Consider the following 57,671-nt stretch of genomic DNA (forward strand, 5'->3'; position numbering starts at 1 on the left):
ACTATTGAACTGAAAGGGCCGATCCCGGAGGAGCTGCGTTCAAAAATGGGCAATCGGGTATTCGGCTGCGACGATTGCCAGCTGGTCTGCCCCTGGAACAAGTTCAACAAGCCCACCGACGAGGAAGACTTCAAACCGAGGCATGGTCTGGACAATTCATCCCTGGCGGAGCTGTTCCTGTGGACCGAGCAGGAGTTTCTGGAGCGCACGGAAGGGTCAGCAATCCGGCGCACCGGCTATGAAAGCTGGCTCAGGAATCTGGCGGTGGGACTGGGCAACGCCCCCAGCACCATTCCGGTGGTGGAGGCACTCAAAGCCCGGGCCGACCACCCGTCGGAACTGGTCCGCGAGCACGTGGCCTGGGCCTTGAAACAGCACGGACTATAGCTTGAAGAAATGATCCCGGTAGTGACGCAGTTCATTGATGGAGTCACGGATATCGTCCAGAGCCAGATGACTGCCCTGTTTCTTGACTCCTTCCAGCACGTCCGGGCGCCAGCGGCGGGCCAGCTCCTTTACCGTTGAGACATCGAGATTGCGGTAGTGGAAGAAGGCTTCCAGTTTGGGCATGTATTTCACCAGAAACCGCCGATCCTGACCAATACTGTTGCCACAGAGCGGGGATTGTCCTGGCTCCAGATGTTTGCCCAGAAACTCGAGGGTTTGCTGCTCGGCCTCTGCCTCGCTGATGGTACTCTCTTTGACCCGTTGGGTCAGACCACTGGCACCATGGGTGCGGGTACACCATTCATCCATCTGCTCCAGCAGGCTGTCGGGTTGGTGAATGGCAATCACCGGCCCCTCTGCCACGATATTCAGCTGGGAGTCGGTGATGATGCTGGCCATCTCGATAATGCGTTCTTGCTCGGGATCCAGACCGGTCATTTCCAGGTCAATCCAGATCAGGCGGTCGCCGTTACTCATCTCGCTGTTACCTATGCCGTTTTGTCGGGTGGATGAAGTTCTGTGTATTGTCCACGATTCACGTATGATGTGATACCCAAACGCCGGTTAACCGATTGAACGCAGATGGCAAAACGACGATTGAACAAACGCCAGCAATGGCGCATCGAAAAGATCCAGAAAGAACGGACGGTGAGAGCTGCACGCAAGGAAAAAGCGGTGGAAGAACAAGCCGCCGCCGGTGAGCTTGGTCCTGAGCAGAATGGACTGGTGATTGCACACTACGGCCAGCAACTGGATATCGAGGCGCTTGAAGGCCCGGAATCCGGGCAGGTGTTCCGCTGTTTCGTCAGAGCCAACATTGACAGCCTGGTGACCGGAGACCGGGTGGTCTGGCGACCGGGCAAAAGCAAAACCGGCGTGATTGTTGCCCGCTGTGAACGGGAAAACCTGCTGCAGCGCCCGGACAACTTTGGCGCGCTAAAACCGGTGGCCGCCAATATCGACCATATCATTCTGGTCATTGCCCCCGAGCCGGAGCCCCACGACAACCTGATCGATCGTTATCTGGTGGCGTCTGAAAGCTCTGACATTCCGGCGGTCATCCTCCTGAACAAGACAGATCTGATTAACGACGGCAACCGGGATCAGATCGAAGCCCTGCTGGCCAGATATCAGGCGCTGGGCTATGAGGTGGCGCGCACTTCAGCCGCAGAAACCGCGGGCACGCCAGCCCCGGAAGTGGAAGCTCTGGTGCGGAATCAGACCAGCGTCTTTGTGGGCCAGTCCGGCGTAGGCAAGTCTTCCATCATCCAGACGCTGTTACCGGATGAGCTGCTGCGAGTGGGCGCGGTCTCCGAGAGCACCGGCAAAGGCGTGCATACCACCACCACCGCAAAACTGTTTCACCTGCCCGGCGGGGGTGATTTGATCGATTCTCCGGGCATCCGGGAGTTCGGTCTCTGGCACATGACGCCGCAGGAAGTGGAATACGGCTTTCGGGAAATCCGGCCGCTGATCGGGCTCTGCAAGTTCCGCAATTGCCGGCACATGGGAGATCCGGGCTGCGCTCTGGACGCAGCTGCCGAGGCTGGTGAGATTTCAGCGGAACGCCTGAAGAGCTTTCATCGCATTCTTCAGGATATGAGCGATCAGCAGGCTCGTGGTCTCAAGCTCACCTGAGCCCACAGAATCAACGCTACCAGTTCAGCTCCCCCGGAGCGGGTTCTTCTTTCGGTTGGAACCAGTCGCCACCTTCCAGCTGTTCCAGAGCCTGCTGCTCCTGCTCCTCCGTCGGGCGAGTAAGATCAATCAGCGGCTGATCGGAGCGCCCTGCCCCGGTCTCGATACTGTCGGCGGTCTTCTTGTTCAGAACAATTATGGAAATGCGGCGGTTCACCGGAGCCGTGGGGTTGCTCCTGTCGAACAGCACCGAATCACTCAATCCCACCACCCGGGCGATCTGCTCCAGCCGGACGCCGCCAGCCACCAGCGCTCGACGCGCTGTGTTGGCGCGATCTGCCGACAACTCCCAGTTGGTGTAACCCGGTCGGCCGCTAAACGGCGTGGCGTCGGTATGACCTGTAATGCTGAGCTTGTTGTTGACTGACCCCAGGGTCTTGGCCAACTCAAACAGAATGTCCTGAGAGTAGTACTTCAACTCTGCCCGACCACTGTCGAACATGGGCCGACCGGACCGGTCTACAATCTGAATTCTCAAACCTTCATCAGTAATGTCGATCAGCAACTGATCCTTGAACTCCTGCAGGGTCTGATTCTGTTCGATCCGTTCCTGCAACTCCTGGAAAAGCTCCTGCATTCGGCGCTGCTCCAGAGTGTCCGCCAGTTCATCCACCACCTCGTCTTCAATCTGGATGGTACTGGCTTCCTGATCCTGGGTAGATTCCTCGATGACCGAGGCACTGCCCTCAAGGTCTACCGGGTTGGGCGAGCCGCCTTCGGTAAAGCCAACAGGATCCTTGAAGTAGCCTTCGACCGCCCTTTTCTGTTCGGGGCTCGCCGTGGCGGTGAGCCAGAGCACCAGAAAAAACGCCATCATCGCGGTCGCAAAATCGGCAAACGCAACTTTCCAGGAGCCGCCGTGATGCCCGCCGACAACCTTTTTCTTGCGTTTGATGATGATCGGCTGTTCTTCCAAGATACTCTCCGAGGCTAACCAGGCTTTTTGTTACTTTGAGCGAACGTGGTCATTGAGCTCCTGAAATCCCGGTCGCTTTTCGGTAGGGAGTGCCTTGCGCCCAAATTCGATTGCCATTTGGGGAGCCTGTCCTGACACCGTCGCGACAATGGCCGATTTAACACATTCGTAGGCTTTCAGCTCATATTTGGCGGCATGCTCAAGCGCAATCGAGGTTGGCCCGACAAAACCATACCCCATCCAGATGCCGAGAAAGGTACCAACAAGTGCTGCCGCAACGCTCAAGCCGATTTTCTCCGGCCCTTCCGTGAGGAACCCCATGGTGATAACGATTCCGAGCACGGCGGCGACAATACCCAGCCCTGGCAGAGCATCAGCAATCTTGTTGACCGCATGAGCAGGCTCTTCAAGCTCGTGCTGTCGATTTTCGATTTCGTTTTCCATCATGCCTTCCAGCTCATGCGGCGCCATGTTTCCAGAGCTGATGATACGCAGGTAATCGGTGATGAAATCCAACAGGTGTTTGGATTTCATAATCGCCGGATAACGACTGAAGATCTGGCTCGACTCCGGATTATCGATGTCCTCCTCAATGGCCATGACGCCCTGCTTGCGGGACTTGTCGAACACCTCATAGAGCAGACTTAACAAATCCATGTAATAGGATTTATTGAAAGGAGACCCGGTCAGCAACCGGATACACGCCTGAAACACCTCTTTTACCGTGTGTAACGGGTTGGCGATGATAAATGAACCAACGGCCGCTCCGCCGATAATCAGGATTTCTGTCGGCTGCCACAAAACCGCCAGATTGCCGCCGTGCAGAACGTACCCACCAAGAACGCACGCAACAACGACCACAGCTCCAATGATCAATAACATGGTGACTATGCACGCCTTTTGTCTGGTTAACGGCCGGGGCCGGTTACTACCCGAAGCTGGCTCAGCCGGGAACACCCAAAATGTGATCTGATAATAGCAAGCATCAACCGTAACAGCGAAGCTGTGAAACAATTTCTATACACTGCGCCGGGTTTGGTAGACTACCGCGCTTTATGATCGCAAGAGTCTCCCGGAATGCTTGATAAACTGTTTGTTCTTAGCCAATACGTCACACCCCAGCTGGCGGTTTCCCGCCTGGCAGGCCGTCTGGCCGACAGCGAGAGCACTCCAGCCCTGAAAAACCGTGTGATCAAATGGTTTATCGGCCGCTATGGCGTGAACATGAGCGAGGCCGCTGAGCCAGACTTTACCGCCTACCCCACGTTCAACGCGTTTTTTACCCGTGCACTCAAGCCGGGCGCTCGCACCATAGACCCCGCACCGGAAACCCTCACCAGCCCGGTGGACGGCGCCATCAGCCAGATTGGCCAGATCAGCACAGACCGTGTATTCCAGGCCAAGGGACAGTCATTCAGTCTCACTGAACTGCTCGGCGGCGATGACGAACGGGCCGAGCCCTTCCGGGAAGGCGAGTTCGCCACTATTTACCTGTCGCCCAAGGATTACCACCGTATTCACATGCCCATGGCTGGCACCCTGAAAGAAATGGTCTACGTACCCGGGAAGCTGTTCTCAGTCAATCCGGTAACCGCCGAAAATGTGCCGAACCTGTTCGCCCGAAACGAACGGGTGGCTTGCCTGTTCGACACCGAGGCGGGCCCCATGGCTATGGTATTGGTCGGCGCGATGATTGTGGGCAGCGTGGAAACCACCTGGGCCGGCGTGGTAGCGCCCAATTCCGGCAAAGTTATGCAATGGCAGTACCACGGAGACGATGCCGTTAAGTTTGAAAAAGGTCAGGAAATGGGCCGCTTCCGCCTGGGCTCCACCGTGGTACTGGTGATGCCCAAGGGTGCGGTTAAATGGCAGCCGAATCAGGTGGCCGAAAAGACCGTTCAGCTGGGCGAAGCCTTCGGCAAACTACACGTCGAATAGCACGGCTCAGGCCCGCTCAATCGGAAACGCGAGAACGTCCCGGATATCGGTACTGCCAAGCTTGAGCATCAGCAGCCGGTCCAGGCCGAGAGCCACACCCGCGCAGTCCGGCAAGCCGTTATCCAGTGCCGCCAGAAAAGCATCGTCTATTGCCATCTCCGGCTTGCCACTGGCACGCCGGAGATAGTTATCGGCGGCAAAACGGGCTCGCTGCTCGGCCGGATCGGTCAATTCCCAGTAACCATTACATAGCTCCAGGCCATGAATGTAGAGCTCAAACCGGTGCGCCACTCTAAAGCCCTGATGCTCAGAGATGCGTGCCAGAGCGGCCTGGGAGGCGGGATAGCGGGTAATGAAAACCGGTTGCTCACAGCCCAGCTTCGGCTCCACCACGAAACTCATGACCAGATCCAGGCAGCCATCCCGGCCGAGGCCGGCCAGCTGTTCCGGCTCCAGCCACTGCTCACAGTAGCGTTCAAGGTCCCGGTCGGTGATGGTCATCGGGTCGATACCCGCAATGGACTGCATTGCCTCACGGTAGCTGAGGGTTACCGGCGGCGAGCACTCCAGCCAGCCACAGACCAGATCTGCGACTTCCCGCATCAGCTGTTGATCGTCAAAGCCAACGCGGTACCACTCCAGCATGGAGAATTCCGGATTGTGACGTTTGCCGCGCTCACCGTTACGAAACACCCGGGCAATCTGGAATATTGATCCTGAACCTGCGGCCAGCAGCCGCTTCATGTGATACTCAGGGGAGGTCTGCAACCACCCCCCCTGAACGCCGCCAGCGTCGACCGCAGAGGGAATGCCGTCGAGATTGACGTCGGTTACGCCGTGGCGTCCCAGCACCGGGGTTTCTACCTCCAGCACCTGCCGCTCAGAAAAAAAGCCGCGCACGTGGGCCAGAAGCTGTGCGCGGCTTTCCAGAGCGGCCCGGGAGGCAGAGGGCTGCCAGACAGGGCGATCAGTCATGATCGATGATCAGCTGCTTTTGACACGGTTGACGTATTCACCGGAGCGGGTATCAACCTTCAGAACCTCACCAATGGTGATGAACAGGGGCACGTTCACAACGGCACCTGTGGACAGGGTCGCGGGCTTGGAACCACCCTGGGCAGTGTCGCCTTTCATGCCGGGATCGGTATCAACCACCTCCAGCTCGACAAAGTTCGGCGGGGTCACGGTCAGCGGCGCGCCGTTGTACAAGGTCACGGTGTAAACGTCCTGCTCTTTCAGCCACTTGACGGTATCGCCAACCGCCTTGGCATCAGCCGCGTACTGCTCGAAGGAGCCATCAGTCAGCATGAAGTGCCAGAACTCGCCATCGGTATACAGGTATTCCATATCCTGCTCGACAACGTCGGCCGCTTCCAGAGATTCTCCGGATTTGAAGGTACGCTCCCAGACCCGGTTGGTCATGAGGTTGCGCAGCTTGACCCGGTTGAATGCCTGGCCCTTGCCCGGCTTGACGAATTCATTCTCGAGCATGATACAAGGGTCGCCATCCAGCAAAACCTTGAGACCGCTGCGAAATTCGTTGGTAGAATATGAAGCCATGAAATGTCCACCTGACAGACTGTCGTTAAAATTTCAAAGGTCGCTATGATACAGCGAACCCCCGCCCGTATAGAAGCCCGCGATGCCAGCCATCCACCCGATGTCCGGGTTGAACCAGGCAACACACCGGACTGGCAACAGATACTGAGCCAATCGGTCACTACGCCGGAACAACTGCTGGAACGTCTGGGGCTCGCTCCGAAGGACTGGTTAAGAGGCGCCGCCTGCGGCCACAGACTGTTTCCGATCCGGGTGCCCGAGCCCTACCTGGCACGGATTGAGCCAGGCAACCCGGATGACCCCTTGCTGCGGCAAGTACTTCCTGTCGCCCAGGAGGCGGAGGTTCATCCGGATTTCGTATCGGACCCGCTGGAAGAGGCGTCGGCCATCCAGACCACCGGCCTGATTCGCAAATACACCAGCCGTGCCTTGCTCATGATCACGGGACAATGCGCTATCAATTGCCGCTACTGTTTTCGTCGGCATTTTCCCTACGGCGATCACCGTCTTGGGCCGGAAGACCGACGCCAGGTCATCGACAGTCTGTCCGCCAGCCCGGAAATCAACGAAGTGATTTTCAGTGGTGGCGACCCACTGGCAGTGAACGACCGCCTGCTCTCGCAATGGGCCGAACTGCTTGGTGACATCCCCCATCTTCGCCGGTTGCGCATTCATTCCCGCCTGCCCGTGGTGATACCACAGCGGGTATGCGACAGCCTGATTGACTGGCTGTCCCGAACCCGACTGCAAAAGGTCCTGGTGGTGCACGTGAATCACCCGGCAGAAATCGACCAGGCCACCCGCCAGGCATTCCGACGTCTGAGCGAGGCCGGGGTTACCCTGCTGAACCAGAGCGTAATCCTCAGAGGTGTCAACAATAGCAGCGCCACACTCTCAGCCTTGAGCGAGACGCTGTTCGAAGCGGGGGTTATGCCCTATTACCTGCACGCCTTTGATCCCGTCTCCGGTGCCCGGCACTTCTCCGTGAGTGACACCGACGCCATCCGGATAGTTAACGAAATGCTGGAAAATCTACCCGGCTTCCTGGTTCCAAAGCTGGTTCGGGAGCTTCCCGGCCGCGCCAGCAAGACCCCGCTGGACCTGGGCTCGTGAGACCTGTCGCAAAAGATGGCCTATTTTCACTTGTCAAAGATTGTCAACTCGTGATTTTCTCGCTTTTTGTCGTTGCTTTGCTATCTTAAAGTGCAAGATCCATAAACAATAACGACCTGTATTTTCGGCGTTTTCGCTGAGTTACAACTACCGCGGTCCCGACATTGGCGTGAGAACATGGATGGTAAGATCCTGAAACCAGAGCTCAAGGTTCCTGAACAGAAAACAGCCAGCCTGTCGTTTTGCGACACCAGCCCCAAGGCCTTTCGCGCCTGGGCGGATCAGTTGCCGATGGCCAATACCGGTGAGGCATCTCGTCAGCTATATCACGCGATCATTGAGCTGAACCATCTGTTCCTGTCGCCGCTCCAGCGCCTGCAATTTCTGGAAATCGTGCGGGACAAGATTCATTTTGTCTGTAATGAGCTATCGCGACACTTCCTCGGGCTCGCCATCGCGCTGCCTGAAAAGCAGCGAAAGATTGCCAATCTGACCCAGGCACTTCAGCTGCACCTGGCCGCCGGATACAAGCTTTGTCTGCTTGAATACGTAGACAATGGCGGAGTAGACAAACACCGGCGCCAAATTGCCACGGCAATCCATAGGGCAATGTCGGAGCTGGCCGCCACCATACTTCGGTCCCATCAACTGTATTGTCCGAGCCCGGCCAGCAGCTGGCTGGAATGCCATCGCATGTTCCGTTTTGCGCACCGGAACAAACTGGCCAACATGGAGGTGGATGACGACACCCTCACGCACCGACGAGCCAGTACGGTTGTCGACAGCTACAAACGTATTCTTCTGCTCGGCTGTGCGCGGCCTAACCAACTGCGTCAGGCCGAATTGACACAGGTGTATGATCTGTTCGAATCCTGGACCGAGCACTGCCAGTGTGCCCCGGACCTGGGCCCCGACAGCCTGTTCGTCATCAATATGGAAAAAGACAATCCGCCGGTCTACCGCAGCCTGCTCGAAAATACACCGGGCAATGAAAGCTTCAGCTTCGACACCCGCGATCTGTCCACCCTGCTGGCAGAGACCCTGCACGCCAGGCGCCAAGACGGCCATGGAGGCGAAGCTCTCAAGATTCCCTCCACGGTGAGCGATACCTTACTTACGCACCTGAGCCAGGCACTCGGCATTCTGGCCAAGCGCAACTTTAACCGCATCGCCAGCCAGGGCACGCTGGAAGTGTGCGTAGGTCTCACCGCTGCGCACTACTTCGTAGCCGGCCAGAAAGCGTTCTCGGAGTTCCTGGATGGCAACGAAAGCAGTCATCTCGAATCCGATAACCTGTTTATCCGGAATGCCAATCGCAAGGCAGATGCCTGGTCCGGCGCACACGATGCCGGCCCGAACGAAGACCGGCTGCATTCTGCCGATGCCCCGATCAACTTCCGCACCAGTGGTGGCAGTCATCAGCCCTCCGGCAGCCAGGACAAAAACCGGCCGCGATCGCACCATGCACTACTGGTCAATACCAGCCCCGGCGGCTACTGCGTAGCTTGGGAGAGTAATGTCCCGGCGTCACTCCAGGCCGGTGAAATTCTGGGCGTACGAGAACAGAGCTCGCACCCCTGGAGCATTGCCGTTGTGCGCTGGCTGCGCCAGATCCGCAACCAGGGCACTCAGGTGGGCATAGAGCTACTGGCACCGAGCGCCGCGCCCTGTGCCGTGCGACTTATCCAGAAAGTCGGCAACAGCAGCGAGTACCTCAGGGGCCTGCTGCTGCCCGAAATCAGCGTGGTCAATCAGGCCGCGACACTGATTACCCCGCGGCTGCCGTTCCAGACCGGCAGCCGGATCTCGCTGCTGCAAGATGGCCGTGAAGACCAGGGACAGCTACTGAAAAAAGTCTCGGCCACTGGCAGCATCAGCCAGTTCGAGCTGAAACTCCAGAACCCCATCACCCCAACTGCCGGTCGTGGTGCTCCCCCATCAACGCCAGGCACCACGGAAGACGAATTTGACTCACTGTGGCCGTCGCTTTAAATAGTGCGGCCCGTCAACTGCCGGCATGGCCAGGGTTGTTATTGCTGGCCAACCCCTGCATCATTCATCCGTGAATATCCGGCACCACGAGACGTCTGACGAATGCAGAAGAAAAACACGACCGTACACCTGCTGATTCTTGACCCATCACAAAACGATGCGGAATCCATGGTCAGCTTGCTCCGCAACTCCGGCAAGGCTACCCGCGCTCACCGGATTACCTCGGAAGAAGATCTGGAAGAAGCGCTCAAGACCTCCAACTGGGACTTGCTGTTGGCACGCGACCTGGAACAGGAATTCGGGGCAGACGATGCTCTGGCCATGGTCAAGCGCATGGACAAGGACATCCCCTTCGTTCTGCTGACCGAGGAATACAGCCGCGAGCGTACCGTCAACATCATCCGTGCCGGTGCCCAGGATGCCGTGCCCTTTCAGTACACCGACCAGCTCGTTCTGGTGGTCAAGCGGGAGCTGGCAGCTCTTGAGGAACGTCGCAAACGCCGGGTACTGGAATCTCATCTGCGTGAGGCCGAGCAGCGATGCCAGTTGCTGCTGGAAAGTTCCAAGGATGCCATTGCCTACATCAACGATGGCATGCACATCTATGCCAACCAGTCCTACATGGAATTCCTGGGCTACGACGACATCGACGAGCTGATTTGTATTCCGGTGCTCGATACCCTTACGCCGGAAAGCCAGGAGAAGTACAAGGAGTTCATGAAAGCGTTCGCCGAAGAGCGCAAAGATGGCATGACTCTGAACTGCACCGCGCGCCGCAGTGACGACCACGAATTGAATGTCACCATGTCGGTGTCCGCAGCCACCTACGACGGAGAGGCCTGCACCCAGATCGTTCTGCAACCGGAACACAGTGATGCAGAGCTGGAGGAAAAGCTGAAACAGATCAGCAGCCAGGATTTGCTGACCGGCCTGTACAATCGTCAGTACCTGATGGATGCCCTGGCCCAGGCTATCGCCACGGCTGGCAAAGACAACAAGACCGGCGCCCTTGCCTACATTGCCCTGGATAATTTCCTGAGCATGAAGAGCCAGGTCGGCATCTCCGGCGCGGATCTGTTGTTGGGCGATCTCGCCACCCTGCTTCGGGAACAGACCGGCGACGAGGTTACCCTGGCCCGCCTGAGCGACGATGCCTTCTGCGTCATGTGCCTGCCCTGTGATGAAGCCAGCATGGAAAGTCTGTGCGAGCGCATCCGTAAAGCGGTCGAGGACCACTTGTTCGACATCAACGGCCGGACGGTTCCGCTGACCGTGTCCATCGGTATCGCCGCGATCACGGAAAACTCACCAAAGGCCGAAGAACTCATGGGCCGGGCCCATACTGCCTCGGCCGATGTGAAAAAACAGGAAGGCCACGAGCGTGGCAACGGCATCCTGGTCTATAACCCGGCTGAATACGAGAGCCTTGATGAAACCAACTCGGTGGAGGCCATTCTCAAGGCTCTGGACGATAACCGTTTCCGGCTGCTGTTCCAGCCCATCATCAACCTGCGCGGTGAGGGTGAGGAGCATTACGAGGCCTTTGTCCGGATGCTCAACAAAGACAACGAAGAAGTCTCGCCGTATGACTTCCTGCCGCCGATGGGACCCAGCGATACCGCCATCAAGATCGACCGCTGGGTTATCCTGCAAACCATCAAGCAGCTATCGAGCCACCGCTCAAGGGGCCACGACACTCGCCTGTTCCTGAACATCACAGCCGAGACGCTGCAGGACAAGACCTTCACGCCCTGGCTCAGCGTTGCCCTCAAAGCTGCCCGCTTGCCGGGAGATTCGCTGATCTTCCAGATCCGCGAAGGCGATGCCAACAACTACATGAAGCAGGCCAAGGACTTCACCAAGGCGGTGCACGAACTGCACAGCAAGGTATCCATTTCCCAGTTCGGCTGCGCACTCAATCCGTTCAACACCCTCAAGCACATTGAGGCGGATTACGTGAAGATTGATGGTTCGTTCACGGAAGAGATCCAGAAGAGTGACGAGGCCAAAGAGCAGGTCAAGGAAATGGTCAAGAGCCTGCAGAATGCCGGCAAGCTGACCATCATCCCGCTGGTGGAAAACGCCGGCGTTCTTGCGACGCTCTGGCAGGCAGGCGTGAACTACATTCAGGGCTACTACCTGCAGGCGCCGGTACCGGAGATGAACTACGACTTCGGCGACAACTGATCAACGGCCGCTTAACCAAAAAAGGGCGAGATCATTCTCGCCCTTTTTTGGTTTCAGAGGTGGGTATTCTGAAGCGTTTGATTGGTCTCGCTTTCCCGGAACCCGATCAGATACAGGATGGCATCCAGCCCTAAGGTGGAGATGGAGTGGCGTGCCGACTCCTTGACCAGCGGCTTGGCCCGGAAAGCAACTCCCAGGCCCGCCTGACTGAGCATTGGCAGATCATTGGCGCCGTCCCCAACGGCAATCACCTGTTCCCGGGAAATGTGCTCTTTCTCAGCTATTTCCAGCAACAACTCCGCCTTTCGCTTACCATCTACAATCTGACCTTTCACCTCACCGGTTACTTTGCCGTCGATAATTTCCAGCTCGTTGGCGTAGATATAGTCAATGCCCAGCTTACTCTGAAGATGACGAGCAAAATAGGTGAAGCCGCCAGACAGGATGGCGGTCCGATAGCCCAGCGCCTTCAGACTGCGAATCAGGTGCTCGGCCCCTTCGGTCATGCGCAGCCGGTTGGCGATCCCTTCAAGCACCGACTCGTCCAGCCCCTTCAACAGGGCCAGGCGCTCGGCAAAGCTCTGACTGAAATCCAGCTCACCCTGCATGGCACGCTCGGTGATCTCAGCGACCTGCTCACCGACTCCCGCTTCATGGGCCAGCTCGTCGATCACCTCAGCTTCAATCAGCGTGGAGTCCATATCGAACACCACCAGCCTGCGGTTGCGCCGGAAGATCGAATCTTCCTGGAAGGCGATATCCACATTCATCTCGCCGGCAATGTGCAGGAAATCGGCCCGAAGCTGTTCAAGATCCGAGGGCGTCCCCCTTACCGAGAACTCGACACAGGCAATACGGTTTTCCGAGGTGTTCAGCGACGGTCTTGCTGACAGCCGGGTAATATTGTCAATGTTCAGGCCATGACGCGCCGTAATCGCCGATACCCTGGCGATCTGCTCAGCCTTGATGTCGCGGGACAGCAGGGTCACGATGTAACAGGCCCGGTTGCGGCCCTCAGCCCAGGCCTGATATTCCCGCTCGGTAATCGGCGCAAAATGCACCTGCAGATCCAGCGCGTGCAGCCGGAACAGCAAATCCCGGATCACCGGAGAGGATTTTGACTCATCCGGGATCTCGATCAGAATGCCCCAGGTCAGATGGTCATGAATGACCGCCTGGCCTATATCCAGAATGCGGACATCGTAACGCCCCATGATTCCGGTGATTTCCGAAGTCAGGCCGGGTTTGTCCCGGCCCGATACGTTTACCAGCACCAGCTCACTCACTGTCTGTATTCTCCCCGCTCTGGGCTTCTTCCTCGGCCCGCGCAGCCGAAGGAATCACATCAATACCATCCACACGCTGCAGGCCCCGTGGCAGCTTGTGACCACGACGGCCCCGCTCACCCAGGTAGTGCTCAAGATCGCCAAACCGCAGGCCGAGCTTGCGCTTGCCCGCTTTCACTTCCAGCTGATCCTCTTCACCAAACACGGCGACAGCAACCACGTATTCTTCGCGATTCTGCACCCGGGCGGAGGGAATACTGATGATCTTGTTACCTTTACCCTTGGCCAGCTCCGGCAGCTCGCTGAGCGGGAACACCAGCATGCGGCCCTCATTGGATATGGCCGCCAGGTACAGGGTCGATGCCGTTTCCGGAATCATCACCGGCGGCATGATTCTGGCGCCTTTTGGCACGCTGACCACGGCCTTGCCCGCGCGATTCTTGCTGATCATGTCGTTCAGCGACGTGACGAAACCATAGCCACCATCTGTGACCAGCAGAGCCTTGCGCTCGGGATTGCCCATCAGCAAACCAGAGAAAGTGGCTCCGGAGGGCGGATTGATCCGCCCGGTCAGGGGCTCGCCCTGCCCCCTGGCAGACGGCAGACTGTGGGCCATTAATGAATAGGCCCGGCCGGTGGAATCCAGGAAAATCGCCTGCTGGTTGTTGCGCCCCTTCGCTGCCAGGGCAAAACGGTCGCCAGACTTGTAGCTGAGACCAGCGGGGTCAATGTCATGCCCTTTGGCGGCACGAACCCAACCTTTGTCCGACAGAACCACCGTCACCGGATCGTTGGATACCAGATCGGTTTCGCTGAAGGCGCGGGCTTCCTCCCGTTCGACAATCGGCGAACGGCGGTCATCACCAAAGGTCTCGGCATCCTGCTGGAGTTCGGTCTTGATCAGTTCGCGAAGCCGGTCTTCAGAGCCCAGAATGGCCTGCAGCTCATCGCGCTCGGCGGAGAGCTCATCCTGCTCGCCGCGGATCTTCATTTCCTCCAGCTTGGCCAGGTGCCGCAATTTCAGCTCCAGAATGGCCTCTGCCTGCTCCGCCGACAGACCAAAGCGCGCCATCAGCTCCGCCTTCGGCTTGTCTTCGGTGCGAATAATCTCGATCACCTCATCAATGTTGAGGTAGGCAATCAACAGGCCTTCCAGAAGATGCAACCGCGCCAGCACCTTGTCCAGGCGATGCTGCAAACGGCGTGTTACCGTTGTTTTCCGGAATGCCAGCCACTCGGTCAGAATGGTGTACAAGCCTTTTACGCCTGGCCGGCCATCGTTGCCAATCACGTTGATGTTGACCCGATAGGTCTTCTCCAGATCGGTACTGGCAAACAAGTGAGCCATCAGCCCGTCCAGATCAACCCGATTGGAGCGGGGCACAATCACCAGACGGGTCGGATTTTCATGATCCGATTCATCGCGCAGGTCTGCCACCATGGGCAGCTTCTTAGTCTGCATCTGCTGGGCAATCTGCTCCAGCACCCGGTTTCCGGAGACCTGGTGCGGCAAATCAGTGATCACCACTTCGCCATTCTCGCGAATCCAGCGTGCGCGCATCCGCAGCGAACCTCGCCCGGTCTCGTACATCTGGCGCAAGTCTTTGCGGGGAGTGATGATTTCAGCCCTGGTTGGGAAATCCGGCCCCTTGATGTGCTCACACAGCTCATCTACGGACGCATCGGGCTGATCCAGCAAACGAATACAGGCGGCTGTGACTTCCCGAACATTATGGGGTGGAATATCCGTCGCCATACCAACGGCAATACCCGTGGTACCGTTGAGCAGCACGTGCGGAAGCCGGGCCGGAAGCACCGAGGGTTCTTCCATGGTGCCATCAAAGTTTGGCACCCAATCCACGGTTCCCTGCCCGAGCTCACTGAGCAGCACTTCCGCAAAGGGTGCCAGCCGCGATTCGGTATATCGCATGGCGGCAAAGGATTTGGGATCATCCGGAGACCCCCAGTTACCCTGCCCGTCTACCAGCGGGTAGCGGTAAGAAAACGGCTGGGCCATGAGCACCATGGCCTCGTAACAGGCACTGTCGCCGTGCGGGTGGAACTTACCAAGCACATCACCCACGGTACGAGCCGATTTCTTGTACTTGGAGGTGGACTTCAGCCCCAGCTCCGACATGGCGTATACAATCCGCCGCTGTACGGGCTTGAGCCCGTCCCCTACGTTGGGCAGAGCCCGGTCCAGAATGACATACATGGAATAGTCCAGGTACGCCTTCTCGGTGTAGTCCCGGAGTGATACCCGCTCGAAACCTTCATCCGTTGTCTGAAACTCTGGCATGGACGCCTCTTTGCCTTGGATGCCTATCAATGTTGTGGCGCACATTATATGGACGCCAGCCCCGATACACCAATTTCCAATAGCGGAATTCCCGCATGGAGACTCTGTAAGGTGAGCCGTATTCTCGCCACAGTGATTAGAACGCCGTTTACTCTCTGAACAAGCGGAAACCTATGAAACCCAATCTCAAAGCCTGCGGGCAAGCCATGGTTACGGCCATGGTCAATGCGGTTCTGGCCGTTGCCCTGATGCTCCTGGTGGAGTTTGCCATCAGTGGTACCTTCCAGGTTCCCGAGCCCTATATCTGGGCGGGGGTACTGATATGGGCCGTTATTTTCGCCGCCCAGTTCCTCCGTCAACGGCATCTTTGCCGTGCCTGTGAACAGACTGACGAACCGTCATCCGCCGAAACCGTCGGCAAATCCTGACCCATATCAAGGGCCTGGCATCTCAAATGTGACAAATCTGCCCCCCCTGCTACGCTTTGGATAAGACATTAACGTCGAAGCCTGGGGGGTTAGATGACCGCTCTGAAGAAACTCGGATTACGCACCAAAATCGCACTTCCTTTTGCCATCACGGCGCTTGCCCTGGTCATCGTCGGTGTCTTCAGCGTTCTGACGGCACGTAATCTGGTTTCCGATACCGACGACATAGCCGCCACCTACCTGCCTTCGGTCAGCCAGATCCTCAATGGTGACCGCGATCTCTATCAGGCACTGGTGGCCCAAATGACACTGCTGGACCAGGCCTTCAACAATGAAGACACCTCCGGAGCTCTGAAGGATTTCAATGAAAACACCGAGCAAGCCAGGCAGCGCTTCCTGGAAAGCTCTCAACGCCTTGCAGGAACGGGCATTTCGGATGTCAGCGACGGATTCGAAGGGGCATTTGATCGCTGGGAACAATCCGCTCGGAGGGTGATGGAGCTGGCCTCAAACGGCAATCCGGAACAAGCCCGGAGTCTCGCTGCCACAGAAACAGCCCCATTGTTTGACCAACTCCGGGATTATTACGACAACGCCGGTGCTCACGCTGACGAGCAGGCTCAACAACGTTCCGCTGAAGCCTCCGCCGAAGGCACTTCCAGTTCGGCCACCGTTCTTGCGATCACCGTGATTGCCATCATTATCGCCATTGCGTTGTTCTTTGTATTCATGAAACTGATCATCTCTTCGATCAGCGCCCTCCGGGATCAGCTCGACAACATTGCCCAGGGCGAAGGCGACCTGACTCAGCGGGTTCCGGTAACGGTCGAGGATGATCTCGGCAAATTGGCCAGAAGTTTCAACCAGGTACTGGAAAACCTGCAGGGCATGATCGGGTCCATTCAGAATCTGAGTCGCGATCTCGGTGCGGGTGCCACCGAGCTGGCCACTGCCGCCCGGGACAACAACGATGGTGTGACCCGCCAGACCGACTCCATTTCCATGGTGGCCACCGCTATCAACGAAATGCAGAGTGCGATTGAAGAAGTAGCCGGGAACGCCTCCCGCGCCGCAGAGATCACTCGCGAAGCGGAAACCAAGGGGAACAACAGCGCCCAGATCATCCGCAACTCGTCGAAACAGGTGCACCGCCTGGCCGCCCAGATTTCCAAAGCGGTTGAGGTTATCCGCAAACTTTCTGCGGATTCCGACAACATTACTTCGGTGCTGGATGTCATTCGCGGCATTGCCGAGCAGACCAACCTGCTGGCTCTGAACGCCGCCATTGAGGCTGCCCGGGCCGGTGAGCAAGGCCGTGGGTTCGCCGTGGTGGCGGATGAAGTCCGTACTCTGGCGCAACGCACCGGCCAGTCGACAGAAGATATTCAGACCATGATAACCGCGCTGCAGACCGGTGTTTCGGACGTCGTGAGCGTGATGGAGACCGGCAGCAAGGAGGCCACCGAAACCGAACGGCTGGCAACGGAAGCGGAACAGGAACTCCAGGCCATTCTGGAAGCGATCTCCAGTATCACCGACGTCAACACCAGTGTGGCGTCCGCCACCGAAGAGCAGACTCAGGTGGTAGATGAAATTAACCGGAGCATTACTGATATCAATGATCTGGCTGCGGCCAGTGCCGATCGGTCCAAAGCCATCGATGGCATTGCCAAGTCGCTGGAGAGCTATGTCAGGGAGCTGGAACAACAGACAGGGCGGTTCCGGGTTTAACCGGACCGCCGCGTCATCGCCGGAAGGATCCGATTACTGGCGAATGCCTTCTACCGAGATTTCGATTTCCACGGTTTCGGAGGCTTTGCCAAGATCCATGGGAATGCCGAAATCCTTCAGGCGCAACTCGGTTTCAGCCTCAAAACCCATGCGATAGCCTCCCCAGGGGTCTTCACCGTGGCCAACCAGCTCAGCATCCAGGGTGATTTCCCGGGTAACGCCACGCAGAGTCAGATCACCAATGATGTCCGCCTCACCGGCCTCGTCAACCACCACACGCTTGCTCTTGAACGTCGCTTCCGGGAACTCACTCACGTACAGGAAGTCTTCGCTGCGCAAATGCTTGTCGCGCTCGGCATGGTTGCTGTCAACGCTGGAGGTATCGATCGTTACTGATACAGAGCTGTTTTCGGGATTGTCCGCATCGTAGGTGAACTCACCATCAAAATCGTTGAATCGACCGTACAGCCAGCTGTAGCCCAGATGGGAAATCTTGAAGGTTACGAACTGGTGCGTGCCCTGGGTATCGAAGGCGTAAGTACCGCTGTGCTCGTTTGCCTGCACAGAGGCAACCATCGCGGCTGAAATGGCTGAAGCCAGAAGAATCTTCTTCATTATTCACTCCTTTTGAGTCTGTTTTGCGTTGAGTTAAGAGAGTTAGCTGTCCCGGAACTATCAGGCCAACCCAAGCATTCTGCGAAGCGTACTGTCCCGGTCGATCAAGTGATGCTTCAACGCCCCCAGCGCATGAACGCCGGCCAGGACGACAATCGCCCAGGTGCTCCAGTAATGGATGGCTCCCGCCGTATCTTCGAGGCCTTTCACCTGGCCTGTCACCGATGGCACCTGAAACCAGCCGAACACATGGATCGCAGAGCCGTCAGCCGTTGAAATCAGATAGCCACTGATCATGGCGACAAAGATCAACAGATACAGCGCCACATGCGCCAGGTGAGCAGAAACCACCTCCCAGCGCTGGTGATTGGGCAAAGGCCTGGGCGGCGGGCTTAACAGCCGCCAGACCAGTCTGAGCACCATCGCCATGAACAGGAGAATACCCACGCTGCGGTGGATGTCCGGCCCCTGTCGGTACCAGGGATCATAATAAGAGAGATCGACCATCCAGAAGCCCAGGGCAAACAGGCCGATAATGGTGACGGCCACCAGCCAATGCAGCAGGATTGCCACCCACCCGTATGCGTCTTCTGAATTCTTTGCCTGCATAAAAACAATCGCCTCCGTTGCTGATGTGGACCCAAACGGCTTTTCCACGTCCTCCAGATAAGATCAGCATAGTCTAGAAGGACAGAGAGCTGACCAAAATCAAAATGTTTTGCTGGCCTGCATCAGATTTTCTGACCATAGCATCCACGATCCGCAAACACTTGACAGCAACCACTTTGGTCGTATGCGGTTTTACGGATTGTTGAAAATTATGACAGCGATAAACTTTAACCATACTTTTAATCCGCCCCGTCCGGGGCCTCAGTGACCGAGAGGAAACGACATGGAACTTGAATTTGACGAGTCTGTGGTAGTACCCAGCAACAACTGATTTGATACAGACCCGGCTACTGCCGGGTTTTCTTTACCACCGTTTTAATGCCTGAAAGATACAAACTGTTTCGTCTTTTATGCATTAAGTAGTGGTAATGGTTCTTGTTTTTTGGCAACCTTCGACGAATTGATGAGGTAACGCCTGAATTTCAGGCGTCCGTGCCAGGGACACAGGCACAGTGGCTAACAGATTGGCGTGTACTTCAGTACTGCGCCAATGTATTCGTTGAAGGGTACAGACCTGCCTATGTCCCACAATCTTCCCGATTCGCTACCCGCGCCGGAAGTAGACCTGCTTTCCCCCATGCTTAATCAGCAGGGTCAGGTGTGGACAGCGGATTTTCGCGGGCTCAAACTGCGCACCGCCCTTCAGCCGATTTACAGCATTTCCCACAAACGTACCGTCGGTTATGAAGCCCTGATCCGGGCCTTCGATAACGACAATTCAGCTGTTCTGCCTTTGCACCTGTTCGAGCTGCCCGCATCCGAAGCCGAAAATCTGTTGCTGGACAGACTCTGCCGGTACCTGCACATTCGCAACTACAGCGAGATCAAGGATCAGGTCAACTGGCTGTTCCTGAACGTCTCCCCGAGGGTGGTCACCTCCGGCTCTCAATCCGATTCCTTTTTTGGACAATTGCTTAAGAAAACCGGGCTGCCGCCACATCGAATCGTAATGGAAATCGTTGAACAGCCAACCGACGATGCTGAACGGCTACGGGATACCGTTGCCTACTACCGCAAACTGGGGTGTCTGACCGCCATTGACGATTTTGGTGCCGGGCACTCCAATTTCGAGCGCATCTGGAATCTGTCACCGGACATCGTCAAGCTGGACCGTACCCTGCTGACCCGGGCAACCGAAGATCGCCGCGCCAGGCAGATACTGAACGGCATGGTATCCCTGCTGCATCAATCTGGCTGCCTGGTGTTGCTGGAAGGAGTGGAAACCCGGGATCAGGCCATGATTGCCATTGATGCCGGTGTCGACTTTGTACAGGGCTTCTACTTTCGCCGACCCTGCCTGGAACTGGACGAACTGCCCCAAAGCACAATGAATTTCGAGGATTTGCTCGAAGAGTACAAAAGCAGCAAGCAGATTAGCCACGACCCGACCCAACTGGTCGTCAACCATTTCAGCGGGCCTTTCCGGCGGGTGATCGAACGCCTGCAGAAGGGTCTGTCCATGGATCAGGCCTGCTTTGAGCTGCTCAGCCACCACACGGTTTCCCGCTGCTATCTGGTGGACGATCAGGGCGTTCAGCTGGAAGACACTCTGGTTTCCGAGTCCGCCGTTAAAAAGCAGGACCCAAGATTCCGACCACTGGAAAACACCAGCAGTGCAGACTGGTTTCGCCAGCAGTATCTCCGCCAGGCGCTGGCCCAGCCAGAGAACATTCATGTGACCACTCCCTATCTGTGCGTCACTGGCGCCTACATGTGCGTGACCCTGTCACTGGCCTTCCGTCAGGACGGCAAACTCCGGGTACTCTGCTGCGATATTCTTGCCAACGCGGATCACAACCCGTAAACCACCGCAATCACCGCGACCGTTACCAACCCCACCAGCACATTCATGGGCAACCCCACTTTCACGAAATCGGAAAACCGGTAGCCACCAGGACCAAACACCATCATATTGGTCTGATACCCCAATGGCGTGGCGAAGCTGGCGGAGGCTGCCATCATCACTGCAATAACAAAGGGTTCTGCAGGCACCCCCATGCTCCCGGTCATCGACAGCACAACCGGAATCACCAGTACAGCTGCGGCATTGTTCGTGATGACCTCGGTCAGAAACGACACAGCGCAGTATACGAGAAACAGTGTTAGCAGCACCTGGCCTGCACTGAAAGCCAGAATACCCTCGGCCATAAACGCCGCTGCTCCGGTTTCCTCCAATGCCGCTCCCAGCGCAAAGGACGCTGCGATGGTGAGGATGACCGGCACATCCACCGATTTCTGAGCCTGCCCCACCGAGCAGCAGCCGGACAGGATCATCAGAGCGGCTCCCAGTAAGGCGGCGTTGAGCATACTCATCACCCCGCAGGCCGCCAGGCTCACCAACACAAGCAGGATACCCCAGGAAAGCCAGGCCCGGTCATGTCGGGGCGTTTCCGTTTCCAGGTCGTTGATGAGCAGAAAATCCTTGTTGTAGCGCTGACGGCTGACGAAGGCCGGACGCGCCTCCAGCAGCAGGACATCGCCGGGTTTCAGGCGAATGTTGCCGAGGTTGCCTGACACACGCTCGCCGCCCCGGGCCACCGCCAGCACCACGGCGCCGTAACGGTCCCGGAACCTTGCGTCCCGGATGGTCAGGCCCAGCACATCCGATTGCGGAGACAAAGCGGCTTCCACCAACCGCCGCTCGGCACGATCCTGACTGAGACTGGGCTCATCGTCGTGCACCGACGGCACGATGCCATTGATGCGCAACAGGTCTGAGATCGCCTGGGTATCGCCCGCAAACACCAGCCGATCACCGCCACGCAGCCGTTCTTCCGAGGGGACGGCAGTGACCACACTGCCATCCCGCTCGATTTCCACCAGATACAATCGCTCCAGTTCCCGTAAGCCGGCTTCACCCACGGTCCGGCCCACCAGCGGACCTTCAAAGGACACCGCCACTTCCAGCGTGAACTCCCTCATGGAGCCAAACTTCTGCTGATCCTTACGGTCTGGCAGCACCCGCGGCATGACCAGAAGCATGACCGCCAGACCGATAATGGCCACCGGTAAACCAACCGCCGTAATGGAAAAGATCGAGAACCCGGCCTCACCGGTCAGTTGCTGATACTGACCATTAACAACCAGATTGGTGCTGGTGCCAATCAGTGTCAGTGTGCCGCCCAGAATCGCTGAGTAACTCAGCGGAATCATCAACTTGGAGGGTGAAATACCGATCTTCCGGGACCAGGCATGGACGGCGGGAATCATGGTGGCAACCACCGGTGTATTGTTGAGGAAGCCACTCAGCAGGGAAACCGGCAGAGCTATGCGAGCCTGCGCGGAACGGACCGATTTGGGATTGCGAAGCAGATGGTTAACCAGCAGATCGACGCCGCCGGAATGATGAATGCCGGCGGCCACCACAAACATAGCCACCACGGTGATCAAGCCGCTGTTACTGAATCCGGCCAGCGCCTGATCGGCGGAGATGATGCCACTGGCACTGAGCACCACAAGCACCGCCATCATCACCAGATGCGGTGCAAAGCGGCCTGAACTCATCAATAGCAGGGCGGTAAGCGCCAACCCCAGGGAAAACCATCCTTGCCAGTCCATAACTCGGTCTTTTCCGGTTTGAAAACTGGCAGGATAGCGAGGCAAAGCAATTCTGAGAAAGAATAACTATCGATTTTTATAGCTGATTATGGAATATCAAACCGCCACGTCGGCCATGTTTCCGTAAGCTTCCAGCCAGGCCCGGCGATCGGAAGCACGCTTCTTGCCCAGCAGCATGTCCATCCGCTCGTCGGTGTCATCCCCTTCTTCCAGAGTGAGCATAACCAGGCGGCGGGTGTCCGGTGCCATGGTGGTTTCTCTCAACTGTAACGGGTTCATCTCGCCCAGTCCCTTGAAGCGCGTTACCTGAATCTTGCCTTTGCGATTTTCCGCGGCCAGGCGGTCGATGATGCCCTGTTTCTCGTGTTCGTCGAGGGCATAGAAGGTTTCCTTGCCGAGATCCACGCGGTACAGCGGGGGCATTGCCACGAACACGTGCCCGGCCGCCACCAGCGGCCGGAAGTGTTTCACAAACAAAGCGCACAGCAGCGTGGCGATGTGCAGGCCGTCCGAATCCGCATCGGCCAGGATGCAGATCTTGTTATAGCGCAGGCCGGCAAGGTCGTCAGAGCCAGGATCCACACCAATAGCAACGGCAATATCGTGTACTTCCTGGGACGCCAGAATTTCACCCGAGTCCACTTCCCAGGTGTTCAGAATTTTACCCCGCAACGGCATGACTGCCTGAAATTCCCGATCCCTGGCCTGCTTGGCGGAACCTCCGGCGGAATCACCTTCCACCAGGAACAACTCCGATCTCGCGGTATCACCGCCGGAACAGTCCGCCAGCTTGCCGGGCAACGCCGGGCCAGAGGTCACCTTCTTTCTGGCCACTTTTTTGCTCGCCCTCAACCGGCGCTGGGCATTACTGATAAACAGTTCCGCCAGGGCTTCGGCAATGTCGGTGTGCTGGTTCAGCCACAGACTGAAAGCATCTTTCACCACCCCGGAGACGAAGGCAGCGGCTTCCCTTGAAGACAGCCTCTCCTTGGTCTGGCCGGAAAACTGGGGCTCCTGCATCTTGAACGACAGTACATAGGCTACCCGTTCCCAGATGTCCTCGGGCGACAACTTTACCCCCCGGGGCAGCAGGTTTCTGAATTCACAAAACTCCCGCATGGCTTCCAGCAGGCCGGTGCGCAAACCATTGACGTGGGTACCACCCTGGGCAGTGGGAATAAGGTTGACATAACTCTCCAGTACCGCATCACCACCCTCTGGCAGCCACTGGATAGCCCAGTCCACGGCTTCCTTGTTGCCGGAGAAACTGCCGGTGAAGGGTTCAAGCGGCACCGCTTCAATATCGGCCAGAGCCGTTCTCAGGTAATCCCGAAGACCGTCCTCGTAGAACCACTCGTCTTTCTCGCCGGTCTTCTCCTGCAGAAAGGTCACCGTCAGTCCCGGGCAAAGAACCGCCTTGGCACGAAGGTTGTGGCGCAAGCGGCTGACCGAAAAATTGGGACTGTCAAAATATTTGGGGTCGGGCGTGAACTTCAGGCGGGTACCGGTGTTGCGCTTGCCTACGGTATCAACCACTTCCAGCTCGGAGGCTTTGTCACCGTTGGCGAACGTCATCCGATGCACCTGGCCATCCCGCTTGATGGTCACTTCCAGATGCGTGGACAGGGCATTGACCACGGAAACACCTACACCGTGCAGACCACCGGAGAAGTTGTAGTTGCCCTGGGAGAATTTACCACCGGCGTGCAACCGGGAAAGGATAAGCTCCACCCCGGGAAGTCCTTCTTCCTTGTGCAGATCGACCGGCATGCCCCGGCCGTCGTCCTCCACACTCAGGGAATTGTCGCTGTGCAGCACCACATCAATCCGCCGGGCGTGGCCGGCGAGGGCCTCGTCAACGCTGTTATCAATGACTTCCTGAGCCAGGTGGTTGGGCCGCGACGTGTCGGTATACATCCCCGGGCGCTTGCGCACCGGATCAAGACCGCTCAGGACTTCAATGGCATCGGCGTTGTACTGTTGCTCGCTCATAGGAATGGCACGGCTCCGCAAATGATCGTTGCGCCATAGCTTAGGGATTCAGGCTGAAAGATCAACGGTTGTTTTGTTGCGGCGCCAAGTGGTTTCAGTTTTCAAACGTCCGAACCAGTGGCTGCTCAGCCAGGCCCTGCACACGAATCTGCTGCCAGCCCCGAGGCTCAACCGCAAGTACCGCACAGGGCGAGGTGATCACCTGGGCCACCATCATGTCCGGCGCCGGTTCATTCACCCGCATGTCGAGCACCAGACTCTCGCCTTGCGCCAGCGCAGACTGGAGCCCGACGCTGTAACCGGCGGTTGGTTTCTGGCCGAGCGTGACCATCACCAGTGCCTCCCGGCTCAGATCAACCTTGCGCACCACATCCGTGGCCATATTCTGGCCACTCACATCCAGGAGTGCTTCGCGATCGGCCTCCGAACGCACAAACGCCACCCCCGGCCCCGTCAGGCCGCAATAAGCGGACTGGGTAATCTGCCGCACCATGACACCCTCACCCTCGCCGGGACCGCCCGTGGCGCTGCACGCCGCCAGAAGCAGCATCGCAGCGGAGGTGATAAATGATCGAACCAGAGTCCTTTTCATTGAACTGCTTTTACTCCGTCGTTGGTCGAGGGCGCCTGGTCAGGCTGCAGTAATCTGTAACCTTTAAACCCGGGCCTGGGAAGGATATCAGGGTTGGAGGTAGAAATGGTTGGACGCGAGAAACTGGTGGTCATGCGGATATCAGACAGGCTTTGGCCGTCTTCTATGGTGATCACTTCTCGCAAGCCTGAAACAGGATACTCCGCACAGGCTTCACCCGCCTGACAAATCAATCCATCTCCATCTAGATCTGTTCCAGCAACCAGAAAGTACTCACCAGGGGTAACTTCAGAAAGCCGTCTCGGTTCTTCTCCATCGTCCGGCTCAAACCTGAAGCGATACTGACCGTTCTCGACATCTGCAACGACCTGAGACTGCGCAAGATAAAAGCCGCCATCAGTCGGCTCTGTGCCTACTAGCAAGACGAAATGTCGCCCGGCATCTCGAGCCTGCTCATCGCTGAGCAACTGCCCGATGACAGGGATGCTCAATGTGTTCGGGGATAGATCGACTTCGTACGCAATTTCAACGACTCCCCTGGCTGGCTCATCGGGGTCCAGGAGATCTGGCTTGAGTGTCAGCAATAATTCCAGGTCACCATTTTCTGCACTCCCGGATAGTTCAACCCCCAGCCATTCCGGCTGACTGGCGACCTTTTCGGCGGAAACCGAGGCGTCTCCGAATTTCTGAATCTCAACCAACTGTGTTGATATACCTTCATTGCTAAGGCTAACCACGGCGGGCGAAGCAGAAAGGACAGTGACAGGTTCACCGTCGATAGCCTTGGCCACAGCTTTGCCTGCATCGATAATCCCCCACCCCAGGCGATCAGTTCTGCCATCCTGAGGCTGTGTTAGCAGTCCAGATTCTAACCAGCCCCGAATGGTTGTCATGTCCAGAAGCGGCATTTCCATTTTCATCAAGGCCAAAACACCTGCTACGTGCGGCGACGCCATAGAGGTGCCCTGCAGCCCGCGGTAACCTGGCACGGAAACACCTCCACGACGTTCTCCGCTCGTTGACCAGACCACATCAGCCAGGCCATCAAGATTGCCATCCCGGCTTGCATCGCCCCCTGGAGCCGCAATGTCAATCCAGCTACCGAAATTGGAATAGGAGGCGGGGCGCCCTCCGGCATCAACGGCACTGACAGAAAGTACATGACGGGATGCTGCCGGATACGAGGGCACAGATGTTGCCGAGTTTCCGGCAGCAGCCACAAACAGGAGGCGCTTGCCCACTCCATATCGCAGCGCGCTTTCCAGCGCTTCAATCTGGGGCAGCCCACCCAGACTCATATTAACGACCTGAGCTTTTGGCGATCCACCGCTGGTTTCACCTGTTACCCAGCGAATTCCGGCTATGAGCTGATCCGACGTACCAACGCCACCCTCACCAAGCACACGCACCGGAACAATCTTGCTTTCAAAAGCAATTCCGCCAATCCCCTCATTGTTGAGGGCGGCCCCGATAGTGCCTGCTACGTGGGTGCCATGATAAACATCTCCGCCAACGCTACTTCCGGGATCAACCGGCTCACCACCATCGATAAAATCTCGACCTTCCGGGGCGACATTCTGCTGAAGATCCGGATGCCAATGACCTTCACTGTCTTGCAGAAGGCCGCTATCCAACACAGCAACGTGAACGGGCGTCAAGCCAGCGTTACCGATCTGCCAGGCGATCGGCGCATTAACGAGGTCGTAATGCCAATTCAGGGAATAATCTGGCTCATCAACCGGCGTAGCCTGGGTACGAAAGAAATAATTAGGAACCACCGACTTGTATTTCGGCCGCTTTCTCAGCTCTCTGATCCATTCAAGCGTGATCTGTTGGCCAGCGATCCCACTATTTGCCGCTGATGAAGTCGCCGCTACAGGCATTGATAACAGCCAGTCCGCACCGCCCAAATACCGCCCTGAGACTCCGGCATTTACGGCGAAACTACTGGTCTTTCCCTCCGCCATGGAGACCAACGCCTCACCCGGAACAAAGTCATAATCAGGCCAATCAAAATTCAGTTGTGTTGCGGTTCCAACGGAGTTCTTGGATATAACGTAACGGGCAGGCCCACTACCGAGAGTACGCACTGTCAGGCTGTATTCCCCTTCCGCCTCATCCCCCAACTCGACAACAACACGAGACCCAGTACTTCCAGTCTCCGCGCTATCGACTATTCTTCCGTTATCCGTCAGTTCAATCCTTAGTGCCGGATTACCTGCCCGACTACCAAAAGCCTCGAGTACAATCGACTGGCCTTTTGCCATAGGTACGTTGTAGAGGTCCTCAGCATCGCTCTCGTAGCTAAAAATAACGCCTTGATCCGTGAGCGTCGGATAGCTCCCACCACTGCCCGCCAGGTAACCGGCCAGCACAAAGTTGTCCGGCAGTCCCAGTGAAACAGTCGCAGGTCTCGCCCCATCCAGCCCCAACTGGTCCATCGTGTCCTGATCAACCCGGCTGTTGGCTTCGATACTGATAACCCCGGAAAGCGGACTGGGCGGCGCTATTGGTGCAACGGCATCGGAACCGCCCGAACCACCGCCACAACCGGTGAGCAATGCCATCCCTGGCACCAGAACAAAAGCAAGAATCGACAATCTCACGGCGTCTCTCTTATTCTTTGTTGAAACTGTTCACAGAGTATACGGCCAGACATCCCTGATCGACCTGTGTCAGACCTTCAAGGGCCCCATGAAAAAACCCGCGGGCCTTGGCATCGCGGGTTCTTTCATAGTACTTCGCTTCTCCTGGCCTTACAAAGCGTAGAAAAGCATGGGCACAAAGGCCACCAGCAGAAGCGTGGGAATCATCACAACCAGCGGCAGCAACAATCTCTCATAGCGGTGCCAGAAGGTGCCGGTGCGTTCCGCTGCCACCACTTCGGTTTCACCCACCACCTGCCGGGTCAGCAGGTGATTCAGGGCAACCGGCGGGCTGAGATAGCCAAGTTCAAATGCCACCAGGCAAACGATCCAGAAATGCAGTGGATCAATGCCAATCTGCAGGGCCGGTTGGGCAATAGTGGCGGAAACCAGTATGACGGCACCGAACGGATCCATCACCATCCCGATCACCGTCAGCATGACCACGATTACCAGCATGGCAATCCAGGGGCTGGTCAGATCCTCCGGGAACAGGGCATGAACAATATCAGAACGCTCAAGAATACCGCCCAGGCAAATCGAGAAACCAATCAGCGCCAGTAGTGCGCCAATGTGCACAGCCGAATCGCTGGCAGCCGCTGTGCTTCGGGAGAAAAACGCACTGGTACGGCTCTGGCCTTCGTCACGGCTATTCCGGCCGGCGTCCAGGGCAACCAGCGCCAGCATTACCAGCGGCAAAATCAAAGGCGCACTGTACTCGTTGAATTGAAGCCCCAGGATCGCCCAGATGGCCAGGATCACTGCCGTTGCCGTCAGTGCATAAGGCAACAACGGTCGCAGCTCCATGACGGCCGCGCGGAATGCACCCGGGGCCGGCCTTGGTCTCCAGTTGCCTTCGGTCTTACACACCACAAAGGAGAACAGGGTGGCCGACATGATGAACACCCAGAACCCCCATCCATACATTTCGGTGGTGGTCACTTCCTTGTTCAGTGCGGCAACCACCACAATCAGCAGGCAGGGATTGAGCACCACCCCAAGGCTGCCCGACATGGCGGTCGTGGCCAGTGACAATTGACGCCCTGCCCCGGCCCGCCGAAGCTCGTCGTAGACAACCCCGCCCACGGCCAGAATGAAAATGCCGGAGGCTCCGGTAAATGCTGTCGGGAAGGCAGTGGCAAAGATGATTACCGAAGCCAGCAAGGGTGCAGGCAGATTGAAGGGCTTCACCAAGTTCAGCAACAGCTCTGGAACCCGGGTCTGTTTGAGCATCATGCCCACCAGCACGTACAGTCCGATGTTGATGAACATGGAGGACAGGTTCGACATCATGCCGAAGTAGATTGCCAGCCCGGAGGAGTAGCCATCCACAAAGAAAAAATAGCTCATGGCAATGAAGCCCATGGTGCAATACAGCGGCACCACAAGGCCGGAAGCCAGCGCCAGACTGCCCGCCCTCATTCGCTCCGGCACATAGACGAAGCGAAAAGCATTGATGATCATGAACAGCCCGAACACGCCTGCCCAGGCGTACTGCAGGACAATGTTCGCCTCAGACCCCGGAGACTGAGCCAGCCGGCCCATGTAAGCGTTCAATGACAGCACCATCAGGCCGTTGATGACGAACTGCACGCCCTGGCTTAAACGCCACTCCGCCCGATTGCGGGGCAGACGCAAAGCAATGTGGTCGGCATCCATTGCGGCAATGGCGGCAGCCAGAGCAAACATGCCGATAAACAGGAACTTAGTCAGGTCTATGTTATCGAGCAGGAAGTCGGCCAAACCCTGCTCTACAGCCTTGTAGACACCGAGCGCCCAGGTGGCGTGTTTCTGGTTTTCGGCAAACTGCAGGTGGCGCTGCTCACACAGCGCCAGGTTACTCTGCAGGGACTGCCGGATAGCCTGGGGATCCGGCGGCGAACTGAACAGGTCGTCCGGGTCTGGCTTATAGGCCTGGACCCGTCGCTCTACCTCTTTATCAATGTCCATGAAAAGGTTGCAGGTAGGCTCTGTTGCATCCGGATTGAGCAGGTAATAGTTAGGCCATACCTGCTCGCCGACCCATAGCAACCGGGAGTGGAGCGAGTTGCCCATCCCCAGCAGCAGGGTGGCCAGAAGCAACAGCAGCAGAATCATCCCATGCAGTCTGTGCATGGGATACAACGTTCTTACGCCGGTTGCAGTCATTGCGCGCCAGTTCATGGTCAGGCTCTCCGCTTATTCCCGGTTTTCCGCTGTACACTCGGAGGCGCCGGGATTGCTGGCACATCGGATCTTGCTGAGCAGGCTCAGCATTTTCGGGTGATAAACGTTGGGAGCTCCGTCAACCCCATCGCGCATTTCCAGACGGTTCTGGCGGAACATCTCCTGGTAACCAACGATGTCCTTTTCCGGGATCCGTATCCACTGCTCGTCAGGAATCCCGTTTTCCTGGCTTTTAATCAGATTCATTGCCTGTGGGTACATGCCCCAGGCAACTTCCCGGGCCTTCTGGGCCGTGTCGTCTTCGATCACGCCATCACGGGCAATGATCTGAATGGTCAGCTGGGCAAGCGGGTAGTCGACAATGCCACCCTTGTCGCCGATCCCTTTGTACAGCTCCAGAGCCTGGTAGGCGAACGCAGGCGCATAGGCAGTATCGACCGACCCATTGTTGAACTTGCCAGCAAAGTTGGTGATATCAGAGGGAACCACCGTCGCTTTTACATAGTTCACCATGTGAATGGCGTCTTTCTGGTAGTCCAGGGTGGCAATACGCTTTCCGGCCAGTTCGCCCGCTGTATCAATGCTGCGATCATTCACAAACAGATAACCGGCACCCGCCGGTACAATGCCCAGTACCTCATAGCCACCGTCCTTCATGAGGGACGCTGCCTTGGGCTGTGCCAGGGTGGCCAGCAGGGTTTTCAGGTCGTCGTAACTTGGCAGGGCACCGACGGCACTGATGCTTCCGGTAAAACGATTGAATGGGCGAATACGGATGTCGGTCGCGGCGACGGCATCGCACTGGCCCGCGTTGAAGTCGCCAATGGCCACGCCTTCATCAGTGTAGGGCTTGAGTTGGAAATCGACCCCATGGGCTTTCATTTCCAGAGCGTAGTCCTTGACCATGTTGTAGACGTCGCCGTTAGCGCCGATGACATCAAACACACACATGGAAACCGACTGGGCAGATGCCAGTGGTGCGACAATGGCAAGAGACAAGGCTGCAAGGGATTTGCGAATCATGACGACCTCCGGGTCATTCTTGTGTTTTTGATCTTTAAGTCATAGATAACTGAAAGGCCAGCCTCAGAGCAGGCCTTCCAGATCCATGGTTTCAACGTTCTCGGTATTGCGCTCCGGGCTCATCTTGCCGAAGAAGGTCCGTGGTGTGCGGTGGCCGTAGTTGGCGCTCCAGTGTTTGTCCGATGCGAACTGGACAATCCTGCGGGCCACTTCGTCCACCAGCCGATATTCTTCCCAAACCTCGATGCGCTCTTCAGCCTCTGCGAATTCCGAAATGGCCTGTGCCAGCACCTGCGGTCGTCCAAAGGTTTCCGCAGCGACTACCTGAACGGCGTAAGAGGCACGGATACCGGACTCAACACTCAGCTCTGCGCTGTTTTCCATCACCTGCCAGGGGTCTGGAGACAGGTCCGGTCGGGTGTCAGGCAACAGTAACCAGACGAGGGCGCGAACGGCGTTGGGCAAACCGCCCCATTTTTCATTATCCACGCACTGGGCGGCACGCTCGGCCTGGGGCGCAATGTTGCGGGGCACACCCGCCAGGGCGCCGGAGTTGGAGTCGTTCACAATGGCCTGCATCCCCGTTAGCAGCCCGAGCAGGAACGTGAGTTCGTCCTGATCACTGAAAAGGAACGGGCATTCCAGAGGTTCGGCTGCCGGGTCAAAATCGTAGGCGGCCATGGCACGTTTGAAGGCTTCGTAGCGGCGCTCAGCGGTGCGCGCGTAGAGTCTTTTAGAGACTTCCCGGGCATCTTTGGCGGCGGGAACATCGCCACGGTATTCCGCCCGCAGATAAGCCAGTTCAGCCTCCCAGGCCCGGTATTCCATGCAATTCGCCGCCAGCAGCATGAGCAGGGAACCGGTTGAATCCGGTGCATCAGTGACTCTCGAAAACGAATAAACCAGCGGATCCGTGCCCTCACCCAGTGCACAGGCCATGCCCGGATCGGACATCTGCATAACGTAGGGGGTTGCCTCGGACTCCGAGTAGTTCGACAACACGATGCCGGTGGTGGTGTAAATAGGGTTGGCAGAACATCCGGCCAGCAGCAGTACCGAACTTCCCAGCATTGCCTGGCGTACACGAGCCGATAACCGGCGCGCTTGAGAGACCATTGAGGAGATCATAATTCGACCTGTCTGACATTGTTTTTGTATGTAAGGGAGTGCGAGAAATTTTTATCACATTTGATTCTCGTCAATCCGTGAACCAGCTCCAGCTACCTCTGGCCAGAGCTCGAACGAGAGCAAGAATGCGAGGAATATTGTCAGACAGAAATGGCTTTATTGCCGAAACCGGCATGCCGATCAGGCCAATGGCCCGGGATGAATCGAATTATTTTTTGATTTATTGATTTATAACAAGGAGTTAAATATGTAGTGCGTTTCGGAACAAGCGTGCCACTTTGTGACTTGTGCACATTAACATTGAGCAAGACCCAGCATTGCCATCACCTGATCGGTCAGTCCATCGAGGGTCAGACCGCCCCGTTCCGGGCGATACCAGGTGACCGTCCAGCTCAGGGCGCCGGTCAGCATTCTTCGGGTAATGAAAGGGTCCGCCCCAAGCTGGTTTTCCTTCGACAGCTGCTGGAGTGTAGACAACCACAGGTCTTCATAGATATCCCGCAATTCCAGCACTTCAGCCTGGGAGCCTTCCGAAAGACTGCGCCACTCATACACCAACACCGCCATGGCCTCTCCGGTCTGGCCGTTAATCGACTCCAGTTCTGCCCTGATCAGTGCCCGCAGTTTTTCTCTCGCTGAATCCGCCTGGTCGGCAGCGGCCTGCATCAAGGCGGTATTCAGCCGAATGGTCTCGACCATCACTGCTTTGAGAATTTCCTCTTTGGTGCGGAAATGGTGGAACAAGCTCCCTGACTGAATACCCACAGCCGCCGCCAGATCTCGCACCGTCGTGCGCTCGTAGCCTTTATCCCTGAACAGTCTTGCTGCTTCGTTTAACAGGCGCCCGCGGGCGCTGGCGGGATCAGACACAAGTTGCTCGGCAATGAGGGATTGCAGGATTGGGTTCTGGTTCACAAAGGCCATCCGGTTGTCTTGCTGGGACTTTTTATTCTACCCGAGATTTGCCTGTTTACAAACCAAGCGCTTGCTTGGTATTGTCGTTTCGATCGTTGGATAACCTCTCGCCAGTGCGGGTATCAGAACAAGGCCAAGAACATGTCAGACGCCAACAAAACCATCCGTATCGGTTGCTCCGCCGCTTTCTGGGGCGATACCGAAACCGCCGCTGCCCAACTGGTACGCCAGGGCAATATTGATTACCTGGTCGCCGATTACCTGGCCGAGATCACCATGTCGATCATGGCCGGCCAGAAGATGAAAGACCCGACTCAGGGCTACGCCCGGGATTTTGTGCAGACGGTGATGGCGCCTCTGCTCGGCGAGATAAAGGATAAAGGCATCCGGGTTCTGGCCAATGCCGGTGGAGTAAACCCGGTGGCTTGCCGCGATGCTCTGCAGGCCCTGTGTGAAAAGGCCGGCGTCGATCTGAAGATTGCGCTGGTGCTCGGCGATGATCTGTTGATGAAAAAGAAAAATCTGGCCGATGCCGGCATTACTGAAATGACCACCGGTCAGCCCTTCCCCGCCATGATGGTGAGCCTGAACGCCTATCTGGGTGCGCCCGGCCTGGTGGCGGCCCTGGAACAGGGTGCCGACATCATTATCACCGGCCGTGTCGCAGACAGTGCGCTGGTGCTGGCGCCGCTGGTGCATGAATTCGGCTGGCGCTGGAACGACTACGACAAACTGGCTCAGGGCAGCCTGGCCGGGCACTTGCTGGAATGCGGCGTCCAGTCTACCGGCGGTAATTTCACCGACTGGGAACAGGTGGCTGATGGCTACGCCAATATGGGTTTTCCCATCGCCGAGGTCAGCGCCTCTGGCGATTTTGTGATGACCAAGCCCGAGGGCACCGGCGGCATGGTCAGCAGGGGCACTGTGGGCGAGCAGCTGGTGTATGAGATTGGCGACCCACGGGCTTACCTGCTGCCAGATGTAACCTGCGATTTCACTCAGGTGACACTGGAGGAAATCGACAAGGACCAGGTCCGGGTGTCCGGTGCCAGGGGACTGCCGCCGACAGACAGCTACAAGGTGTCAGGCACCTGGCCAGATGGATTCAAGTGCACAGTGACGTTCCTGCTGGCCGGCCTTGATGCCCGCGCCAAAGCACAACGAGTGGCGCAGGCTATTCTGGCCAGGACGTCAGCGATGTTTGCCGAGCGCGGCCTGCCGGATTATTCCGAAACCAGTATCGAATTGCTGGGCACCGAGACTACCTATGGCCCCCATGGCAAGGGCGACCAATGCCGGGAAGTGGTGGTGAAGATTGCCACCGCCCATCCGAAGAAAGAAGCCCTGGTGCTGTTTTCCAGGGAAATTGCCCAGGCCGCTACCGGTATGGCGCCTGGCATCACCGGTATTGTCGGCGGTCGGCCAACCGTGTGGCCGAAGATTCGTTTGTATTCCTGTCTGGTACCGAAATCGGAGGTGGCGGTTTCGGTGGATCTGGCTGGTGAGAAGTCTGAGGTGGAGGTAGCGACCGAAGGTGGTTTCAATCCGGGCGATCTCGCGGCTGAGCCGGAGTCCCGGATGGAGGTGGCAACGGATACCACAGTGCCGCTGATCAAGCTGGCTTGGGCGCGGTCCGGGGATAAGGGCGATCACAGCAATATCGGGGTGATCGCGCGGGATCGAGAGTATGTTCCTTATATTGAGGCTGCGTTAACGGAACAGGCGGTGGCCGAGTGGATGGCTCATACGCTGAATCCTGAATCCGGCAAGGTGACTCGCTGGTCTATGCCTGGGTTGCATGCGTTCAATTTCTTGCTGGAGCACAGTCTAGGTGGCGGCGGTGTGGCGTCGCTTCGGATTGATCCGCAGGGTAAGGCGTTTGCTCAGCAGTTGCTGGAGTTTCCGGTGCCTGTGCCTTCGAATCTGGTTCCTCAATGAATGTATTAACCCCGGTTCTGGGGCAAGAGCCCCGACAGGGCATTACTTCCCTGAGCTTGGGTGCAAGCGCCCCACCGGGGTACAGCCTTCCGGGACACGCCGTAAATACGTCCGTGTAGGCTTGAGCGCAGCTTCCCTGCTGCGCACAGTCCCGGAAGGCTGTACCCCGGCGGAGCGCCCGAACGTTTTTCGTGGATTCTTTGGATTGGAATAGGGAATTTTGTATGAGTTATCAGTCTGTTCTTCGCCCGGGCTTGTTTGAAGGCCAGGTTTTTATTGTCACCGGTGGCGGTTCGGGGATTGGCCGCTGCACGGCTCACGAACTGGCGGCGCTCGGTGCCCGGGTTGCGCTGGTGGGTCGTAAGCAGGAGAAGGTAGACGCGGTTAAGGCCGAAATTGAGGAAGACGGTGGTATTGCCAGCGCCCATGCCTGCGATATTCGCGAGGAGGAGTCGGTCAAGGCCACGGTGAAGGCCATTATTGAGACCCACGGCGGTCTGAACGGGGTGGTGAACAACGCCGGCGGGCAGTTTGCGTCTCCGTTAACGGGCATTAACCAGAAGGGTTGGGAAACTGTGGTGCGCACGAATCTGACCGGCGGTTTTCTGATTTCCCGGGAGGCTTATACCCAGGCCTTGAGTAAAACCGGCGGTTCGATTGTGAACATTGTGGCGGATATGTGGGGTGGTATGCCTGGCATGGGACACTCAGGGGCCGCACGGGCCGGGATGGTGAATTTTACCCAGACGGCCGCGGTCGAATGGGCGCCGTCTGGGGTTCGGGTGAATGCGGTGGCGCCGGGGTGGATTGCGTCCAGCGGGATGGACAACTACCCGACCCACATGAAGTCGTGGATTCGCAGCCTGGCGGATGCGGTGCCGATCAAGCGGATGGGTACAGAATCAGAGGTGAGTTCGGCGATCTGTTTCCTGCTTAGCCCGGGCGCGGCGTTTATCAGTGGTGATTGTCTGCGGATTGACGGCGCGGCGTCCCAGGGTGGGCGTGTGTGGCCGATGCCGAAGGCGCAGAATAACGAGCCCTATAACGGTTTCCATCGGGCGGTAACGCCGAAAGTGTTGAGTGACGACTGAGGATTTCCCATGCAGGTACTGGAAACAACAATAAGCCCCCAGTCCGACGAGTTCCGGGCCAATGTCGAGGCCATGGAAGCGCATATCTCGACTTTCCGGGATGTGGAGCAAAAGGTTCTGGACCTGGCGGAATCGGCCCGGGAGAAGTTTACCAAGCGCGGCAAGCTGCTACCTCGGGATCGCATCAATCGGTTGCTCGATCGTGGCAGTGAGTTTCTGGAGCTGTGCTCCCTCGCCGGTTACAAAATGCATGATGACAAAGACGGTTCCATGGCCGGAGGCGGGATTATTGCCGGCATCGGCAGAGTAGCCGGAGTACGCTGTCTGGTGGTCGCAAGCAACAGTGCCATCAAGGGCGGAACCATTACTCCCGCCGGTCTGGACAAAACCCTGCGACTGCAGCAGATCGCCATGGAGAACAAATTGCCGGTGGTATCGCTGTCAGAATCCGGCGGCGCCAACCTGAACTATGCCACCGATATCTTCGTGCTGGGCGCCCGGGGCTTTGCGAACCAGGCCCGGATGTCTGCAGCCGGTATTCCACAGGTAACCGTCGTCCATGGCAACGCCACTGCCGGCGGGGCCTATCAGCCGGGCCTGTCGGATTACGTAATTACCGTACGCGAGCAGGCGAAGATGTTCCTGGCCGGCCCGCCGCTTTTAAAAGCCGCGACCGGTGAGGTCGCCACCGATGAGGAACTGGGTGGAGCAGAAATGCACGCCACCGTTGCCGGCACCGCCGAATACCTGGCGGAAGACGATGCGGATGGCATCCGCCAGGCCCGGGAGATTCTGGGCGCCCTGCCCTGGAACGAAAATCTGCCACTACGCCAGGAACCACAGTGGGATGAGCCGCTGTATCCGGCTGAAGAGCTACTGGGTGTGATTCCTTCCGACGCCAAGAAACCCTACGACGTGCGCGAGATCCTCGCCCGCATCGCCGACGGCTCCCGGTTCCTGGATTTCAAGAACGATTACGACAGCCAGACGGTGTGCGGCACCATCCGGATTCACGGCCACAGTGTAGGTATTATCGGCAACAATGGCCCGATCACCCCTGCCGGCTCCACCAAGGCTGCCCAGTTTATCCAGCTTTGCGATCAGGCAGGCACGCCTATCCTGTTTCTGCATAACACCACCGGATTCATGGTCGGTACCCACTCCGAACAGAACGGCATCATCAAACACGGGTCGAAGATGATTCAGGCCGTGGCCAACTGCCGGGTACCAAAACTCGCCGTGGTGGTGGGCGGTTCCTACGGCGCCGGCAACTACGCCATGTGCGGCCGGGGCCTGGACCCGAGATTCATCTTCGCCTGGCCCAACAGCCGCACCGCCGTCATGGGCCCCGCCCAGGCCGGCAAGGTGATGCGCATCGTGGCTGAAGAAAAACAACGCAAAAGCGGTATCGAGCCGGACGAAAAGACCCTGTCGTTCCTGGAACAGGCGACCGCCAAAAAGCTGGAAGACGGCTCCACCGCCCTCTACGGCACTGCCAGACTCTGGGACGACGGCCTGATCGATCCGCGGGATACCCGCCGTGTCCTGGCCATGGTGCTTTCCGTTTGCCGTGAAGCCGAACAACGACCACTGCGACCCAACGTTTACGGCGTCGCCCGTTTCTGATTTCCACACTGATTTACCGGGAGAACAACAATGAAATTCACAGCCGAACACGAAGCCCTCAGAAAGACCGTCCGTGATTTCGTCGAAAAGGAAATCAATCCGCACTGCGATGAATGGGAGGAAGCCGGCGAGTTTCACATTCACGACCTGTTCAAGAAACTCGGCAACCTGGGCCTGCTGGGCATTCAGAAGCCGGAGGAATACGGCGGCATGGGTCTGGATTACAGCTACAACCTCGTGGCTGCTGAAGAACTGGGCATGGCCAAGTGCGGCGGTGTTCCGCTGGCCGTGGGCGTACAGACTGACATGTGCACTCCCGCGATTGCGCGCTTCGGTTCCGATGAACTGAAACGGGACTTCCTGGCCCCGGCTATTGCTGGCGATATGGTGGGCTGTATCGGTGTGAGTGAAGTGGGCGCAGGCTCCGATGTGGCCGGCCTGAAAACCACGGCTAAGAAAGACGGCGATGACTACGTCATCAACGGCTCCAAGATGTGGATCACCAACTCCCCGAAAGCGGATTTCATGTGTCTGCTGGCCAACACCAGCGACGACAAACCCCACAAGAATAAAACCCTGATGATCGTGCCCATGAACACACCGGGCATCACTTTCAGCCCGCACCTGAACAAGCTGGGTATGCGTTCGTCAGAAACCGCCCAGGTGTTTCTGGACGACGTGCGAATTCCCCAACGCAACCGCATCGGCGCAGAAGGCACCGGCTTTATGATGCAGATGCTGCAGTTCCAGGAGGAGCGCATGTGGGGGGCCGCCAACGTAATCAAGGCCCTGGAAAACTGTGTCACGCAGACCATTGAATACTGCCGCGAGCGCAAGACCTTTGGCCAGCCGCTGATCGACAACCAGTACATTCATTTCCGCCTGGCGGAGTTACAGACCGAAATCGAAGCGCTGCGCGCGCTGACCTATCAGGCCTGTGAGCTGCACATTGAGGGCAAAGATGTCACCAAGCTGGCGTCGATGGCGAAACTGAAGGCCGGGCGTCTGGGTCGAGAAGTGACCGATGCTTGCCTGCAGTTCTGGGGTGGCAACGGTTACATGTGGGACAACCCCCTGTCACGGGCTTACCGCGATGTGCGGTTGGTCTCCATCGGCGGCGGTGCCGACGAAATCATGCTGGGCATCATCTGCAAGCTGATGGGCACCTTGCCTGGCAAGAAACGCGACTAACGTTTGGAGTTTGGAGTCAGGCCTCGCGGTCAGGTAGGGCTTTCCGGGACACGCTGTGAATACATCCATGTACGCTTGACTGCAGCATCCCTGCTGCAGACAGTCCCGGAAAGCCCTACCTGCCCCCAAGGCCCCGAACATTGCGACTGGTACCCGATTGCCGCCCGAAAACGGAGCCTTTTTATGGAACAGCTACCCCAGTGCGAAACCCTGATTCTTGAAAAACAGGGCCCCACCCTGTTCATCACCATCAACCGCCCCGACGTCCGCAACGCCATGAGTCTGCAGATGGTCGCTGAGTTGTCCACCATCTTCAGCGAGATCGAAAACGACATCAGCATCCGCGCCGCCGTCCTCCGCGGCGCAGGTGGACATTTCTGCGCCGGCGGCGATATCAAAGACATGGCCGGCGCCCGGAGCCAGAAAGCCGGCGAAGGCCGCGATGACCCGTTCTACAAACTCAACCGCGCCTTCGGCCAGATGATCCAGCAAGTCAACGAATCCTCCAAAGTCGTCATCGCCATCACCGAAGGCGCCGTCATGGGCGGCGGCTTCGGCCTGGCCTGCGTCTCCGACCTGGCCATCGCCGGCCCGACTGCCAAATTCGGTATGCCGGAAACCACCCTCGGCGTCATCCCGGCCCAGATCGCCCCGTTCGTTGTCGAACGCATCGGCCTGACCCAGGCCCGTCGATTGGCGCTGCTAGGTTTGAGAATCGACGCAACGGAAGCCTGCAAACTCGGCATCGTTCACCAGGTTGCGGAATCCGAAGAACAGCTAAGCGACATGCTGAACCAGGCTCTGGAACGGGTACGCCTGTGCGCCCCCGATGCCACGGCAGAAACCAAGGCCCTGCTGCATCGGGTGGGACATGAAGCCATGGCCGGTTTACTCGATGACGCCGCTGAAAAATTCGCGGCCGCCATCCGCGGGCCGGAGGGGGCGGAAGGCACGATGGCATTTATGCAGAAGCGTGAGCCCAAGTGGGCAGAGCTCCCCAATCAATAACAACTAAATAATGTCTATTGACCGTAGTTGGGCAGACTCCGACAAGGTTCGGGGAGCGCCACTGGCAGGGTGGGCTTCCGGAAAATGTCGGAGGCCATGGATGGCCGGAGAGAAGCGCACATGGACGTGCTTGTAGCGGTTTTCCGGAAGCCCACCCTGGTGGTGGTGCGGACGAGCACCCAACCCAGGCGGCAAAGTAACCAGATAGGTAACGCGTATGCTAAAAAAACTTTTAATCGCTAACCGAGGCGAAATCGCCGTCAGGGTCATCCGTACAGCCAAGGCGCTGGGCTACCGAACCGTTGCCGTCTACTCCGAAGCCGACGCCAACGCCCTGCACGTTGAACAAGCCGACGAAGCCGTCTGCATCGGCCCGGCACAGGTTGCCGCCTCCTACCTCAACGCCGACGCCATCCTCGATGCCGCAAGGAAAGCAGGCGCCGACTGCATCCACCCGGGCTACGGCTTCCTCTCTGAAAACTCCGGCTTCGCCAAAGCCGTCAAACAGGCCGGCCTCACCTTTGTAGGCCCGCCCGAAAACGCCATTGAACTCATGGGCAGCAAACGCCGCTCGAAAATCGCCATGCAGGAAGCCGGCGTGCCCGTAGTCCCTGGCTACGAAGGCAACAACGCTAGTGATGATGAACTCATCGCCGCAGCCCAGGACATCGGCTACCCCCTCATGCTCAAAGCCTCCGCAGGTGGCGGTGGCCGGGGCATGCGCCTGGTCGAGAGCGAGAGCGAGTTGGCCGACAACATTAAAAGGGCCCGCTCAGAAGCCAAACAGGCCTTCGGTGACGACGAACTGATCATCGAAAAAGCGGTCATCGAACCCCGGCACGTGGAAATCCAGGTTTTCGCAGACCACCACGGCAACGCCGTTTACCTGGGCGAGCGGGACTGCTCCGTACAGCGCCGGCACCAGAAAGTGGTTGAAGAAGCGCCCTCACCTTTTGTCACCCCGGAACTGCGTAAGGCCATGGGCGAAGCTGCTGTCAAAGCGGCCCTGGCCTGCGGTTACGAGGGCGCCGGTACCGTGGAATTCCTGGTCGACAAAGACCGCAATTTCTACTTCCTGGAAATGAACACTCGCCTGCAGGTAGAACATCCGGTCACCGAACTGATTACCGGCCAGGATCTGGTGGCCTGGCAGTTGATGGTCGCTGAAGGCCGCCCGCTGCCTCTGGCCCAGGATGACATCCAACTCAATGGCCACGCCATCGAAGTGCGACTTTACGCCGAAGACCCGGCCAGTGGTTTCACCCCGCAAACCGGTACCCTGCACCAGTTCACCCCGGCCGAAGGCGAAGGCCTGCGGTTTGATACCGGCGTGCGCTCCGGTGACGTGGTCAGCCCCCACTACGATCCCATGCTGGCGAAAGTCATCGCCTGGGGCCAGAACCGGGACGAAGCCCGTCGCCGCCTGATCCGGGCGCTGGAAGACACCACAGTCTTTGGTGTGACCACCAACCGCCATTTCCTCAGCCGCATCATCGCCGATGACACCTTTGGTGCCGGTGAAGCCACCACGGCCTTCCTGCAGCAGGCCTTCAAGAATGATCCGTCACTGGCGCCCCAGCCGCTCACCATCCGCGAGCTGGCCCTGAGCGCCTGCGCATTGAGCCTCGGCCAATCCGCCCAGAAAGGCTGGAGTAACGCCCCCGCCACCGTCATGCCGATGAAGCTTGAGGCCCGGGACGAATCCGTGGAACTGCTGGTTCGGCACAGTGGCCACAAACTGCTGGTGGCCCACGGCGAAGAACACTATGAATTGCAACTGCAAAGCCAGGAACCAGGCCTGCTGTGCATTATCGACAACGGGGTTCGTCAGCGGTGCCAATACTACCGGAGCGGAGATTCCCTATATTTGCAGGCGTTCGGCCGTTCCTGGTGCGTTCGGGATATTACGCACCAACCCGCCCAAGGTGCCCTGGGCACCGGCAGCGGCAAGGTCCAGGCCACTATGGACGGTGCCATTATTGATGTACTGGTGGCAGAGGGAGATCAGGTGGAACAGGGCCAGACCCTGGTGATTCTGGAAGCCATGAAAATGGAGCATCCGGTTAAGGCGGATCGCAGGGGCACCGTTGGCCAGTTGCTCGCCCGCAAAGGAGACCAGGTCAAGCGTGGCCAACTTCTGGCAGACGTGCAGTCCACTGAGGAGGCAGCATCATGAGCCGGCTACAGCAGCGCACAGTGTTTATAACCGGCGGCAGCCGGGGAATCGGCCGGGCCATTGCCCTGGCCTGTGCCCGGGAAGGCGCCAACGTGGTCATTGCAGCGAAAACCGATACCCCGCATCCGAAACTACCCGGCACCATCCACACGGTCGCTGAGGAAATTCGCAACGCCGGAGGCCAGGCGCTACCGCTGGTACTGGACGTGCGGGATGAACGACAGGTCCGCCAGCGAATAGACGAAGCCGCCGGTTATTTTGGCGGTATCGATGCCCTGGTGAACAACGCCGGGGCGATACGCCTGACCGGTGTCGAAAACCTGAAAGTGAGCCGATACGACCTGATGCATCAGGTCAACGCCCGGGCCGTATTCACCTGCAGTCAGGCGGCCCTGCCCTGGCTGAAGGAATCCGGTGGCCACATTCTCAGCCTGTCGCCGCCGCTGAACCTGAATACCCGGTGGTTTTCCCAGTACGGGCCATACACCACCACAAAATACGGAATGACCATGCTCAGCATGGGCATGGCCGAGGAGTTCCGACGCTATGGCATTGCCGTGAACTGCCTGTGGCCAAAGACTCTGATTGCCACTGCCGCCATAGAACACGAAGTGGGCGGACCTCAATTGATGGCGCAGGGACGAAAGCCGGAAATCATGGCCGATGCTGCGGTCAGCATACTGTCCCGCAGTGCGGACGAACTGACCGGGCAAGCGCTGATTGACGAGGATGTACTTCGTCAGGATGGCGTGAAGGACTTCGAACACTACCGGTATGCCGCAGGCGACAAGCCGCTGCTGCCGGATCTGTTCCTGGATTAGCCGCGGAGCAATGGGTTGGTCCGCGGTTCAAAACCTACAAAGACAATGACGACTGAAACGGACGCACCATGAGCCAAGACATCGTAACCGCACGCGACATCATGCGCAGCCTGCCCACGGTTCTGAAAAAATTTCCCTTCGTGGCAAAAGGGCTTTACTACTACCGGGTAAAGGACGACAAAAAAGAGCTGACCCTTGGCAAGCTGGTAGAGCGCAACGCTGACAAACACCCCACGCGCCCTGCCATTCTCTTCGATGATCGCAGCATTACCTGGGCAGAACTGGATGCCTGGAGCAATCGAATTGCCCATTACCTGAAAGATCAGGGGCTGGTAAAGGGCGATGCCATTGCGGTACTGCTGGAAAACCGACCGGAACTACTGGCGACCGTGGTTGGCGCAGCCAAGGTCGGCGTGGCCTGCGCCATGCTGAACACCTCCCAGAAAGGCAAAGTGCTGGCCCACAGTATCAACCTGATCGAGCCACGACTGCTGGTGGTTGGTAGCGAACTGATCGACAATGCCGAGTCGGTTCGTGGAGAGGTTCAGCTCCGACACACGCATCCCCTGCTCTACCTGCACGACGGCAACACTCTGAACACCTTTGGTGACGCGCCGGAGGGCTACGTCAATCTGGCCCTGGAAGTCAGCCGCCGGCCCTCAACCCGACCGGTCCTGAGCAACCCGGTAACCATGGGCGATACCGCCGTGTATCTTTACACCTCAGGCACCACCGGCCTGCCCAAGGCGGCGCCCGGTTCACATCGCAAATTTATCAAAGCCTACGGCGGCTTTGGCATGCTCTCCCTGGCCATGGAACCGGAAGACGTCCTGTATTGTACGCTGCCGCTGTATCATGGCACCGCCCTGCTGGTGTGTTGGGGCTCGGTCCTCGCCGGTGGCTCTGCCATCGCACTGCGCCGAAAATTCTCCGCCAGCGCCTTCTGGGACGACGTCCGCCGCTACAACGCCACCACTTTCGGCTACGTGGGCGAGCTGTGCCGCTACCTGCTGAATCAACCTCCCGGCAGCCAGGACCGCAACCACGGCCTGACCAAAATGATCGGCAACGGCCTGCGCCCCTCCATCTGGAAAGAATTCAAGGAACGCTTTGGCATCGACAAGGTGGCTGAACTGTATGCCTCATCAGAAGGCAATATCGGCTTCAGCAACTTTTTCAACATGGACAACACCGTGGGCTTCTCCACCGCGCCCTACAAACTGGTCAAGTACCACGAAGGCACCCGGGACCCGATCCGCAACGACAAGGGCCGTCTGGAGGAAGTGGAAAAAGGCCAGCCCGGCCTGTTGATCGGGGAGATCAACAAGAAGTGGGCATTCGAGGGCTACACCCAGAAGGAAGCCACTGAGAAATCCATCCTGCGCGATGGTTTCAAGAAAGGCGATGCCTGGTTCAATACCGGTGATGTATTAAAAGAAATCGGCTGCCGTCACCTGCAGTTTGTCGATCGCATGGGCGACACCTTCCGCTGGAAGGGAGAGAACGTATCGACGACGGAGGTGGAAAATATCATTGATGGCTCCGGCATGGTGGAGGAAGCCATTGTGTACGGGGTCGAGATTCCCAAAACCAACGGCAAGGCGGGCATGGTAACGCTGGTGCCTCAGTCCAATGGTTCGGCCTTCGATATCAACAAGCTGTTTGACTATCTGCAGGAGAATCTGCCGGCCTATGCGGTGCCGGTGTTTGTGCGGGTGACCAATGCCATCGAGAAGACGGGGACGTTCAAGTACCGGAAGGTGGACATCCAGAAGCTCGGCTATTCGCTGGAGAGGTCGGAAGACGATGTGTACGCCTGGCTGCCCGGTTCGTCCGGTTATACGTTGCTGACTCCGGAGTTGGTGTCCGATATTGATTCGGGGGGTGTTCGGTTTTGATCCTGACTTTTGGAGAGGGGCCTCATAACCTAGCCTGCAACGCTTGGTGACAGTGAGTACGGGGTGCCCCTCCCAAAAACCGCTACAAGCACATCCCTGTGCGCTTATTTCGGGCCATCCATGGCCTCCGACATTTTTGGGAGGGGCACCCCGCACTCACTTCCGAGCCAAGGAGTGATAGTCAGTTTACTGAAAAACCTAGCTTTTCTCCCTGACTATTACTGTGAAGCTGACCGGCCGTGATGGGGAACGCTTCCAAAAAATTTTGAGGGCCATGGATGGCCCGAAATAAGCGCACAGGGATGTGCTTGTAGCGGTTTTTTGGAAGCGTTCCCCAGCGCGGCCCACACCGAAACCTAAAGGCTAGGAGGGAGGCTACCCCTCAGGCTCCAAGAACTATTCTTCAACCCGCAAAACGATCTTGCCAGTGGCCCGACGCCCCGTAAGCGCCCCAAGTGCCGCGGCATATTCCTCGAATGCGAATACCTCACTGACCTTGGGATCGATCTTGCCGTCGGCATACATCTGCAACAGCTCCATCATGTTCTGGGCACTCGTCTGCGGCTCGCGCTGGGTGAAGCTACCCCAGAATACACCTACCACAGAACAGCCCTTGAGCAGCGTCAGGTTCGCAGGAATCTTGGGGATATCCCCTGCGGCAAAGCCGATCACCAGGTGGCGGCCGTTCCAGCCCATGGTGCGCAGGGCCTGTTCGGTGAAATCTCCGCCGACCGGGTCGTAGATCACATCCACACCTTTACCCTTGGTCAGTTTCTTCACCGCATCTTTCAGCGATTCCTCGGTGTAGTTCACCAGTTCATCGGCGCCGGCTTCCTTGGCCACCGCGAGTTTTTCAGCGGAGCTGGCCGCCGCAATCACTTTCGCTCCCATGGCCTTGCCCAGCTCCACGGCCGCCAGGCCAACACCGCCGCTGGCGCCGAGTACCAGCAAGGTTTCGCCAGACTGCAGGTTGCCACGCTGCTTGAGCGCGTAATAGGAGGTGCCATAAACCATCATGAAAGCCGCAGCTTTCTCATCGGACATAGAGTCCGGGATTGGCAACAGGTTGGATTCGGGAGCAACCACTTCTTCGGCGAACGCACCCCAGCCGGTCAGGGCGGCTACCCGGTCTCCGGGTTGGAAACGGGTGACTTTTTCGCCCACCTCGAGCACTTCACCGGACAGTTCACCGCCGGGGGAAAACGGCATGGGCGGCTGGAACTGGTATTTGCCCTGAATGATCAGGGTGTCCGGGAAGTTCAGGCCTGCAGCCTTGACCCGGATTTTTACGCCGCTGCCTTTTACGTCCGGGCTGGCAATGTCTTCGATGACCAGATTCTCTGCCGGGCCATAGTCTTTGCACAGAATGGCTTTCATGGTTGCTCCTGGGCTGTCTGTCTTACCCTGATGGCGTCAGGGCGGGTCTGATTTGATGTTGTAATTGACCAGGATCAAGCTAAACGCACAGAGCCCGTGAAGCAAATCAAGGCTGCTTATTCATGGCAATAAGCCCGGCTGATAAGCCGGCGGATTCAGAACATTACAGCGCCCGCTACCACGGCGACGATGATCATCACACCGGCGGCCAGAAGCCCATACCTGACGCCGGGAGACAGGGTTTGTGAGTGTTGAACCCGGGCTGGGCTGTCTTCGTCGTGATTGACCAGTTTCTGGTCTTCGCTGGAGCGCCGAATCAGGTCAATCATTTCCTCACACTGGTGGCTGGAGAACGCCGCCGGGTTGAAGTCCGGTAACTGGTGCTTGTCCAGAAAGGCCTGCACGTCGGATGACAGGGGTACATACTTCATCGACCAGTTGGAGAAGGTCGGGACGTCCAGCGGCTCTTCAATCAGCATGCGGATATTGCGGTGGCGAGAGTCCTGACGGATTCGTTCGAAGGTTTCCCGGACAAATTCTTCCTCGCCCTCAAGGTACTGGAAAAACCGGTTGTCGCCATAATACAAGCCACCGACCAGGCCTGCCCGACCGTTATTTCTTCGGGACACCATGAGAATTCTGGCCACGTGGGGTTCGACACCCTTCTCCAGGGGCTGGGCTTCAAACGTTGCTTCGCTGGCGTAGGCGAGTCGCATCAGGGCCATATTGCAGTACTCCGGATCAATCAAACGGGAAACAAGGCAGTGATACGCGTAACTGTCGCGCAACAGATCACATTGGCCGAATCGGCCATTAACGCCTGAAGATGAATCCCGGGACGAATTCCGCTATTCTTCCAGCCTTTCACCCACGCCCCGGACCGAATTTCGTCAGATCAGAGCCGCCCCATGTTTGACATCATCTATACTCTTGAAATGATTGGCGTTGTGGCGTTTGCCATTTCCGGCATGATCGTCGCCCGGTCCAAAAACATGGATCCGGTGGGTGTTTTTGCCATCGGTTTTATTACCGCTCTGGGTGGCGGCACATTGCGGGATCTGATCATGGACAATCACCCGCTGTACTGGATCAAGCACCAGGAGCAGCCGATCATGATCCTGGCCATGGCAATCGTGTTCAGCTACTGGAGCCGGGCCCATTCCCTGAAAGAATCGAGAATCGTCTTCCCGGACGCCATCGGCCTTGGCATTTTTTCCATTCTCGGTGCGCAACTGGCTCTCGATCTGGGCCACTCCTGGTTTATCGCTTCCATGCTGGGTGTAATGACAGGCTGCTTCGGCGGCGCCCTGCGTGACACCCTGTGCAACGAAGTTCCCTTTATTTTCCGCAAGGACCAGATCTACGCCTCTATCGCCTTCGCCGGTTGCTGGCTGTACTTTGTGTGCCAGTGGTTGCTGGAGAGCGAATCCATGGCGCTGACTATTGGCCTGCTGTTTATCGTGATTGTTCGCATGCTCGCGGTGCGCTTTGATATCCGCCTGCAACGAGACCAGATGCTGAACTGAACTCTGAATCATCCCTTGGCGTGAGGCGCCTGAGCCGGTAACATTGCCGTTTTTTCACCCAATTCACGTTTTCCGCACGCAAACTGACTTTCAAACTCCCTAATCCAGGCATTCTAGAGGCAGACCCAAGTCATGCTTGAACGACTGTTCCAACTCCAGGCCCACGGCACCACTGTCCGTAAAGAAGTGGTAGCTGGCATTACCACCTTCCTGACCATGGCCTACATCATCGTGGTCAACCCCAGCATCCTGTCGTCCACCGGCATGGATTTCGGAGCCGTTTTCGTGGCCACCTGTCTGGCCGCAACCATCGGTACGCTGATTATGGGCCTCTGGGCAAACTATCCAATTGCCCTGGCCCCCGGCATGGGCCTGAACGCCTTTTTCTCGTTCACGGTCGTCGGCAGTATGGGATACAGCTGGGAAGTGGCGCTGGGCGCTGTCTTTCTCTCCGGGTTTATTTTCTTCATTCTGAGTGTGGTCAAGATCCGGGAATGGATCATCAACAGTATTCCGATGTCCTTACGCTTTGGCATTTCCGCCGGCATCGGATTCTTTCTTGCTCTGATCGCACTGAAAAACGCCGGTATCGTGGTAGATAACCCTGCGACCCTTGTGGGTCTGGGCGACATTAAAGTGGCTGAGAGCCTGCTGTTCTTCGCAGGATTCGTACTGATCTGTGCACTTTCATTCCGCAGAATCACCGGCGCCGTAATGATCGGCATCCTTGCTGTTACCGTGGCCGCCATGATGCTTGGCATGGTGGAATACAAAGGTTTTGTGTCTGCCCCACCCAGCCTTGCCCCCACCTTTATGCAACTTGATCTGGCCGGCGCACTGAATGTTGGCATGATCAGCATTATCTTTGCCTTTCTGTTCGTGGATCTTTTCGATACCTCCGGCACCCTGATCGGAGCAGCCCAGCGTGGTGGATTGCTGGATAAAGATGGCAAGCTGCCCCGTCTCGGACGAGCTCTGATGTCGGATTCCGTCGCAACCATGTCAGGCGCAGCCCTGGGTACCTCAACCACCACCAGCTATATCGAATCAACCGCTGGCATTTCCGCCGGTGGTCGCACAGGACTGACGGCTGTTGTCGTCGCCCTGCTTTTCCTCGCCTGTTTGCTGCTGTCACCGATCGCGAGCATCATCCCTGCCTATGCGACCGCACCGGCCCTGTTCTACGTCGCCGTGCTGATGGCAAGCGGCCTCAAACTGATCGATTGGGATGACATCACCGACGCCGCACCAGCGATCGTCACGGCACTGACCATGCCGCTGACCTTCTCTATTGCAAACGGCATTGCCCTGGGTTTCATCACCTACGCCGTGATCAAGGCGTTGTCTGGCCGCTGGTCCGATCTTAACGCCAGTGTCGTTACCATTGCCGTTGTATTTGTTCTGAAATTCATGTTCCTGGACGCCGCCTGAGCGGCGCCCAGAGTAATCACCGGATCCGCCCATGGACTATTTTTCCGAGAGCATCAAGAAAGCCATCCGCACTGTGCCGGACTGGCCCAAACCCGGCGTCTCCTTCCGGGACATCACCACGGTCCTTCAGGACAAAACGGCATTTCGTAAACTGATCGATGCCTTTGTCCATCGCTACCATGGCCAGCACATTGATGCGGTTGCCGCCGTCGATGCCCGAGGCTTCATTATTGGCTCGGCGCTGGCCTACGAGCTGAATGCCTCTCTGGTACTCGTGCGCAAGAAGGGCAAACTGCCCTTCGACACCCTGGTGGAAGACTACGAACTGGAATACGGCACGGCTTCCGTCGAGCTACACGAAGACGCTTTCAAACCCGGCGACAAGGTCATCCTGGTGGACGATCTGATTGCCACTGGCGGCACCATGCTGGCCGCAACCCGTCTGATCCGCCGTATCGGTGCTGAAATCGTAGAGGTCGCAGCCATGATTGATCTGCCGGATCTGGGTGGCTCACGCAAGCTGCAGGAAGAAGGTCTGCAGGTTTATACTGTCTGCTCATTCGAAGGAGACTGAGCGGAGGCGCCACCATGGGCGATTATCAGCATCACTGGAAAGATGGAACACCGGTTCATCTTCCCCTTGGCAAAATCGTTTGTGTGGGGCGCAACTACGCCGAACACGCCCGGGAGCTGAACAACCCGGTACCGGAAGAACCGCTGCTGTTTATCAAACCCTCCACCGCAGCGGTTCATATCACCCGCCCGCTGGTCTACCCCAGAGGCCAGGGTGCGGTGCACTTTGAAACCGAACTGGCCGTACTTATCGGCCGCCCCCTGACCAATGCCTCCGCCAGCGAAGTCGAAAGTGCCATTCTCGGTTATGGCCTGGCCCTGGACCTCACCTTGCGGGACGTGCAAAGCAGCCTGAAAGAAAAGGGACACCCCTGGGAGCGCGCAAAGGCCTTCGACGGCGCCTGCCCGCTTTCACCGTTCGTTGCCGCCGACCAACTTGCCAAGGGCAACCTGAACTTCACACTGGATATCGACGGCCAGCGCCGGCAGACCGGGAATACCGGCGACATGCTGAACCCGATCGTGCCCCTGATTGCTCATATGAGCACCCAGTTCACCCTGTTACCCGGCGATGTGGTGCTGACTGGCACGCCCAAAGGCGTTGGCCCGCTTGTCAGCGGCCAGACTCTGTCCCTGGAGCTGGAAGATGTGTTATTTGTGGAGACCACAGTGGTCTGAACGCAACACGGATACGGATATTCAGACGAGCTGCAAACTTCCCGTAGAACAGGCACTACCATGGCCAGGAAACCCGTTACTTCACGCACAGGACGCTTCTTCAAACTCGCAGGCATGACCGCCACGGTGGCGGGCCAGTACGCCGGCCAGAGAGCGCGGCGCATGTTCCGCACCGAAAATGACGAAGGCGCCCAGAGCGAAAGCTACACCCGGATGGCCGGGCAAATTGCCGATACCCTGGGCGAGCTCAAGGGGGCGGTGATGAAGGTGGGGCAGATAGCCTCCCAGACCCAGGACTTCCTGCCCAAAGAATTCTCGGACGCGCTGGAAAAACTCCAGAAAGAAGCACCACCGATGCCATTCGAGGTGATTCTGGAACAGGTGGAAAGTGAGCTGGGCAAGCCGGTTGGCGAGCTGTTTGAATACCTGCAGGAAACACCCTACGCCTCTGCCTCCATCGGCCAGGTACACCGCGCCCGCCTGCACGATGGCACGGATGTGATCGTGAAAGTGCAATACCCCGGCGTGGATGAATCCTGCGACTCCGACCTCAAACAGCTACGACTGGCCCTGAAGCTCGGCGGCCTGCTGAAAATGCCCAAGGAGACGGTTGACCAGCTGTTCGGCGAAATCCGGGTGCGACTGAAGGAAGAGCTGGATTACGAGAACGAGGCGCGAAACCTCAAGCTGTTCCACGAATTCCACAAAGATCAGCCGTGGGTGATCATCCCGGAGGTGGTCGACAGCCATTCAACCCGTCGGGTCCTGACCCTGGGGCTGGTGGAGGGCGACCACGTCAGCAAGGTCACGCCGGAACACTACTCCCAGGAAACCCTCAACCTGATTGGCCACCGGATTTTCACGATCATGGCCGATCAGCTGTTCCGGTTCCAGTGCATTCACGGCGACCCTCACGCGGGCAATTTCGCCTACCGGCCGGATGGCACCATTATCATGTATGACTTCGGCTGCGTGAAGAAACTCAAACCGGAGATTGTCGAAGCCTACCGCAAAGCCTTGATCGCAGCGCTGGATGAGGACTACCAGGCCCTGGACCAGTACCTGATCGACCTGGGCGCTCGCGTGGACAGCCAACCGGCGGTCGATGAAGCCTATTACGCCATGTGGAGGGATATCCTGATCATCCCGTTCCTGAACGATGAGCCCTACGACTTCGCCGAGGCCGATATCCATAAACACGTGGCCGCCAAAACCAGCACGGTGTTCAAATACCTAGATTACTTCAAACCACCGGTCGAGAGTATTTTCATAGACCGGATGATTGCGGGGCATTACTGGATGCTAAAACGCTTAGGTGTCCAGGCAGCATTCAGAAGTGAACTGGAGAAATACCTCCGAGGCTAACGCCAAGTTCACAAATAACGCGAAACCCACTCCCGCACCCCTTCCGAGGCCCCTTTGCGAATCACCCGTGCCCGGGAGACGGACGCAGGTTCGCCAGGATCAATCACCGTGATGGGCACATCAATGTCCACCTCGTAGATCAGCCCCGCCGCAGGATATACCTGCAGCGACGTACCCACAATCAGCAGCTGGTCTGCGGTGCGCACCACCTCTGCCGCCGCATCCAGCATCGGGACTTCTTCGCCGAACCAGACGATATGGGGCCGAAGCTGGGCACCGCGATCACAGGTATCCCCGGGATTGATGTCGTTGTAGCCGATGTCGTAAATGAGGTCCGGATAGGCGGAACTGCGGGCCTTGGTGAGTTCACCGTGCAGGTGCAGCACATTGCTGGAACCGCCGCGCTCATGCAGGTCGTCCACATTCTGGGTGACCACGGTCACCTGAAAACGGCTTTCCAGCTCCGCCAGCAAGCGGTGCGCAGGATTGGGCTCAACGGTTTGAAGTTGCCGCCTGCGCTCGTTATAGAACCTCAGCACCAGATCCCGGTTGCGCTCGAACGCCTCCGGCGTGGCCACGTCGTACACACTGTGCTGCTCCCACAGCCCACCGTTGTCCCGGAAGGTGGAGAGGCCGCTTTCGGCGCTGATTCCAGCGCCAGTGAGTACGACAATGTGCCCTTGCATCAGTCGAAGATCTTACCCGGATTCATGATGTTATTGGGGTCGAATACCTGCTTGATACCGCGCAGGTAGGCAATTTCCGCCTCGCTGCGGGTGTACTGCAGGTAGGGTTTCTTGGTCATGCCCACACCGTGCTCAGCAGAGACACTGCCCTGATAACGCTCGACAATTTCAAATACCCACTTGTTCACCTGCTGGCATTTTTCGAAGAAATCTTCCTTCGCCATGTCCTCCGGTTTGAGGATGTTCAGGTGCAGGTTGCCGTCACCAATGTGGCCGAACCAGATGATCTCGAAGTCCGGGTAGTGTTCGGTAACCACGTTGTCGATTTCCTGGAGGAAGCCCGGCACCTTGGAAACCACCACCGAAATATCGTTCTTGTAGGGAATTCGCGGCGCGATGGATTCGGAAATCCGCTCACGCAGTTGCCAAAGGTTCTGTGCCTGGGTTTCACTCTGGCTGATGACGCCATCCAGCACCCAGCCTTCTTCCACACACTGCTCAAACAGTGCCATGGCATCGTCCATCACCTGATCAGAAACAGCCTCGAACTCCAGCAACGCATAATATGGCGCCTCGGTCTCGAACGGTGCCTGAACCTGGCCGTGGGCCAGTACATGCCCCATGGCCTGGTGAGAGAAAAACTCGTAGGCGGTCAGATCCAGTTTTTTCTGGAAAGCCTGCAAGACATCCATGGTGTTGGTGAGGTCATTCAGGCCCAGCACCAGCACGGTCAGGTCGTCCGGCTTGCGGGTAAGCTTCATGGTGGCTTCGGTAATGAAACCCAGGGTGCCCTCGGCACCGATGAACAGATGTCGCAGATCGTAGCCGGTGTTGTTCTTGGCCAGATCCTTGTTCAGATCCAGCACATCACCTTTACCGGTCACCACTTTCAGTCCGGCAACCCAGTCCCGGCTCATGCCCCAGCGAATGACCTTGATGCCGCCGGCATTGGTGGACAGGTTGCCACCGAGCTGGCTCGACCCGGCGGAGGCAAAATCCACCGGATAGTACAGGCCGTTTTCTTCGGCAAAGGTCTGCAGTTGCTCGGTCACCACCCCGGCCTGGCAACGTACGGTGCGATCACTGGCGTTGAAATCCAGAATCTGGTTCATGTTGTCGAACGCTACCACCACTTCGCCATTGGCGGCCACGGCGCCTGCACTCAGGCCGGTACGTCCGCCCGAAGGTACCAGAGCCACCTGATTGTCATTGGCAAACTTCACCAGCGCCTGCACCTGCTCCGTGGTTTTCGGCAGGACAATGGCCAGCGGCTTGGGCGGGTAGATTTTGGTCCAGTCCTTGCCGTAATTGTCCAGATCCGCAGGATCGGTGAGAACCTTGCCCGGGTTTTCGGAGGTGGCAACCAGCTCTTTAAGGGAAGCGATGATCTGTTCGGAACTCATGGATGTGTCAGTCTCTTCGAAGTTGGGCCAGGGCCTGTTCAGAGATCACTCACAAAGAATTGATTCAGGCAAACCGGCGCGCTGTGAAAATCTGCGTTTATGGTATCATACCGCCCCTGTTCTGTGAGCCAGGCCGACGATCCCTGGCTGCAGGTCATTTCACGTGACGAAAGGTTCGGAAGCAAGCCCATGTCAAATACGTCTCTCGAAAAGAGCAAAATCCGGATCCTGCTGCTGGAAGGCGTGCATCAATCTGCCATTGATACCCTGAATGCCGCGGGTTACACCAATATCGAGTATCTGACCCATTCATTGGGTGAGGAAGAGCTGATCGAGAAGATTGCCGATGCGCACTTCGTTGGTATCCGCTCTCGCACCCAGTTGACCGAGAAAGTATTTGAAGCCGCCAGGAAGCTGGTGGCTGTGGGCTGCTTCTGTATCGGCACCAACCAGGTTGACCTGCAGGCCGCGACCCGCCGTGGCGTGGCCGTGTTCAACGCGCCTTTCTCCAACACCCGTTCCGTGGCAGAACTGGTTCTGGCCCAGGCCATCCTGCTGCTGCGCGGCGTGCCGGAAAAAAACGCCAAAGCCCACCGTGGCGAGTGGCTGAAATCCGCCAAGAACAGCTACGAGATTCGTGGCAAGAAGCTTGGCATCATCGGTTACGGCAACATCGGCACCCAGTTCAGCGTGCTGGCCGAAAGCCTGGGAATGGACGTCTATTTCTACGACGTGGTTTCCAAACTGCCGATTGGTAACGCCACGCAAGTGGGCACGCTGCAGGAACTGCTGAACATTTCCGATGTGGTTTCCCTGCACGTACCGGAGACTCCGGCGACCAAATACATGTTCAAGGCCGAGCAGTTTGCCCAGATGAAGCCGGGCAGCATTCTGATGAACGCTTCCCGCGGTACCGTGGTGGATATCGACGCCCTGGCCGATGCGCTGAGTTCCGGTAAACTGCTGGGCGCAGCCATCGACGTATTCCCGGTGGAGCCCAAGTCCAACGACGAAGAGTTTGTCTCTCCACTGCGCGAGTTCGACAACTGCATCCTGACTCCGCACGTGGGTGGCTCAACCATTGAAGCCCAGGAAAACATCGGGCGCGAAGTGGCCGAGAAGCTGGCCATGTACAGCGACAACGGCACCTCCGTTTCTTCGGTGAACTTCCCGGAAGTGGCGCTGCCGTCGCACCCGAACCAGCACCGCCTGCTGCACATTCACGAGAACGTGCCGGGCGTAATGTCGGAAATCAACCAGGTGTTCTCCGAAAACGGCATCAACGTCTGTGGCCAGTACCTGCAAACCAAGGAAGATATTGGTTATGTGGTGGTCGATGTGGACAAGGCCTACGGTGAGCTGGCGCTGGAAAAGCTCCGCCAGGTAAAAGGCACTATTCGCTGCCGCGTACTGTTCTGACAGACAGCTGCCTTCAAGAACCGGAGCATCCCCCTGGGAGCTCCGGTTTTTTTATGCCATTTCGGGCCACAACGCCGCATTTCAACAAAACTTCATGCTGCCGCCCTTGAGATTCGGCCATACGTAGCCATGCTAAAAGTACCAGTCATTCAAACCGGGCCGGAACAGGCCCAGCATGGAGGTAATTATGTCCTTGAAGGAATCTCTGCAGAAGAAACTGGAAACCCAGACCGAGTACTGGAGCAAACAGATCGACAGCCTGCGTGCCGAAGCCGACGAAAAGATGGCCAAGGCAAAGGATGACCAAGCGGAAGCCGAAATTCAGAGAGAGTTTTCAGAGCGCATTCAGGCCGTTGAAGACCACATCGAGACTGCCCGAAGCAAACTGGGCGAACTCAAGGACTCCGGCGAAGATCAGCTGGAGGATCTGAAGAAGCGAATCGACGAATGGCTGCCGAGCAATACCAACTGATTGCTCCTGCCATAAAGCAAAAAGCCCCGGCATAAACCGGGGCTTTTTTGTTGAATGCTGAGCAGGTTATTACTGCATCGGCACCAGTGTCAGCTCAACGCGACGGTTCTGCTCACGACCCGCAGCCGTATCGTTGGAAGCAATCGGGTAGCGCTCGCCATAACCGGTGGCCCGGGTACGACGGGGCTCAATGCCCTGATTCAACAGGAAGTCACGGACAGAAGACGCGCGACGCTCGCTCAACAGCTGGTTGTAGCTGTCTGAACCGGTGCTGTCAGTATGGCCTTCAATCTGGATGATGGTTTTGTCGAACTCTTTCAGAACCAGAGCCACAGACTCAAGAGTGCCGGTAAAACCGGAACGGATGGTGGACTGGTCGGTATCAAAAGTGATGTTACCCGGCATGATCAGGTCGATCTGGTCACCATTACGGACGACGCGAACACCGGTACCTTCCAGCTTCTGGCGCAGCTGGGCCTCCTGGCGATCCATGTAGTAGCCGATACCGCCACCCACGGCCGCACCGCCAGCGGCACCAATCAGTGCGCCTTTGCCACGATCACTGCTGCTGGAGGTTGCTGCGCCAATAGCAGCACCACCGATCGCGCCAATAATACTGCCCTTGGTGGCATTCGAAGTTTTCTCTTCCCCGGTATACGGGTCATAGGTCATACAGCCACTCAGGCCAACAGTTGCTACCGCAAAGGCAAGAATTGTCTTTTTCACTGTCTTCTCCCGCTTCTGTAATCGTTGGTCCGGAGCTTTTGGCACTACAGCCACTGCTTACTCCGAGAATGTATCGATAATGGTATTGAATACCGTCGCCTGCAAATCCTGCGCTTCGTTCACAAGATGATGACGACCGTCCGGTATTCTTCGTTCCTTCACTGAGGAAAATTTATTCCGGATAATCCTCAGATTGTGCTGCCAGTCTACCGTCAGATCCTTCTCACCCTGCACCACGGTGACCGGAAAATCCACCGGCCTCGCCGACTCAATGTGCGGCACCCATTGTCGCAATGCAGTCACCCAATCGACATGAACCGCTCTTGCCTGCAACGGGTCGTGTTCCCGCAGGAACCGAAGAAAGCGGGTATCGCCACTGTTCGGGCCGAATACCCGTTTCCAGCGAGTCAGGAACGGTTTGACCAAACTGTGGAGAATCTTTGCCCCCAGCCAGCCCATAGGCCTTACCAGTGGCGCCAGCAACACCACTTTGCGGAACGCCGAGGACTCCCGGTTGTGGTGGTTCGACAGCAGGTAGTCAATCAATATTGCGCCACCCGTACTCTGCCCCACTGCGTACCAGGGCCCCCGAATCTTGTCCCTGACCTTCGCCATTACTTCCGACAGTACGGCCTGGTACTCCAGGAAACTGCCAATGGCGGCCGGCGTACCACTCGACAATCCGTGCCCGGGCTGATCGTAGGCCAGAACATCGAAGCCTGCACCAAGACAGCGGTCAATCAATTGGGTATACAAACCCACATGATCAAAATAACCATGCAGAATGAACACCGTGCCTTTCGGGCTGGCGCTCTCCGGCAGCCGGAAGTAATGCACCATCACTTCATGCCGCTCGGCACAGATGTACCCCTGATGGTAGACCACATCCGGATGCTCAACCCAAAGATCAAGGCCATAGAACCGGCAATACGCCTCCATCTCGGAACTCAGTTCCCGGCTGGCGGACGGATCAAACGGTTCCAGACGGTCCAGCAGGGAATGTCTGTCCCAATTCGGTATTTCTATGGTATCTGTTTTCCAGTACACGTAGAGTTAAACGCCTGTCATGAATCCATAAATGCCAGTCATCCTAACGCATTCACAAGGGAGAACACAGATGTTCCAGCCGCTTCTTGAGGCCGGGTTGAGAGGGACCATGCACCGTTTTGTGAAGCCCGTCCTGTCCCGGGCGTTTCCGTTATCGGTGCAGCGCCGATACACCCGGGAAGCTTATCGAACATCCTACCCGCCTAAAGACGTCAGTTTTGCGTGGGAAGACCTGGGCGATGTACCGGTGCTGCGCGCCTCCCCGGAAGACCGTTCTGGCGGCACCGTACTGTATTTTCACGGCGGAGGCTATGTTATGGG

The 57,671-nt window shown here is 57.6% G+C and carries 48 protein-coding genes (2 of these 48 only partly in view); 25 read left to right on the top strand and 23 right to left on the bottom strand.

Translation table 11 applies throughout. The annotated features are described in order from the left end of the window. Positions 1 to 387: the final stretch of a tRNA epoxyqueuosine(34) reductase QueG gene (gene queG, locus Q674_RS32415; RefSeq protein ID WP_023009096.1), read on the top strand. It extends 702 nt beyond the left edge of the window; the window shows 387 of its 1,089 coding nt (coding positions 703-1,089); the start codon falls outside the window, past its left edge; its stop codon occupies positions 385 to 387. On the opposite strand, the gene orn is transcribed toward queG, so the two are convergent. Next, positions 382 to 924, bottom strand: coding sequence for an oligoribonuclease (gene orn / locus Q674_RS32420; protein WP_011786221.1), 543 nt, complete (start codon positions 922 to 924; stop codon positions 382 to 384). The genes queG and orn overlap by 6 nt on opposite strands. A gap of 105 nt (positions 925 to 1,029) precedes the next feature. Here orn and rsgA point away from each other — a divergent pair, with 105 nt between their 5' ends. After that, positions 1,030 to 2,085: a small ribosomal subunit biogenesis GTPase RsgA gene (gene rsgA, locus Q674_RS32425; protein WP_023009097.1), complete on the top strand. Its 1,056-nt coding sequence runs from the start codon at positions 1,030 to 1,032 to the stop codon at positions 2,083 to 2,085. 16 nt (positions 2,086 to 2,101) lie between these two features. Here rsgA and motB read toward each other — a convergent pair whose 3' ends face one another. Further along, entirely contained in the window at positions 2,102 to 3,061 is a 960-nt protein-coding gene (gene motB, locus Q674_RS32430; RefSeq protein WP_014422157.1) for a flagellar motor protein MotB, read from the bottom strand. Positions 3,062 to 3,091: 30 nt separating this feature from the next. Further along, positions 3,092 to 3,943, bottom strand: coding sequence for a flagellar motor stator protein MotA (gene motA / locus Q674_RS32435; RefSeq protein WP_011786224.1), 852 nt, complete (start codon positions 3,941 to 3,943; stop codon positions 3,092 to 3,094). 195 nt (positions 3,944 to 4,138) lie between these two features. On the opposite strand from motA, the gene asd reads away from it, so the two are divergent. Then, on the top strand, positions 4,139 to 4,999 hold the full coding sequence (gene asd / locus Q674_RS32440; protein WP_023009098.1) for an archaetidylserine decarboxylase: 861 nt from the start codon (positions 4,139 to 4,141) through the stop codon (positions 4,997 to 4,999). A 6-nt stretch (positions 5,000 to 5,005) separates the two neighbouring features. Here asd and epmA read toward each other — a convergent pair whose 3' ends face one another. Beyond that, complete coding sequence (gene epmA / locus Q674_RS32445) at positions 5,006 to 5,974, bottom strand: EF-P lysine aminoacylase EpmA (RefSeq protein WP_023009099.1); 969 nt, start codon at positions 5,972 to 5,974, stop codon at positions 5,006 to 5,008. 9 nt (positions 5,975 to 5,983) lie between these two features. Continuing rightward, positions 5,984 to 6,559, bottom strand: a complete 576-nt coding sequence (gene efp, locus Q674_RS32450) for an elongation factor P (RefSeq protein WP_011786227.1) — start codon at positions 6,557 to 6,559, stop codon at positions 5,984 to 5,986. Between the two features lie 45 nt (positions 6,560 to 6,604). On the opposite strand from efp, the gene epmB reads away from it, so the two are divergent. The 3 genes from epmB (at position 6,605) to Q674_RS32465 (ending at position 11,851) form a co-directional block, all read left to right on the top strand. Then, complete coding sequence (epmB, locus tag Q674_RS32455) at positions 6,605 to 7,672, top strand: EF-P beta-lysylation protein EpmB (RefSeq protein ID WP_023009100.1); 1,068 nt, start codon at positions 6,605 to 6,607, stop codon at positions 7,670 to 7,672. A gap of 177 nt (positions 7,673 to 7,849) precedes the next feature. Then, a complete protein-coding gene (locus tag Q674_RS32460; RefSeq protein WP_011786229.1) occupies positions 7,850 to 9,664 on the top strand; it encodes a hypothetical protein in 1,815 nt (604 codons plus the stop codon). A 102-nt stretch (positions 9,665 to 9,766) separates the two neighbouring features. Next, on the top strand, positions 9,767 to 11,851 hold the full coding sequence (locus Q674_RS32465) for an EAL domain-containing protein (RefSeq protein WP_023009101.1): 2,085 nt from the start codon (positions 9,767 to 9,769) through the stop codon (positions 11,849 to 11,851). A gap of 53 nt (positions 11,852 to 11,904) precedes the next feature. Here the strand turns inward: Q674_RS32465 and serB are convergent, their stop codons facing one another. Then, positions 11,905 to 13,137 (bottom strand): phosphoserine phosphatase SerB, encoded by a 1,233-nt coding sequence (serB, locus tag Q674_RS32470; protein WP_011786231.1) that lies wholly within the window; start codon positions 13,135 to 13,137, stop codon positions 11,905 to 11,907. Beyond that, positions 13,130 to 15,436 carry a DNA topoisomerase IV subunit A gene (gene parC, locus Q674_RS32475; protein WP_023009102.1) on the bottom strand — a complete coding sequence of 769 codons (2,307 nt, stop codon included), beginning with the start codon at positions 15,434 to 15,436 and terminating at the stop codon, positions 13,130 to 13,132. The genes serB and parC overlap by 8 nt, the downstream gene beginning before the upstream one ends. Before the next feature lie 173 nt (positions 15,437 to 15,609). Here parC and Q674_RS32480 point away from each other — a divergent pair, with 173 nt between their 5' ends. Together Q674_RS32480 and Q674_RS32485 are read left to right on the top strand one after the other, a co-directional pair. After that, complete coding sequence (locus tag Q674_RS32480) at positions 15,610 to 15,864, top strand: hypothetical protein (protein WP_011786233.1); 255 nt, start codon at positions 15,610 to 15,612, stop codon at positions 15,862 to 15,864. Between the two features lie 93 nt (positions 15,865 to 15,957). After that, positions 15,958 to 17,595 (top strand): methyl-accepting chemotaxis protein, encoded by a 1,638-nt coding sequence (locus Q674_RS32485; RefSeq protein WP_011786234.1) that lies wholly within the window; start codon positions 15,958 to 15,960, stop codon positions 17,593 to 17,595. Between the two features lie 33 nt (positions 17,596 to 17,628). On the opposite strand, the gene Q674_RS32490 is transcribed toward Q674_RS32485, so the two are convergent. Then, complete coding sequence (locus Q674_RS32490) at positions 17,629 to 18,210, bottom strand: YceI family protein (protein ID WP_011786235.1); 582 nt, start codon at positions 18,208 to 18,210, stop codon at positions 17,629 to 17,631. 60 nt (positions 18,211 to 18,270) lie between these two features. Beyond that, positions 18,271 to 18,819, bottom strand: coding sequence for a cytochrome b (locus tag Q674_RS32495; RefSeq protein ID WP_011786236.1), 549 nt, complete (start codon positions 18,817 to 18,819; stop codon positions 18,271 to 18,273). Positions 18,820 to 19,399: 580 nt separating this feature from the next. On the opposite strand from Q674_RS32495, the gene Q674_RS32500 reads away from it, so the two are divergent. Continuing rightward, positions 19,400 to 20,683: an EAL domain-containing protein gene (locus Q674_RS32500; protein ID WP_031210197.1), complete on the top strand. Its 1,284-nt coding sequence runs from the start codon at positions 19,400 to 19,402 to the stop codon at positions 20,681 to 20,683. Here Q674_RS32500 and Q674_RS32505 read toward each other — a convergent pair. From Q674_RS32505 to Q674_RS32540, 8 genes are all read right to left on the bottom strand, one after another. Continuing rightward, entirely contained in the window at positions 20,671 to 22,437 is a 1,767-nt protein-coding gene (locus tag Q674_RS32505) for an SLC13 family permease (RefSeq protein ID WP_011786238.1), read from the bottom strand. The two genes, Q674_RS32500 and Q674_RS32505, sit on opposite strands and share 13 nt — an antisense overlap. 96 nt (positions 22,438 to 22,533) lie before the next feature. Further along, the gene (gene parE / locus Q674_RS32510) at positions 22,534 to 24,429 is read right to left on the bottom strand and encodes a DNA topoisomerase IV subunit B (RefSeq protein WP_011786239.1); all 1,896 of its coding nucleotides are present in this window, start codon (positions 24,427 to 24,429) and stop codon (positions 22,534 to 22,536) included. A gap of 94 nt (positions 24,430 to 24,523) precedes the next feature. Further along, positions 24,524 to 25,021 carry a protease complex subunit PrcB family protein gene (locus tag Q674_RS32515; protein WP_011786240.1) on the bottom strand — a complete coding sequence of 166 codons (498 nt, stop codon included), beginning with the start codon at positions 25,019 to 25,021 and terminating at the stop codon, positions 24,524 to 24,526. Then, positions 25,018 to 27,627 carry a S8 family serine peptidase gene (locus tag Q674_RS32520; RefSeq protein ID WP_031210199.1) on the bottom strand — a complete coding sequence of 870 codons (2,610 nt, stop codon included), beginning with the start codon at positions 27,625 to 27,627 and terminating at the stop codon, positions 25,018 to 25,020. Before Q674_RS32520 ends, Q674_RS32515 begins: the two co-directional genes overlap by 4 nt. A 150-nt stretch (positions 27,628 to 27,777) precedes the next feature. Continuing rightward, a complete protein-coding gene (locus Q674_RS32525; RefSeq protein ID WP_031210200.1) occupies positions 27,778 to 29,829 on the bottom strand; it encodes a TRAP transporter large permease subunit in 2,052 nt (683 codons plus the stop codon). A gap of 15 nt (positions 29,830 to 29,844) precedes the next feature. Next, the gene (locus Q674_RS32530; protein ID WP_022991428.1) at positions 29,845 to 30,855 is read right to left on the bottom strand and encodes a putative solute-binding protein; all 1,011 of its coding nucleotides are present in this window, start codon (positions 30,853 to 30,855) and stop codon (positions 29,845 to 29,847) included. A gap of 63 nt (positions 30,856 to 30,918) precedes the next feature. Beyond that, positions 30,919 to 31,983 carry a hypothetical protein gene (locus Q674_RS32535; protein WP_031210201.1) on the bottom strand — a complete coding sequence of 355 codons (1,065 nt, stop codon included), beginning with the start codon at positions 31,981 to 31,983 and terminating at the stop codon, positions 30,919 to 30,921. A 294-nt stretch (positions 31,984 to 32,277) separates the two neighbouring features. Beyond that, complete coding sequence (locus Q674_RS32540; RefSeq protein WP_014422169.1) at positions 32,278 to 32,907, bottom strand: TetR/AcrR family transcriptional regulator; 630 nt, start codon at positions 32,905 to 32,907, stop codon at positions 32,278 to 32,280. 132 nt (positions 32,908 to 33,039) lie between these two features. On the opposite strand from Q674_RS32540, the gene Q674_RS32545 reads away from it, so the two are divergent. The 8 genes from Q674_RS32545 (at position 33,040) to Q674_RS32580 (ending at position 44,647) form a co-directional block, all read left to right on the top strand. After that, positions 33,040 to 34,836, top strand: coding sequence for an acyclic terpene utilization AtuA family protein (locus Q674_RS32545; RefSeq protein WP_023009106.1), 1,797 nt, complete (start codon positions 33,040 to 33,042; stop codon positions 34,834 to 34,836). A 224-nt stretch (positions 34,837 to 35,060) separates the two neighbouring features. Continuing rightward, positions 35,061 to 35,927 carry an SDR family oxidoreductase gene (locus tag Q674_RS32550; protein WP_023009107.1) on the top strand — a complete coding sequence of 289 codons (867 nt, stop codon included), beginning with the start codon at positions 35,061 to 35,063 and terminating at the stop codon, positions 35,925 to 35,927. 9 nt (positions 35,928 to 35,936) lie between these two features. Continuing rightward, positions 35,937 to 37,553 (top strand): acyl-CoA carboxylase subunit beta, encoded by a 1,617-nt coding sequence (locus Q674_RS32555; protein WP_023009108.1) that lies wholly within the window; start codon positions 35,937 to 35,939, stop codon positions 37,551 to 37,553. Between the two features lie 30 nt (positions 37,554 to 37,583). After that, positions 37,584 to 38,744, top strand: coding sequence for an acyl-CoA dehydrogenase family protein (locus tag Q674_RS32560; protein ID WP_023009109.1), 1,161 nt, complete (start codon positions 37,584 to 37,586; stop codon positions 38,742 to 38,744). 183 nt (positions 38,745 to 38,927) lie between these two features. Further along, positions 38,928 to 39,752, top strand: a complete 825-nt coding sequence (locus Q674_RS32565; protein WP_023009110.1) for an enoyl-CoA hydratase/isomerase family protein — start codon at positions 38,928 to 38,930, stop codon at positions 39,750 to 39,752. A 217-nt stretch (positions 39,753 to 39,969) separates the two neighbouring features. Next, complete coding sequence (locus Q674_RS32570) at positions 39,970 to 41,928, top strand: acetyl/propionyl/methylcrotonyl-CoA carboxylase subunit alpha (RefSeq protein WP_022991434.1); 1,959 nt, start codon at positions 39,970 to 39,972, stop codon at positions 41,926 to 41,928. After that, a complete protein-coding gene (locus Q674_RS32575; RefSeq protein WP_011786252.1) occupies positions 41,925 to 42,749 on the top strand; it encodes an SDR family oxidoreductase in 825 nt (274 codons plus the stop codon). The genes Q674_RS32570 and Q674_RS32575 overlap by 4 nt, the downstream gene beginning before the upstream one ends. A gap of 68 nt (positions 42,750 to 42,817) precedes the next feature. Next, positions 42,818 to 44,647 carry a long-chain-acyl-CoA synthetase gene (locus tag Q674_RS32580; protein ID WP_023009111.1) on the top strand — a complete coding sequence of 610 codons (1,830 nt, stop codon included), beginning with the start codon at positions 42,818 to 42,820 and terminating at the stop codon, positions 44,645 to 44,647. Positions 44,648 to 45,043: 396 nt separating this feature from the next. Here Q674_RS32580 and Q674_RS32585 read toward each other — a convergent pair whose 3' ends face one another. Together Q674_RS32585 and Q674_RS32590 are read right to left on the bottom strand one after the other, a co-directional pair. Further along, entirely contained in the window at positions 45,044 to 46,024 is a 981-nt protein-coding gene (locus Q674_RS32585) for an NADPH:quinone oxidoreductase family protein (protein ID WP_023009112.1), read from the bottom strand. A 155-nt stretch (positions 46,025 to 46,179) separates the two neighbouring features. Continuing rightward, positions 46,180 to 46,749: a BLUF domain-containing protein gene (locus Q674_RS32590; protein ID WP_023009113.1), complete on the bottom strand. Its 570-nt coding sequence runs from the start codon at positions 46,747 to 46,749 to the stop codon at positions 46,180 to 46,182. 183 nt (positions 46,750 to 46,932) lie between these two features. On the opposite strand from Q674_RS32590, the gene Q674_RS32595 reads away from it, so the two are divergent. The 5 genes from Q674_RS32595 to Q674_RS32615 all read left to right on the top strand — a co-directional run bounded on the left by Q674_RS32595 (position 46,933) and on the right by Q674_RS32615 (position 51,597). Beyond that, positions 46,933 to 47,550 (top strand): trimeric intracellular cation channel family protein, encoded by a 618-nt coding sequence (locus tag Q674_RS32595; RefSeq protein ID WP_011786256.1) that lies wholly within the window; start codon positions 46,933 to 46,935, stop codon positions 47,548 to 47,550. Positions 47,551 to 47,682: 132 nt separating this feature from the next. Further along, on the top strand, positions 47,683 to 48,981 hold the full coding sequence (locus tag Q674_RS32600; protein WP_011786257.1) for an NCS2 family permease: 1,299 nt from the start codon (positions 47,683 to 47,685) through the stop codon (positions 48,979 to 48,981). 31 nt (positions 48,982 to 49,012) lie between these two features. Then, a complete protein-coding gene (locus tag Q674_RS32605) occupies positions 49,013 to 49,555 on the top strand; it encodes an adenine phosphoribosyltransferase (protein ID WP_011786258.1) in 543 nt (180 codons plus the stop codon). Between the two features lie 14 nt (positions 49,556 to 49,569). After that, complete coding sequence (locus Q674_RS32610) at positions 49,570 to 50,232, top strand: fumarylacetoacetate hydrolase family protein (protein WP_023009114.1); 663 nt, start codon at positions 49,570 to 49,572, stop codon at positions 50,230 to 50,232. Between the two features lie 60 nt (positions 50,233 to 50,292). Beyond that, positions 50,293 to 51,597 carry an ABC1 kinase family protein gene (locus Q674_RS32615; RefSeq protein ID WP_011786260.1) on the top strand — a complete coding sequence of 435 codons (1,305 nt, stop codon included), beginning with the start codon at positions 50,293 to 50,295 and terminating at the stop codon, positions 51,595 to 51,597. Positions 51,598 to 51,605: 8 nt separating this feature from the next. Here the strand turns inward: Q674_RS32615 and Q674_RS32620 are convergent, their stop codons facing one another. Both Q674_RS32620 and Q674_RS32625 read right to left on the bottom strand, forming a co-directional pair. Then, positions 51,606 to 52,283, bottom strand: coding sequence for an SIR2 family NAD-dependent protein deacylase (locus tag Q674_RS32620; RefSeq protein WP_023009115.1), 678 nt, complete (start codon positions 52,281 to 52,283; stop codon positions 51,606 to 51,608). Continuing rightward, a complete protein-coding gene (locus Q674_RS32625) occupies positions 52,283 to 53,686 on the bottom strand; it encodes an FAD-binding oxidoreductase (protein WP_014422184.1) in 1,404 nt (467 codons plus the stop codon). The genes Q674_RS32620 and Q674_RS32625 overlap by 1 nt, the downstream gene beginning before the upstream one ends. Before the next feature lie 189 nt (positions 53,687 to 53,875). Between Q674_RS32625 and serA the strand changes: the two genes are divergently transcribed. Together serA and Q674_RS32635 are read left to right on the top strand one after the other, a co-directional pair. Beyond that, positions 53,876 to 55,105, top strand: coding sequence for a phosphoglycerate dehydrogenase (gene serA / locus Q674_RS32630; protein WP_011786263.1), 1,230 nt, complete (start codon positions 53,876 to 53,878; stop codon positions 55,103 to 55,105). Between the two features lie 187 nt (positions 55,106 to 55,292). Continuing rightward, a complete protein-coding gene (locus Q674_RS32635; protein ID WP_011786264.1) occupies positions 55,293 to 55,577 on the top strand; it encodes a hypothetical protein in 285 nt (94 codons plus the stop codon). Positions 55,578 to 55,646: 69 nt separating this feature from the next. Here Q674_RS32635 and Q674_RS32640 read toward each other — a convergent pair whose 3' ends face one another. Further along, on the bottom strand, positions 55,647 to 56,303 hold the full coding sequence (locus Q674_RS32640; protein WP_014422186.1) for an OmpA family protein: 657 nt from the start codon (positions 56,301 to 56,303) through the stop codon (positions 55,647 to 55,649). 57 nt (positions 56,304 to 56,360) lie between these two features. Further along, positions 56,361 to 57,350, bottom strand: a complete 990-nt coding sequence (locus Q674_RS32645; protein ID WP_011786266.1) for an alpha/beta hydrolase — start codon at positions 57,348 to 57,350, stop codon at positions 56,361 to 56,363. Positions 57,351 to 57,420: 70 nt separating this feature from the next. Here Q674_RS32645 and Q674_RS32650 point away from each other — a divergent pair, with 70 nt between their 5' ends. Beyond that, positions 57,421 to 57,671, top strand: partial view of an alpha/beta hydrolase gene (locus tag Q674_RS32650; protein ID WP_023009116.1) — the start only. It continues 643 nt past the right edge of the window; the window shows 251 of its 894 coding nt (coding positions 1-251); it begins with the start codon at positions 57,421 to 57,423; its stop codon lies beyond the right edge, outside the window.

It is taken from the genome of Marinobacter sp. EVN1, from assembly GCF_000475375.1.
Classification (GTDB): Bacteria; Pseudomonadota; Gammaproteobacteria; order Pseudomonadales; family Oleiphilaceae; genus Marinobacter; species Marinobacter nauticus.

Excerpts from the sequence above, each read along its gene's own strand:
- Q674_RS32590 (WP_023009113.1), bottom strand. The coding sequence starts at position 46,749 with ATGGCCCTGATGCGACTCGCCTACGCCAGCGAAGCAACGTTTGAAGCC.
- Q674_RS32625 (WP_014422184.1), bottom strand. The coding sequence starts at position 53,686 with ATGAGTTCCGAACAGATCATCGCTTCCCTTAAAGAGCTGGTTGCCACC.
- Q674_RS32495 (WP_011786236.1), bottom strand. The coding sequence starts at position 18,819 with ATGCAGGCAAAGAATTCAGAAGACGCATACGGGTGGGTGGCAATCCTG.
- Q674_RS32595 (WP_011786256.1), top strand. The coding sequence starts at position 46,933 with ATGTTTGACATCATCTATACTCTTGAAATGATTGGCGTTGTGGCGTTT.
- Q674_RS32600 (WP_011786257.1), top strand. The coding sequence starts at position 47,683 with ATGCTTGAACGACTGTTCCAACTCCAGGCCCACGGCACCACTGTCCGT.
- Q674_RS32575 (WP_011786252.1), top strand. The coding sequence starts at position 41,925 with ATGAGCCGGCTACAGCAGCGCACAGTGTTTATAACCGGCGGCAGCCGG.
- efp (WP_011786227.1), bottom strand. The coding sequence starts at position 6,559 with ATGGCTTCATATTCTACCAACGAATTTCGCAGCGGTCTCAAGGTTTTG.
- Q674_RS32480 (WP_011786233.1), top strand. The coding sequence starts at position 15,610 with ATGAAACCCAATCTCAAAGCCTGCGGGCAAGCCATGGTTACGGCCATG.
- Q674_RS32565 (WP_023009110.1), top strand. The coding sequence starts at position 38,928 with ATGGAACAGCTACCCCAGTGCGAAACCCTGATTCTTGAAAAACAGGGC.
- Q674_RS32615 (WP_011786260.1), top strand. The coding sequence starts at position 50,293 with ATGGCCAGGAAACCCGTTACTTCACGCACAGGACGCTTCTTCAAACTC.
- Q674_RS32535 (WP_031210201.1), bottom strand. The coding sequence starts at position 31,983 with ATGATCTCCTCAATGGTCTCTCAAGCGCGCCGGTTATCGGCTCGTGTA.
- epmA (WP_023009099.1), bottom strand. The coding sequence starts at position 5,974 with ATGACTGATCGCCCTGTCTGGCAGCCCTCTGCCTCCCGGGCCGCTCTG.
- Q674_RS32465 (WP_023009101.1), top strand. The coding sequence starts at position 9,767 with ATGCAGAAGAAAAACACGACCGTACACCTGCTGATTCTTGACCCATCA.
- parC (WP_023009102.1), bottom strand. The coding sequence starts at position 15,436 with ATGCCAGAGTTTCAGACAACGGATGAAGGTTTCGAGCGGGTATCACTC.
- Q674_RS32570 (WP_022991434.1), top strand. The coding sequence starts at position 39,970 with ATGCTAAAAAAACTTTTAATCGCTAACCGAGGCGAAATCGCCGTCAGG.
- epmB (WP_023009100.1), top strand. The coding sequence starts at position 6,605 with ATGATACAGCGAACCCCCGCCCGTATAGAAGCCCGCGATGCCAGCCAT.
- Q674_RS32460 (WP_011786229.1), top strand. The coding sequence starts at position 7,850 with ATGGATGGTAAGATCCTGAAACCAGAGCTCAAGGTTCCTGAACAGAAA.
- motA (WP_011786224.1), bottom strand. The coding sequence starts at position 3,943 with ATGTTATTGATCATTGGAGCTGTGGTCGTTGTTGCGTGCGTTCTTGGT.
- Q674_RS32500 (WP_031210197.1), top strand. The coding sequence starts at position 19,400 with ATGTCCCACAATCTTCCCGATTCGCTACCCGCGCCGGAAGTAGACCTG.
- Q674_RS32560 (WP_023009109.1), top strand. The coding sequence starts at position 37,584 with ATGAAATTCACAGCCGAACACGAAGCCCTCAGAAAGACCGTCCGTGAT.
- Q674_RS32555 (WP_023009108.1), top strand. The coding sequence starts at position 35,937 with ATGCAGGTACTGGAAACAACAATAAGCCCCCAGTCCGACGAGTTCCGG.
- Q674_RS32610 (WP_023009114.1), top strand. The coding sequence starts at position 49,570 with ATGGGCGATTATCAGCATCACTGGAAAGATGGAACACCGGTTCATCTT.
- Q674_RS32550 (WP_023009107.1), top strand. The coding sequence starts at position 35,061 with ATGAGTTATCAGTCTGTTCTTCGCCCGGGCTTGTTTGAAGGCCAGGTT.
- Q674_RS32505 (WP_011786238.1), bottom strand. The coding sequence starts at position 22,437 with ATGGACTGGCAAGGATGGTTTTCCCTGGGGTTGGCGCTTACCGCCCTG.
- Q674_RS32620 (WP_023009115.1), bottom strand. The coding sequence starts at position 52,283 with ATGCAAGGGCACATTGTCGTACTCACTGGCGCTGGAATCAGCGCCGAA.
- Q674_RS32490 (WP_011786235.1), bottom strand. The coding sequence starts at position 18,210 with ATGAAGAAGATTCTTCTGGCTTCAGCCATTTCAGCCGCGATGGTTGCC.
- Q674_RS32515 (WP_011786240.1), bottom strand. The coding sequence starts at position 25,021 with ATGAAAAGGACTCTGGTTCGATCATTTATCACCTCCGCTGCGATGCTG.
- asd (WP_023009098.1), top strand. The coding sequence starts at position 4,139 with ATGCTTGATAAACTGTTTGTTCTTAGCCAATACGTCACACCCCAGCTG.
- Q674_RS32585 (WP_023009112.1), bottom strand. The coding sequence starts at position 46,024 with ATGAAAGCCATTCTGTGCAAAGACTATGGCCCGGCAGAGAATCTGGTC.
- Q674_RS32545 (WP_023009106.1), top strand. The coding sequence starts at position 33,040 with ATGTCAGACGCCAACAAAACCATCCGTATCGGTTGCTCCGCCGCTTTC.
- orn (WP_011786221.1), bottom strand. The coding sequence starts at position 924 with ATGAGTAACGGCGACCGCCTGATCTGGATTGACCTGGAAATGACCGGT.
- serA (WP_011786263.1), top strand. The coding sequence starts at position 53,876 with ATGTCAAATACGTCTCTCGAAAAGAGCAAAATCCGGATCCTGCTGCTG.
- Q674_RS32540 (WP_014422169.1), bottom strand. The coding sequence starts at position 32,907 with ATGGCCTTTGTGAACCAGAACCCAATCCTGCAATCCCTCATTGCCGAG.
- Q674_RS32525 (WP_031210200.1), bottom strand. The coding sequence starts at position 29,829 with ATGAACTGGCGCGCAATGACTGCAACCGGCGTAAGAACGTTGTATCCC.
- Q674_RS32485 (WP_011786234.1), top strand. The coding sequence starts at position 15,958 with ATGACCGCTCTGAAGAAACTCGGATTACGCACCAAAATCGCACTTCCT.
- Q674_RS32635 (WP_011786264.1), top strand. The coding sequence starts at position 55,293 with ATGTCCTTGAAGGAATCTCTGCAGAAGAAACTGGAAACCCAGACCGAG.
- parE (WP_011786239.1), bottom strand. The coding sequence starts at position 24,429 with ATGAGCGAGCAACAGTACAACGCCGATGCCATTGAAGTCCTGAGCGGT.
- Q674_RS32530 (WP_022991428.1), bottom strand. The coding sequence starts at position 30,855 with ATGATTCGCAAATCCCTTGCAGCCTTGTCTCTTGCCATTGTCGCACCA.
- rsgA (WP_023009097.1), top strand. The coding sequence starts at position 1,030 with ATGGCAAAACGACGATTGAACAAACGCCAGCAATGGCGCATCGAAAAG.
- Q674_RS32605 (WP_011786258.1), top strand. The coding sequence starts at position 49,013 with ATGGACTATTTTTCCGAGAGCATCAAGAAAGCCATCCGCACTGTGCCG.
- Q674_RS32580 (WP_023009111.1), top strand. The coding sequence starts at position 42,818 with ATGAGCCAAGACATCGTAACCGCACGCGACATCATGCGCAGCCTGCCC.